Below are 56795 nucleotides of genomic sequence, written 5' to 3'. Positions count from 1 at the left end.
CCCGGGACGGGCGCGGTCAAGGTCAGCCTGGATGTGATGAGCGACGAGCAGCGGACCGAGCTACGCAAACTGCTGCGCGGTGATTCGCGCGAACCGGTTATCCCGTTCGCCCAGCCCAATTCGCTGACCCGCGTGTATGCGGTGGCGTCGGGCAAGGGCGGGGTCGGCAAGTCGAGCGTGACAGTCAACCTCGCCGCGGCGATGGCCGCGCGCGGCCTGAGCGTGGGCGTTCTCGACGCCGACATCTACGGCCATTCGGTGCCGCGCATGATGGGCACCACCGACCGGCCAACCCAGGTCGAGTCGATGATCCTGCCGCCCATCGCGCATGACGTGAAGGTCATCTCGATCGCGATGTTCACCCAGGGCAACACGCCCGTGGTGTGGCGCGGCCCGATGCTGCACCGGGCGCTGCAGCAATTCCTGGCCGACGTCTACTGGGGCGATCTCGACGTGCTGCTCCTCGATCTCCCGCCCGGCACCGGCGACGTCGCGATCTCGGTGGCCCAGCTGATTCCCGGTGCGGAGATCCTCGTGGTGACGACGCCACAGCTGGCCGCGGCCGAGGTGGCCGAGCGGGCCGGCGCGATCGCGCTGCAGACCCGTCAGCGCATCGCCGGTGTGGTGGAGAACATGTCGGGGCTGTTGATGCCCGACGGCTCAGTCATGCACCTGTTCGGGGAAGGCGGCGGGCGACAGGTCGCCGAATCGCTGACCCGCTCGGTGGGCGCCGAGGTGCCGTTGCTCGGCCAGGTGCCGCTTGAGCAGGCACTGGTATCGGCCGGTGACAGCGGCGTGCCGTTGGTGCTGTCCGCGCCGGATTCGCCCGCGGGCAAGGAACTGCGCGGCATCGCCGACGCCCTGTCGGCGCGCAAGCGCGGGCTGGCCGGCATGTCGCTCGGGCTGGATCCCGCGGGTCGCTGACCGCGCACCCAAATCCGCGAGACGTACGCAATCGTCGAGCTGCCTACGTGGCGTCGGGGTCGAACACCGTCCCGGTGGGCTTTTCCGGAGCCATTCCGGGGGCCTTTTCGGAGGCGGCAGCCGGGGGTGACGGCGGTTGCTGCGCCGGCCCGTCGTCGATCTTGCCGGTCAGGAATGAGTCGTCACCGTCGAGCAGGTGTTTGGTGAGCGCGGCCCGCGGAGTCATACCCCGCAGCTTCTGCAGTTCGGCCAGCGGCTGGCGCAAGTCGTCGAACTCGGGGCCGAAATCCTCCCGCAGCTGGCTGGTGGCGCCGGTGACGTAGTCGCGGGCCTGCCGCAATGCGCTGGAGGTCCAACGGATCGCACCGGGTAGGCGCTCAGGGCCCAGGATCACCAACCCGGCGATCACCAGCAGAAGCATTTCGCCCCACCCGATGTTGGCGAACATGGTTACTGCGCTTTTTGGTCGTCGCCGATGGGGGTGACCATCAACGTCATGGGCCGGCCCTCCCGGACCACCTCGACCGGCGCTTCCTGGCCGACCATGAGCTGACGCACCGCGACCACCATCTCGTCGGCATCGGCGACCTTGCGGTCACCGACCTTGACCACGACGTCGTTCTCCAGAATCCCGGCCCGGTCCGCAGGGCCGCCCGCAACCACATTGGCGATCTGAGCGCCGGATGCGACGCTGTTGCTCACCGATTTGGCGGTCAACTGCAGGGTCGGATGGGCGATCTTGCCCTCCTTGATCAGCGTCTCGACGACTTTCTTGACCTCGTTCACGGGAATCGCGAAGCCGAGACCACTTGCGCTGTCGGACAACGACTTTCCGGCGGTGTTGATACCGATGACCTCGGACCGCATATTGATCAGCGGGCCACCGGAGTTGCCGTGGTTGATCGAGGCGTCGGTCTGCACACCGTCGATCACCGTGTCGGTGTCGGAGCCGTCGCCGGACAGCGGAACCGGCCGGTCCAGCGCACTGACGATGCCGTGCGTGACGGTGCTGCGCAGGCCGAGCGGCGCGCCTGCGGCAATGACTTCCTCACCAACCAGGATCTTCTCGGAGTCGCCCATCGTCGCGACCGTGAGGTTGTCGACGTTGTCGACCTTGAGCACCGCCAGGTCGGTCTTGGGATCACGCCCGACGAGGTTGGCCGGGACCTCCTCGCCGTCGTTGAACACGACGGTGATTTTGTAGTCGGCGGGTTTGCCCGCGGCTTCGGAGATCACGTGATTGTTCGTGACGATGAAACCCTTGCCATCGACCACAACGCCCGATCCCTGCGAACCTTCGGATTTGCTCTTGGCCTCGATGGTGACCACCGAGTCCGCGACCGCCGCGGCCACCGAGGCGAACCTGCCCGCCTCGGGATCGGGCTGATCGCCGGTCTCCAGCGTGACCTTGGACGTGGTGAATGCCTCGACCGTTCCCGCGGTCTTCTGGCCCACCCAGCCACCCACGAATGCGACGAGGAGGGCGATCAGGGCGAGCGTCGTCAAGGCCAGCCAGGACACCCGGCCGCCGAACAGCACTTCTCGCAGTCCCAGCTTGCCCACCGGTGCCGACACGATCACCGGAGCCGACGGCGCCTGCGCCGGGGTGCCGAGCGCGACGCCGGCCGCCGGATCGCGCCACGGGTCGTCCAAGTCGTCGTCGCCGTTCTTCTCGGCATCCAGGGCGCCCGCATCGGTGGGATGGCGCTGCAACGACTCAGCGGCGCCGCCGGGCCGCCCGAACGCCTCGGCCAGCACCGGGTCCGGTGGTTGGTCCTTGGGCGCGTACTCGCCCTGATCCTGATACTTGTCGGCGTCGAGGAAAGATCCGTCGACACCGGCCGGCCGGCCGAACGTACGCTGCGATGCCGCGTCGACAGGTGGCCGCTCGACACCGCGCGGCGCCAGGCGGCCGTTATCGCCGGACTGGTCCTGGTTGGTCACCGGTGTATCACTCTCTATCGGAGCGCCCGCCCCAGCCAGGTGGGCCGGCGCTGGTCACTGATCAATTCTTGGATCCACCCTACCGGCGCTTACGCCGGGCCCGCGTCTTGTCATCAGCAAACGGCGTCTCTTCGGGCACGTCAGGAGGAGGCTGCGGAATATGGTGCGGTATCTGCGACAACATCCCCAGCAAGGTGTTCGGGATGGCGATCGGGCAAGAGTCCCGCAAGGCCGTGCGTGCTTGGCTCTGAGCGTCGACCTCGGCCGCACAGTCGGGACACAGCGAGAGATGATGGGCAGCGCGCAGGTGCGCAGTCATCCGCAACTCACCGTCCACGAACGCTGCTATCGCCTCGGTCGACAGGTGCTCGGTGGAACCGAACTGGCGCGGCGCGCCGATCGGTGCGTCACTCTGAGACGCGAACTGCGCCGGAAGCCAGGAGAATGCACGACGGAACACGTGTCCCGGCTCGACCATCACCCAGCTCCTCTCCGTACGCACCGACGCCCTGTTCTGAATGTAGCGCGAGACGCGGCCGACGACACCCGTCGACCGGTCAGGCAGTCCGAGCGGTTTCGGGTGAGTGCTTGGCCAGGTAGTCGCGCAGTGCCTGCCGTCCGCGGTGGATGCGGCTGCGCACAGTGCCCAGTTTGACGCCGAGGGTCGCGCCGATCTCCTCGTAGGACAGACCCTCGATGTCGCACAACACGACCGCGGCACGGAACTCCGGCGGCAGGGAGTCGAGCGCGGCCTGCAGATCCGCACCGAGGCGTGAGTCGTGATAAATCTGCTCGGGGTTCGGGTCGTCGGCGGGCACCCGGTCGTAGTCCTCGGGCAGCGCTTCCATCCGGATACGACCCCGGCGGCGCACCATGTCCAGGAACAGGTTCGTGGTGATGCGGTGCAACCAACCCTCGAAAGTTCCGGGCTGGTAGTTCTGCAACGAGCGGAAGACCCGGATGAAGGTCTCCTGCGTCAGGTCCTCGGCGTCGTGCTGATTGCCCGAAAGCCGATACGCCAGCCGGTACACCCGATCCGCGTGCTGGCGCACCAACTCGTCCCAGGACGGCATGGTGGCCTGATCGCCGGTGGCGTCGAATACCGCCGTGCCGGTCAGTTCGTCGGACGGCTCCACCCATTCGCCTTCGGTGAATTGCTCCAGATGTGCCATCGACACCGGGGCGGGCTGGGATGTCGCGATCGGCTGAGATGTGGTGGTCGTCGTATCCTCCTGCTGACAAAGGTCAATTTTCTCAACACGACTGCCGACTTCGTTATTCCGATTGCGCTGCGTTGAGCGCGACTGGCCGCCGTGTTCCATGGGGATACCGTTCCTGATGCCGGTGTGGGGGGCATATGAGCAAACTGAACTTTCCCTGAGAAAGCCGACGATACAGCCCACAACCAGCGGGAACCAGCGACTATTTGCCGGGCAATTGTCGCGGCATGCGGGCGTGTCGCGACGTCGGTACAGGTGACTGGCCTACGCTGCGGGCATGGTCAGCTCCGACGAGCCTCAGGGTCACTCGCACCCCAGCCGCGCCGAGGCGATCGTCGCTCATGCCGAGCGGTCGATTTCAGAGGACGCGATCGTGGCCGCCGCCAGAGAGCGGGCCGACGACATCGGCGCCGGGGCTGTGACACCGGCGGTCGGAGCGTTGCTGAGTGTGCTCGCGCGTCTCGCAGGCGGGCGCGCCGTCGTGGAGGTGGGCACCGGGGCCGGGGTCAGCGGCCTGTGGTTGCTGTCCGGTATGCGCGACGACGGCGTACTCACCACGATCGACGTGGAACCCGAGCATCAGCGGATCGCCAAGCAGGGGTTCGTCGAGGCCGGTGTGGGCCCCGGCCGAACCAGGTTGATCAGCGGGCGCGCACAGGACGTGCTCACCCGGCTCGCCGACGACTCCTACGATCTGGTTTTCATCGACGCGGACCCGATCGATCAGCCGCAGTTCGTGGTCGAGGGGGTGCGGCTGCTGCGCTCCGGCGGCGCGATCGTGGTGCACCGCGCCGCATTGGGCGGCCGGGCCGGCGACGCCGCTGCGGGCGACGCCGAGGTGAGCGCCGTACGTGAGGCGGCCCGGTTGATCGCCGAAGACGAGCGGCTCACCCCGGTGTTGATCCCACTGGGCGACGGCCTCCTCGCCGCCGCCCGCGACTGACTTTTTCTTCGCCCTTTCCCGCGGAACAGCATTCCCGGTTGCTAAATCGCTGACTTAGCAACCGGGAATGCTGTTCCGGCGCGTTGGCCGATTTTTACGGATTCCTGACACACCACACCCTTGACTGGCCGCTAAACGCGCGTTTAGCGTGCTAAACATGCGTTCAGTCGATGATCGAACAGCGGTCGCCCGGATCCGCGACGCGGCGATCGACCAGTACGGCAAACACGGATTCAGCGTGGGCCTGCGCAGCATCGCCGAAGCCGCGGGCGTCAGCGCCGCACTGGTCATCCACCACTTCGGTTCCAAGGACGGCCTGCGCAAGGCGTGCGACGACTACGTCGCCGAGGTCGTCCGGGAAACCAAGACGGAATCCTTGCAGGCCACTGATCCCGCAACTTGGCTGACGCAGATGTCCGAGATCGAGTCGTATGCGCCATTGATGGCGTATCTGGTGCGCAGCATGCAGTCCGGCAGTGAGCTGGCGAAGGCGTTCTGGCGCACCATGGTCGACAACGCCGAGCACTACTTCGAGGAAGGGGTGCGGGCCGGCACCCTCAAGCCCAGCCGCGACGCACGTGCGCGTGCCAGATACCTGGCGATCTGCAATGCCGGCGGGTTCCTGCTGTACCTGCAGATGCACGACGATCCGACCAACCTGCGGGCGGTGCTGCACGACTACGGCGAGGACATGGTGCTGCCCGCACTCGAGCTGTACACGGAAGGTCTGATGACCGACGCCACGATGTATGACGCATTTCTGCATCAGCGCGAACAGGGCATCCCGTTCAGCACATCCACCGATTCCGCAGCCGCCGGCACCAAGGAACCAGCGTGAGGAGAACAATGACGAACCAGTCTGCAGCCGTCGAGATCCAAGGGCTGTCAAAGTCGTTCGGCCGCACCAAGGCCCTCGACGGGCTGAACCTGACAGTATCGCCCGGACATATCACCGGGTTCCTCGGGCCCAACGGCGCGGGTAAATCCACCACCATCCGGGTCCTGCTGGGCCTGCTGCGGGCCGAGAGCGGCACCGTACGTCTTCTCGGTGGCGATCCCTGGCACGACGCAGTGGCACTGCACCGCCGGATCGCCTACGTGCCAGGCGATGTCACGTTGTGGCCGAACCTCACCGGACGGCAGGCCATCGACTTCCTGTGCCGGTTGCGCGGCAACGGCGTCCACACCGGCAGACGGGACCAACTGATCGAACGCTTCGAACTGGACCCCGACAAGAAGGCCCGCACCTACTCCAAGGGCAACCGGCAGAAGGTCGCGATCGTCGCGGCATTCAGCTGCAACGCCGAGCTCTACATCCTCGACGAGCCCACCTCGGGACTGGACCCGTTGATGGAGCAGGCCTTTCAGCGATGCGTCGAGGAAGTGACCGAGCACGGTGCCGCAGTGCTGCTGTCCAGCCACATCCTCGCCGAGGTCGAAAAGCTCTGCGACGACGTCACGATCATCCGGTCCGGCCGGACGGTGCGATCGGGCACGCTGGCCGAACTGCGTCATCTCATGCGCACGAAGGTCGCGGTCCGCACCCGATCCGACGGCCGGGCACTGCGGGAACTTCCGTACGTCCATGACTTCGGCGGCCACGACGGGCAAGTCACCTTCTCGGTGGATCGCGCCGACCTGGAATTCGCGATGGAGCATCTCACCGATCTCGGTATCGAAGACCTCACCGTCACGCCTGCCTCCCTGGAGGACATGTTCCTGCGCGAGTACCAGGGGGTGACACCGTGACCGCCACCGCGACCCGGCCTGCCCGGCATTCCTCGGGCGCGAACTCACCGTTCACCGGTGTCGGTGAGCTCCTTCGGCTGGCCATCCGCCGAGACCGGGTCCGGCTCACCGTCTGGATCACGGTGCTGACCCTGACGATGGCGTACACCCCGAATGCGCTCCGGCTGGCCTACCCCGAGGAGGCCCAGCGGCTGGCGCGGGTCAACCTGCTCAAGACCCCGGCCGGAATGATGCTCGGCGGCCCGCTGTTCGGCACCAGAGAGACCGACCTCGGTGTGATGATGGCCAACGAGCTGATGCTGACGTTGATCGTCGCCACCTCGATCCTGGCCATTCTCACCGTAATCCGGCACACCCGGGCCGAGGAGGAAAGCGGCGCAGCCGAACTCGTGCTGTCCTCGGTGGTGGGCCGTCGTGCCCGTACCGCAGCGGCGCTGATTCTCGTCGGCGGGGTCAACGCCATCCTGGCGTTGACCATGACGGTGGCGATGGCATCGACCGGATTCGCATTCGTCGACACCGCCGGGATGTGCCTTGGTGTCACCGCGGTGGCCATGGTGTTCGGCGCCGTCGCCGCCGTCACCGCGCAACTCTGGCGCCAGGCCCGCACCGCAACCGGGGCGGCGATGGCGACGCTCGCACTGGCCGTACTGGTCCGCGGGATCGGCGATGTCATCAACAACTCCGGCAGCGCGCTGAGCTGGTTCTCCCCCATCGCGTGGGCTCAGCAGATGCGTCCATTCGTCGAATTACGTTGGTGGCCATTCGGTTTACTGGTGGCGCTCGCGATCGCCCTGATGGCGGTGGCAGGCGTATTGCAGGAGCGCCGCCAATACGACGACGGCACCATTCCGTCCACCGGCGAGCGGCCGAATGCACCGGAGATCACCAGGCCGTTGGGACTGCACCTGACGTTGCAACGTGGTCAGACCATCGGCTGGAGCGTGGGGTTGTTTCTGGCCGGTCTGGCGTTCGGCTCGATGACGAAGTCGTTGCTGGATGCCGCCGAGGACAATGAACTGATCGCCCGCGTGCTGTCGGCGCAGGGAAACGACGGGGTGTACACCACCATGACGCAATTCCTGGCGGCGGCGGCCACCGCATATGTCGTCTCGGCAGTACTGCGCGTGTACAGCGACGAACAGAACGGGCTGGGTGAGCCGGTGCTCGCCGGTGCGGTATCGCGCTGGCACTGGCTGTTGAGCGCGGTGACATCCGCGGTGATCGGTTCGGTCATCCTGATGTTCTGCGCCGGCCTGGGCAACGGCCTGGGCGCAGGTTTGACTCTCGGCGAGCCTGAGACGATCGCACGGTTGACTTTGGCCGGGCTCGCGTTCGTACCCGCCCTGGCGGTGATGGCTGCTGTCGCCGCATTGGCCGTCGCGCTTCGCGCTTCTTGGATCGGTTGGCTGGCAGTCACTTTCGTCATCGCAGCGCTGTACCTTGGCGCCTTGCTGCGGTTGCCGCAGTGGTTGATCGACTTGTCGCCGGTCGGGCAGACCACGGCTCCGTCCGACTATCCGATGATGGCATTGGCGGTGATGGTCGCCGCCGCAACGCTTTTGACCTTGGTCGCCGGCTGGCTCTATCGCCGACGCGACGCGCTGTGAACCGTACAGGAGGAATCATGAAACTTGCATTGCAAGCAGTGGGATCGGGAGTGTTCGGACTGGTGTTCTTCGGTCTGGCACTGTTCGGGCCGGCGGGCACGTTCGACTATTGGCAGGCTTGGGTTTTCATCGCCGTGTTCATGATCGCCACGGTGGTGCCCAGCTTCTATCTGGCTGTCAAGGACCCGGCAGCGCTGGAGCGCCGGTTGCACGCCGGGCCGACGGCTGAAACCAGACTCGTGCAGCGGATCGTCATATCGGCCACGGTCGTCGCGGTGCTCGCGGTGCTGATCGTCAGCGCACTCGACCACCGCTTCGGCTGGTCCAGTGTGCCGACCGCGGTCATCATCGCCGGCGATGTCCTGGTCGCGGTCGGACTGGTACTGGCCCAGGCCGTGGTGTTCCAGAACAGCTTCGCCGGGGCCAGCATCCGCGTCGAGGCCGAACAACAGGTGGTCTCCACCGGCCTCTACGGGCTGGTCCGTCATCCGATGTATTTCGGTACGCTGCTGATGATGTTCGGCACTCCCCTGGCGTTGGGGTCGTACTGGGGCATCCTCGCGACCATCGCTGCGGTGCCCGTTCTCGGCGTACGCATCACCGACGAAGAGAAGATGCTGCGCACCGAACTCAGCGGTTACGCCGAATACACCCACAAGGTGCGGTATCGGCTCGTGCCCCACGTCTGGTGAAGTGAGGGACGACGAACATGAAAACTCTTGTGCAGGCGCTGGTGTCGGTACCCATCGGCTTGGCCGTCTTCGGCCTCCTGGTGTTCTGGCCCGCGGGCACCCTCGACTACTGGCAGGGCTGGACGTTCATCGCGGTGTTCGCGCTCGCGACCCTGATTCCGAGCGTCTACCTGGCCGTGACGGATCCCGCGGCGCTGCGGCGGCGGATGCAAGCCGGCCCCGGCGCAGAGACCCGAACCGCGCAGAAGATCATCAGTGTCATGGCGTTCGGGTCGTTGGCGGCCATGATCGTCTTGAGCGCGTTGGATTTTCGGTTCGGTTGGTCGGCAATGCCCGCCGCGGTCTCGGTGATCGGCGATGTCCTGGTGGCCGGCGGACTGGGCCTGGCAATGCTCACCGTTATCCAGAACAGCTACGCGGCAGCCAACGTCAAGGTGGAATCCGGGCAGACGGTGACGACCACCGGCCTCTATGCCCTGGTGCGGCACCCGATGTACTTCGGCAACGTCATCATGATGATCGGCATTCCACTCGCTCTCGGCTCCTACTGGGGCCTGCTGTTCCTGGTACCCGGCGTGCTGGTGCTCGTCTCACGCATCCGGGACGAGGAGAGTCTGCTCGCCGACGAACTCGCCGGATACACCGAATACATCCGCAAGGTCCGATATCGCCTTGTGCCGCTTGTCTGGTGAATGGCTGGACATGGCCATGAGCGAGGGACGATGAAGACGGGTCTGCAGGCCATCGCATTCTCGGTTGTCGGGTTCGTGTTGATCGCGGTGCTGTTGTTCTGGCCGGCAGGCACCCTGAACTATTGGGAGGCTTGGCTTTTCATCGCAATGTTTGCCGTCCTGAGCACCGTTTACACGGTCTATCTCGGCATCAAGGATCCCGAGGTACTACGACGGCGGATGCACTCGGGCCCGATCGCCGAAACCCGGACGGCGCAGAAGGTCATCGTCTTGGGCATCTATGTGTGGTTCTTCGGCGTGGCGATCGTGAGCGGCCTCGACCATCGATTCGCTTGGTCGGTTGTGCCGACGGTGGTGGCATTGATCGGTAGCGCCGTGGTGGCGATCGGTCTGGGCATCACGATGCTGGTGGTCGTCCAGAACAGTTACGCCGCGGCGACCGTCCGAGTCGAGGCCGGCCAGCAGGTGGTCTCCACGGGCCTGTACGGGCTCGTTCGTCATCCGATGTACTTCGGCGCGCTGATCATGATGATCGGCCTGCCCGTTGCGCTCGGGTCGTATTGGGGGCTGATTCTGACCGCTCCGGGCGTTCCGGTCCTCGTGTTCCGCATCCTCGACGAGGAGAAGGCGCTGAGGCAAGAGCTGGCCGGTTACGCCCAGTACACGCAGCAGGTGCGCTACCGGTTGCTCCCCTACGTGTGGTGATCACAGCGACGGACCGCGACGCACCCGCCCGCGCCACGCAACGCGCGAGATCGTAGAAAGCGTCTGCCGGGGGTTGGTCCCGCCCATAATGAGGCTGTGGAACTGTTGACCGGCTTCGGGCTGGCAACCGCTGCGGGCCTGAACGCCTACATCCCGCTGCTCGCCCTAGGCCTGCTGTCCCGGTTCACCGATCTCGTGGCACTGCCGCAGGGCTGGGCCTGGCTGGAGAACGGCTGGGTGATGACGATCGTCGCGATGCTGTTGATGGTCGAGGTGGTCGCCGACAAGATCCCCGCACTGGATTCCATCAACGACACCATCCAGACCTTCATCCGTCCCACGGCGGGTGGCATCGTATTCGGCTCGGGCACTGCGGCAGAGACTGCGGCCGTCACCGATCCGGGAGCCTTCGCCGAGTCCGGCCAATGGATTCCGGTAGTGATCGGAGTGGTCACCGCGCTGGCGGTGTCGTTGACGAAGTCGGCGGTCCGGCCGCCTGCCAACATCGCCACGGCCGGGGTGGCCGCCCCGGTGCTGTCCACCGTCGAGGATGCGACGAGTGTCGGGCTGGTGTTCGCGGCGATCCTGTTGCCCGTGCTGGTGCTGGTGTTCCTGCTCGCGTTGGCCTATGGGGTGTTCCGGCTCTGGCGTTGGCGGCGACGTCGACAATCCGCGCATCCCCGCCAGCGCATCGCCGGCACGGAACCGAACTGAGGCAGCGTCAAATCCAGACGCCCTTGCCGACGGCGACCACCCCGCCGGCACTGATCGCGAAGCGCTCGCGATCCTTGTCGAGGTCCACGCCCACCATCTCGCCGGGACCCACGACGACGTTCTTGTCCAGAATCGCGTGCCGGACCACCGCACCGCGGCCCACCCGCACGCCGGGCATCAGCACGCTGCCGTCGACGATGGCGCCGTCGTCGATCACGACATTGGACGACAACACTGAATTACGCACGGAGGCAGCAGAAATGATGCTGCCGGCACCCACCACAGACTCCTGTGCCGAACCGCCGTTGACGAACTTGGCCGGTGCAAGGTTCTCCGACTCGCCCCTGATCGGCCAGCGCTTGTTGTAGAGGTTGAACACCGGGTGCACCGACACCAGGTCCATGTGCGCGTCGTAGAACGCGTCGAGCGTTCCGACGTCACGCCAGTAGCCGTGATCGCGCTCGGTGGCACCCGGCACCTCGTTGTTCTTGAAGTCGTACACCGCGGCCATCCCGTCGGACACCAGCCGCGGGATGATGTCGCCGCCCATGTCGTGATCGGAATGATCGTCATCGGCGTCGGCACGGATCGCGTCGATGAGCACCTTCGTGGTGAAGATGTAGTTGCCCATCGACACGAACGTCTGCTCGGGGTCGTCCGGGGTGCCCGGCGGGTCAGCGGGCTTCTCGATGAATGCCCGGATGCGCCCGGAATCGTCGGCGTCGATGCACCCGAACGCGCTGGCCTCCGCGCGCGGCGCCCGGATCCCGGCGACCGTCGCGCCCGCCCCGCTCTCGATGTGGAACTGCAGCATCTGCTCGGGGTCCATGCGGTACACGTGGTCGGCCCCGAAGATGATGATGTAGTCGGGATCTTCGTCGTAGATGAGATTCATCGACTGGTAGATGGCGTCCGCGGAGCCTGTGTACCACCGCGGCCCGAGCCGCTGTTGGGCGGGCACCGGGGTGATGTATTCACCGGCCAGGCCCGACAGCCGCCAGTTCTGGCTGATGTGACGGTCCAGCGAATGCGATTTGTATTGCGTGAGAACGCAGATCCGCAGATATCGAGCGTTCACCAGATTGGACAGCACGAAGTCGATCAGTCGGTAGGCGCCACCAAAGGGAACCGCGGGCTTGGCGCGGTCCGCCGTCAACGGATACAGCCGCTTGCCCTCTCCGCCGGCCAGAACGATGCCCAGCACATGTGGCAACTCCCTCATGGTCCAAACCTATCCGCCTCTAAGCACCGCGGCTAGCCAATGGCACGATTGGCACCTGGTTCGCTGTCAAGGTCTTTGGCGCAAACGTTGTCCACAACGATGCGGCCCGGCGCGGCGAGCACTACCGTTCCAGTTATGCGGGTGGCCATGATGACTCGGGAGTATCCACCCGAGGTGTACGGGGGTGCGGGGGTACACGTAACCGAGCTCGTCGCCCAGTTGCGCCAGCTGTGTGAAGTCGACGTGCATTGCATGGGTGCGCCTCGAGAGGGGGCATTCGTGGCGCAACCTGATCCGGCGCTGCGCGGTGCCAACGCGGCGCTTTCAACCCTCTCGGCGGACCTGAACATGGTCAACAGCGCAGCGCAGGCCACGGTGGTGCACTCGCACACCTGGTATGCCGGGCTGGCCGGCCATCTGACGGCGCTGCTCTACGGCATCCCGCATGTGCTCACGGCCCATTCCCTCGAGCCGTTGCGGCCGTGGAAGGCCGAGCAGCTCGGCGGCGGCTACCGGGTGTCGTCGTGGGTGGAGCGCACAGCGGTCGAGGCCGCGGACGCGGTGATCGCGGTGAGCGCGGGCATGCGCCATGACGTCCTGCGAACCTATCCGGCGCTGGATCCCAATCGGGTACACGTGGTGCGCAACGGGATCGACACCGACGTCTGGTTTCCCTCGCCGCCGGTAGAAGGCGAGTCGGTGCTTGCCGAGCTCGGTGTCGACCTGAACCGGCCGATCGTGGCGTTCGTCGGGCGCATCACCAGGCAGAAGGGTGTGGCGCACCTCGTCGCGGCCGCCCACCAGTTCAGCCCCGATGTGCAACTGGTGCTGTGCGCTGGGGCCCCCGACACCCCGGAGATCGCTGCCGAAGTGTCCTCGGCGGTGCAGCAGCTGGCCCGTGCCCGCACCGGTGTGTTCTGGGTACGCGAAATGCTGCCGATTAACAAAATCCGCGAAATACTTTCCGCTGCAACAGTTTTCGTCTGCCCGTCGGTGTACGAACCGCTCGGCATCGTCAATCTGGAAGCGATGGCGTGCGCGACAGCGGTGGTGGCATCCGACGTCGGGGGCATCCCTGAGGTCATCGCCGACCGGCAGACCGGGCTACTGGTGCACTACGACCCGAAAGACCCGGCGTTCTTCGAAACCCGCCTGGCCGATGCCGTCAACTCGCTGGTGGCCGAGCCCGAGACCGCCAGGAAGTACGGCGAAGCCGGGCGCCGACGGTGCATCCAGGAATTCTCCTGGGCACATATCGCCGAGCAGACGTTGGAGATTTATCGCAAGGTGTCCGCGTAGCGGACCGGCGCGGCCACTTGCAGCGGCCGCGCCGGTTTCTCTAGCTGGTGACGCCCTTGAGTTCGTCGCCGAGGGCGGCAGCCTCGGCCGGAGTCAGCTCGACAACGAGGCGCCCGCCGCCTTCTAGCGGTACCCGCATCACGATCCCTCGCCCCTCCTTGGTTGCTTCCAGTGGACCGTCGCCGGTCCGGGGCTTCATCGCCGCCATCGAGTGCTCCCTCCAACTGAGCCGGTCCGCATCAGCGGGCCAGAGTGGGCCGAAGCCGCCCACTCGTTGACGGCACCCGGCACTGAACTGCTACTGAACTAGCCCTATTGTTCCTTATCGGCGACGAAGGATGTGCAAAGACCCTTCGGTTGTCTACCTACGTGGCGTGTATCACGCCTCCGGCACCCAGCACGATGCGATGTGGTCGTCGACCATTCCGGTCGCCTGCATCAGCGCATACGCCGTTGTGGGCCCGACGAACTTGAAGCCCCGGCGTTTGAGTTCCTTGGCCATCGCCTGCGATTCCGGGGTGATCGCGGGCACTTCGGACAGGTCAGCGGGCCGCGGCCGACGGGGCGGCGCGAACGACCACAGCAGCTCCGCCAGGTCGACGTCCAGGCCGGCGACCGCCCGGGCATTGCTGATGGTCGCCTCGATCTTCGCGCGGTTGCGCACGATGCCGGTGTCGTCCATCAAGCGGCCGATATCGGCGTCGGTATAGCGGGCCACCCGGTCGGCGTCGAACCCGTCGAAGGCGCGCCGAAAGTTCTCCCGCTTGCGCAGAATGGTCAGCCACGACAGCCCGCTCTGGAATGCCTCCAGGCTGATGCGCTCGAACAGCGCTGCGGAATCCCGCAGCGGCCGCCCCCACTCGGTGTCGTGGTAGTCGCGATAGAGGCTGTCGCCCGACTGGACCGCCCAGCCGCAGCGGACACGGTCATCGTCGGTCACGACGACTCGTCATCCGTGCGAATCTGACCGGCGGTGACGGAAACCTCGACGTCGTCGGGTTCGTCATCGTCGGTGTCGTCAGGGTCGGTGTTGTCAGCGTCGGCGGCATTGTCGACGTCGGCGTCGGCGTCCTTTTCCGGGAACCCGTATGCCGCACGGATGGCGGCCAGCTCACCACGCAGCGAGTCGAGTTCGGTGCCCAGCCGGTCCAGCACCCAGTCCACTTCGCTGGTCTTGTATCCGCGCAGTACCTGGTTGAATCTCACCTCGTCCACGTCGGCACCGGTGACGCCGGAGGCCGGCAGCACCGTGGCAGTGGTTCCCCGCGGCAGCGGTGGCAACCTCTCCCCGCGACCGAAGATGACGCTGCCCAGCCCGAAGAGCACCGTGGCGATCAGGACCAGCACCACCAGGTACAGCAGTATCAGTGTCACGCCTTCGATACTGCCTCACGCCTCCGACAATCAGCGCGGGCGCAGGGTGATCATGGGCGGGCGGTCGGCCAGCGACACCGAGGACACCCGCGGCGAGAAGCCGTCACCGTCGGCGAAGAACTGCGTCAGGCCCATACCGGAGTCGGTGACCCCACAGCGGGACAACAGAGTGGCGATGACCTGTCGGCTCATCGACGCCAGCTCGGTTAGCGGCCGGTTGCGGTGCGCACGAACCCCGAGGTTCACCTGCGCGATCGCATCGAGACCGAGCCGGTCGTAGGTGTCGACCAGCAGGCCGATCTCCACGCCGTAGCCGGGCGCGAAGGGCACCGAGGTCAGCAGCTCGCGGGTGCCGGCGTACTCACCGCCCAGGGGCTGCAGCACGCAGTTGAGTTCAGGCCGCAGGGAGGCCAGCAGTGGGCGCGCGACCAGCTCGGTCACCCGGCCGCCGCCGTTGGCATCCTCGCGGCCGCTGACCTTGAGCGGCCGCCGGTAGAAGCCCTTGACCAGATGCACGCCATCGGTGGTCAGCAGTGGGCCCAGCAGCTTGGGCACGAACATCGGATCTGGGTCGATCAGATCGGAATCGACGAAGACGATGATGTCGCCCGTGGTCGCGGCCAGCGAGCGCCACAGCACCTCGCCCTTGCCAGGCTGCGGCGTGACCTCGGGGAGCGCCACTTCACGGCTGATCACGCGGGCTCCGGCAGCGACCGCACGGATCTCGGTGTCATCGGTGGAGCCGGAATCGAGCACGATGAGCTCGTCGACCAGCCCACCGAGCAACGGCGTGATCGTGCCGACCACGGAGCCGACGGTGTCTTCCTCGTTGAGTGCGGGCAGCACCACCGAGACCGTGCGACCGGCTTTGGCGGCTTCCAGCTCGGCCAACGTCCAGGTCGGCCGGTTCCAGCTGTGGTCGGTCAGCCACCGGTGTCCGGCGACGCCGTCGGCGACGGTCAGATCAGAAGCAATCGTCATGCCAGTCCCCTCACCGTGCGTGCGGGTGTCCGCACTCCCTGGATCGACGCGACCATTTCGAGCACGCGCCGTGTGGGTCCCACCTCGTGTACCCGGAACATGGCCGCGCCATCCGCTGCGGCGAGTGCCGTTGCGGCGAGCGTGCCTTCCAGGCGTTCGGTCAGGTCCACACCGAGAGTCTCCCCGACAAAATCCTTGTTGCTCAGTGCCATCAGGACCGGCCATCCGGTCTTAACAAGATCTTTTACGTGGCGCAACAAACTAAGGCCGTGATAAGTGTTTTTGCCGAAATCGTGGGTCGGATCGATGAGAATCCGATCCCTCGGCACACCGTTAGCCACCGCGTTCTCGGCCGCCGCAGTCACCTCGGCGATGACGTCGTCGACCACGCCCCGTTCACTGATGCCGTAGTTCACCCGGAACGGCCGGGTGCGTGGCACCGCGCCGCCGGTGTGCGAGCACACCAGACCCGCGCCGAACTCGGCGGCGACCTCCGGCAGCCCGGGGTCAGCCCCCGCCCAGGTGTCGTTGATCAGGTCGGCACCCGCCGAACAGGCCTGCTTGGCGACCGCCGCACGCCAGGTGTCGACGCTGATCAGCTGGTCGGGGAACGTGGTGCGTAGCCATTCGATGAACGGCACCACCCGGGCGATCTCCTCGTCGGCGTCGACGCTGCTCCCCGGACCGGCTTTGACGCCGCCGACGTCGATCACGTCGGCGCCCTCCTCGATCACGCGCTGGGCGGCCGCCTTGGCGGCATCGTCGGTGAAGGTGGCGCCGCGGTCATAGAACGAGTCCGGCGTCCGGTTGACGATCGCCATGATGAGCGCGCGATCACCGGCGACCGGGCGACCTAGGAACATCGACGACACGCCTCCATAGTGCCTGGCCCACCACCAGGAGTGCGATCAGCCTTTCGGCCGCTTGCCCGCCGCGACTTCCTCGGGGTACTCGTCGTAGAAGGGCACATACCCGTCGCCCCGGCCGGCAAGCACGTACACCGGATCGGACACATCAGATCCATAGCCCTGCTTACGCAAGTCGACCTTCTGGCTCTTGAACGTCGAGGTGTGGGCCAACTCCTCGACCACGCGGACGAACAGCGGCACGGCATAACCGGGCAGATGCCCGTAGAACGCCTCGGCAAGCGCCTTGCCGTCGAACTCTTGGCCCTCCTTGAGTTGGACCGCGGCCATGCCCGCGCGGCCCCCTGCGCCGGGCACCTCGACGCCGAACACGGTGCACTCCTCGATCAGTGGACTGCTCACCACCGCAGCCTCGACCTCGGTGGTGGCCACGTTCTCTCCCTTCCAGCGGAAGGTGTCGCCGAGCCGGTCCGCGAACGCCGCGTGCCCGAATCCCTGGGAGCGCATCAGGTCACCGGTGTTGAACCAGACATCGCCGTCCTTGAAAGCGTTGCGCACCAGCTTTTTCTCGGTCGCCGAGGAGTCGGTGTAGCCGTCGAACGGCTGGAGCGCATTGACCTTCGACAGCATCAGTCCCGGCTCGCCGGTCTTGACCTTGCGCAGCCGGCCGTCGGCCCCGCGCACGGGTTCTCCACTGTCGGCGTCGTATTCGACGAATGCGACCGGGCTCGGGCAGATCCCAGTGGATTTCGACACGTTGAAGACGTTGACGAATGCGGTGTTTCCTTCACTCGCACCGTAGAACTCGCAGACCCGGTCGATGCCGAAGCGCTCGGTGAACTCGTCCCAGATGGCGGGCCGCAACCCGTTGCCGACGATGACCCGGACCTTGTGGGCACGGTCGGTCGGTTTGGGTGGCTGGTTGAGCAGGTAGCCGCAGATCTCGCCGATGTAGACGAAGGCGGTGGCACCGTACTTGATGACGTCATCCCAGAACCGCGACGCCGAGAACGACTTGCCAAGGGCCAGAGCCGCACCCGAATTCAGCGCAGAACCGACAGAGACCGTCAGCGCGTTGTTGTGGTAGAGCGGCAGGCAGCAGTACAGGGTGTCGTCGCTGTGCAACCGCAGGCCGAGGCCGCCGAATCCGGCCAGCGCCCGCAGCCAGCGGTAGTGCGTCATGACGCTGGCTTTCGGCATACCGGTGGTGCCGGAGGTGAAGATGTAGAACGCCTTGTCCTTGGCCAGCACGGCCGATGCACTGGCCGGGTTTCCGGTCGGTGCCGTCGCCGCAAGCCGCTTCAGCTCCTCCAGCGTGATCAAACCGGTTGTATCCGAACCACTTTCGGTGATCGGGTCGACGAGGTCGGTTTCGGCGACGATGGCCGTGGCGTTCAGCAGTCCGATGCTGTGCGCCAGCACCTTGCCCTGCTGGTGGTAGTTCAGCATGCCCGCCACCGCGCCGCACTTGACGATCGCCAACATGAGCAGCACCGCGTCGGGCGAGTTGCGCAGCATCACCCCGACCACGTCACCGTGTCCGACCCCTTTGGCGGCCAGCACGGCGGCATAGCGGTTGACCGTCTCGTTGGCCTGCTTGTAGGTGAGGCGCTCGTCTTCGAACTTGAGGAACACCTTGTCGGCGTGCTGGGCGGCACGCTCCTGGAACACCTTGCCGATGGAAGTCTTGGCCGTCGGCCTGGCCAGAAAGCCGGTGAGCACGCCGCGAACGATGACCGGCGCGTCCATCAGCAGGCTCGGCACCTGGCTGGCGATGTCAAGCAGTCCGACGCTGCTCCTGGTGCCCGATTTCTGGTCGGTCATTCGCGGGATCCCCTCCGGTGTGTTGTGGCCAACTACCTTAACCACGCAGGTGACTCCCGTTACCGCCGGTATCGGCTACGGCGAGCAGGCCGCCAGGGCGGCTTCGACGTCGTCGACGACGATCAACCGGTCCAGCGCGTGCTGCGAGACGTAGCCCGTGCCGACCAACCCGCGTAGCCAGGTCAGCAGTCCGTCGTAGTGGGCGAACGGGTCGAGAAGCACCAGCGGCTTGGCGTGCATGCCCAGATAGCCGGCCGTCCAGGCTTCGAAGAACTCCTCGAGCGTGCCGATGCCGCCGGGCAGCGCGATGAACGCGTCCGAACGGTTCTCCATCTCCTGCTTGCGCTGCCGCATGGTGTCGGTGACGACGAGTTCGGCCGCGTCGACGTCCGCCAGTTCTCGATGGACGAGCGCCTTCGGGATTACGCCGACGGTGTTGCCGGACCTGGAGCGGGCAGCGCGGGCCACCGCACCCATCGCCGACACGTTGCCGCCCCCGGAAACCAGCGTCCAGCCGCGTTCGGCGATCGCCGAACCCACCTGACCGGCCAGGGCCATCAGTTCAGGATGCGTCGGCCCCGACGCGCAATACACACACACCGCCCACTGGCGGTCACCTTCGTCCGGCACGCACATAACGTAAGGGTTCTCAATGAACGCCTGATTTCGGGCGGGTACGCAACCGTGCGCCCACTAGATTCGGAAGATGCCTGTCGATTGGGCGATCGCGCCCCACGACCGCACGCTTGACGGCTTGGAAGCGGGCCTGCGGGAGCGCTCCGGCGCCGTTCTGCTCGGACCCGCCGGCGTCGGAAAGACATCGCTGGCCCGCACCGCAGCGAACTGGGTCGGCCCGGAATTCCGCCGGGTGGCCTGGGTGACGGGCACCGAGTCGGCGGCGGGCATTCCGTTCGCAGCGGTCGCGCACCTGATCGACGTGCCTTCCACCGGTAAGACCGCCGAAGTGTTGCGCGCCGCCCGGGAATCGCTCGGCTCCGGCCTGCTGGTGGTTGTCGACGACGCGCATCTGCTGGACCGGTTGTCGGCCGCGCTGGTGTATCAACTGGCCCGCAGCGGGGCGGCCAAGCTCATCGTCACCGCATCGGCAGACCAGGCGGTTCCCGATGGAGTCGCGGCGTTGTGGAATAACGGGTTGGTCAGCCGGATCGAGGTGCGGCCTGCGCGTCACGACGATGTCCGGCTCGCCGATCAGGTCGCGATCTTCATCGCCGATCTACCCGAGGACGCGATGCAGACGCTTCGCTACCTCGCGGTGCACGATCCGCTGCCATTGCCCGATGTGACGGCGCTGACCGGTGCGGCCGCCGTCGAGCGCGCATGTCAGTCCGGCGCCGTGCGCGTCGACGACGCGATGGTGCACTGCGCGCATCCGCTGTTCCTCGACGCGGTTCGCCGGTCGGTCGGCGGGCCGGGCCTGCGCAGGCTGCGCACCGCGCTCGTCGAACGAATGGTCACCGCACCACGTCCCGGCGTGGTGGATCGACTGCGGCTGGCGGTGTTGGCACTCGACAGCGACGTCCCACTGCCCACCGCCGAGATGGCGGCCGCCGCTGCCGAGTCGTTGCGGCTCGGCGATCTGGATTTGAGCGAGCGGTTGGCGCGGGCGGCGGTGTCTCTCGGCGGCGGCTTCGAGGCCAAGCTGACGCTGGCCTATGCCCTGGCCTGGCAGGGCCGCGGCCGGGAGGCAGACGCGGTGCTCGCCGAGATCGACCCGGCCGCGTTGACCGAACCAGAGTTGATGGCGTGGGCGTTGCCGCGGGCGGCCAACCAGTTCTGGATGCTCTCGGAGCCCGAGCGGGCCACCGCGTTCCTCCGCACCACCCGGGGTCGGGTGTCCACGCCGCGGGCGCAGATCACCCTCGATGCACTGTCGGCGACGTTCGCGATGAATTCCGGTGCGCCACAGCGTGCCTTGGAGATCGCGGGCGCGGTGTTGGCCTCACCGGACGCGGATGACACCGCAGTCGGCTGGGCGGCCTCGGCGGCGGCGCTGAGTTGCGCGCGGATCGGCCGGTTCGGCGAAGTCGACGCGATGGCGCAACGCGCGCTGGATGCCAGTCATCCCGGGTTGTTGCGGTTCACAAGTGGATTCGGACAGACGACGACGCTGGTGCTCGCCGGCGAGTTGGACCGCGCGCAGGCCCTGGCACAGCAGCTGACCGACTTCGCCCAACTGCTGCAACCCGGCCGGGCGGTCGGTGAGGTGCTGGTGGCCGATGTGCTGATGGTCCGGGGCGATCTGGATGACGCGATCACACTACTACGCAGGGCGACAAGCACTTTGGCGCCCACCGGATACTCCTGGGCGCCGCTGGCGTGGATGTTGTTGGCCCAGGTTCTCGCTCAGCGCGGCATGCCGGTGGAAGCGGTCAAGGCGCTGTCGCGGGCCGAATCCCGGCACGGACTCAAGTCGATGTTGTTCGCGCCGGAGCTGGCGATGGCGCGGGCGTGGACCTGCTATGCACGTCGGGATTCGGTGGGCGCCATCGCCGCAGCGCGCGACGCCGTCAAAACCGCCGAACGCGGCGGGCAGTCGGCCGTGGCGCTGCGGGCACTGCACGACGCGGTGCGCTTGGGAGATGTCCGCGCGGTCGACGCCTTGGCCCGCATCGAGGTGGACTGCATGTTCGGTCGGCTGACGGCTGAGCATGCGCAGGCACTGGCGGCCAAAGATCAGGCTGCGCTTGCGGAGGTTTCGGGGCGGTATCGCGACCTCGGCATGTCGGCTGCTGCCAACGACGCGGCCCGTCAAGCCGAGTGAAACATGCGCTCAACACCGGCCTGCAGCGACCGTAGAATCCTCAGCTATGACGGAGTTCAAGGCGCACACCGGCGCCATGAATGGCTGGCAGCAGCAGATCACCGACGTCAGCTCTGACGTCGGCAACTTGATGAACGGTGCTCCCGGAGTCTCCGGGGTGGTCAACAGCCACGGCACCATCGGCCATCCGATGCAGAATGCGTTCGACAGCGCGTATTCATCCCGCGGCGCCGCGATGGGAGCCACCCAGGCAGCGTCGGCGAAGATCTCCGAACTACTCGGCCAAGCCTCCCAGGCATATGACCGCGGTGATGTTGCCGCTGCAGACAAGCTCAAGTCGCAGGCCGCGCAGATGGAGGGTGCGGCAGGTTCGGCCGGTGGCTCCCCCGCGGCTTCGGCGGCCGGCAGCGGCGCGCAGGGCGCGGGCCAGATGATGGGTCAGTTCAGCCAGATGGCCGGTCAGATGATGCAAGGCATCACCCAGCCGATCCAGGGCATGGCCCAAAGCTTGGGTCAACTGCCCCAGCAGGTTTTCCAGGGTGTTCAGGGCATTGTCGAGGCGGCCACCCAAGGTGCCGGCGGTGGAGCCGAAGCCGCGGCGGGCGGTGCGGGTGCCGCGGCCGAGGCCGGCGGCAAGGTCAACGCCGAGGCCGAGGGCAACGGCGATGCGGCCGAAGCCAAGAAGGACACGGCCGAAGATCGCGAAAAGGAAAGCCCGGCAGGCCAACTCGGCAACCGAGCCCAAGTCGGTATCGAGCCGCCTGCCCAGGCCGGTGCCAATGCGGTGCCCACTGCGTTCCGAAACATCAACCCGCAGCGGTAATTTCCAGTTCGCTGGCGTCGAGGCGCCACCAGCCGTCGACACCGATCGCGTCCAGGAACCGTTCGTCGTGACTGACCACTATGAATGCGCCCTGATAGGCATTCAGTGCGGATTCCAACTGCCCGACACTGACCAGGTCGAGGTTGTTGGTCGGCTCGTCGAGCAGCAGTAGCTGGGGTGCCGGTTCGGCGTAGAGCACACAGGCCAGCGTCGCCCGTAACCGCTCCCCGCCGGACAACACCCCGACCGGCAGGTGGATCCGGTCGCCGCGAAACAGGAACTGCGCCAACAGATGCATCCGGCGGGTGTGGGGCAGGCTGGGCGCCGCCGCAGCCAGGTTTTCGGCCACGGTCCGCTCCGGATCCAGCAAGTCCAGCCGCTGCGACAGGTAGGCGATGCGTCCGTCGGCCCGTTGCACCGTCCCGGAATCGGGCTCGAGTTGTCCGTCGATGATCCGCAGCAGTGTCGACTTGCCTGCCCCGTTGGGCCCGGTCAGCGCGATCCGTTCCGGGCCGCGAACAGACACGTCAACCCCGTTGTCGGCGAACAATTTTCGTCCACCTTGGCTGATCTGCAGGCCTGCCCCGGTGAACACGGTTCGGCCGGCCGGCACCACCGTGTCGGGAAGATCGAGCACGATCACCTTGTCGTCCCGTAGCGCACGTTCGGCGTCGTCGAGCCGGGACCGTGCGTCGTCGACCCGGCGCGAGTGCACGTCGTCGGCCCGACCCGCGGATTCCTGCGCGTCGCGTTTCAGCTTGCCCGCAACGATCTTCGGCAGCCCGGCATCCTTGAGGTTGCGGGCAGCGTTGCTCGCCCGCCGCGCCGAACGTTCCCGCGCCTCTTGCATCTGACGCTTCTCGCGTTTGAGTTGCTGTTCGGCGTTGCGGATGTTGCTCTCGGCAACCCGCCGGCCGGCTTCCACGATGTCCTGGTAGGTGGTGAAATTCCCTCCGTAGAAGATGATTTCGCCGCGGTACAGCTCGGCGATCTGGTCCATCCGGTCCAGTAGCACGCGGTCGTGGCTGACCAGCAGCAGGCACCCGGAGTAGTCCTCCAGCGCGTCGTAAAGACGTTGCCGCGCATTGAGATCGAGATTGTTGGTGGGCTCGTCGAGCAGTAGCACGTCGGGCCGCTTCAGCAGTTCGGCGGCCAGCCCCAGGGAGATCACCTCCCCGCCCGACAGTGTTCCGAGGCGCCGGTCCAGTTCCACACCGCCCAGGCCCAGTCGGTCCAGCTGGGCACGGGAGCGCTCCTCGATGTCCCAGTCATCACCGATGGTGGTGAACACCGCCTCCCCGGCATCACCGGATGCCAAAGCAGCGAGCGCGTCGAGCACCGGCGCCACCCCCAGCACCGTGGCCACCGTCAGATCCGCGACAAACGGCAAGCTCTGGGGCAGGTATCCGATGGTGCCGTCGACCGTCACCGAACCGGAGGTCGGTCGGTATTCACCGGCAATCAGTTTGAGCAGGGTGCTCTTTCCGGCGCCGTTGGGCGCGACGAGTCCGGTGCGGCCGGATCCGACGGTGAAGGACAGGTCCGAGAACACCTCGGTGTCATCGGGCCAGGAGAACGACAAATTCGAACAGACGATAGACATGCAGGGACTCCAAAGATGCTGCGCGCTGCGCACATAGGGCAGGACGATTGAACGGACAGGGCCCGGGCGTTACCCGGAGACGGCCTCGTCGCTATCACTGTGTCCAAGCATGGGATCCATGGTACCGATGGGTTCAAGCGGTTAAATATGCGCGCAGCATGTCGGTGGCCGCGGTGATGGCGGTGACCGGAACTCGCTCGTCGACCCGGTGCGCCAGGTTCGGGTCGCCCGGTCCGAAGTTCACCGCGGGTATCCCGAGCGCCGCAAACCGCGCGACGTCGGTCCAGCCGTACTTTGCGCGTACCTGTCCCCCGGCCGCGGCTACCAGCGCGGCCGCGGCGGGCTGCGTCAGGCCGGGCAACGCCCCGGCGGCGGCGTCGGTCTCCTCGATCGTGACGTCGAGCCCGTCGAACACCTCGCACACATGGGCGAGCGCCTGCTCGACGCTGCGATCCGGCGCGAAGCGGAAGTTGACGGTCACCGTCGCAGCGTCCGGGATCACGTTGCCGGCGACGCCGCCCTCGATGCGCACCGCGGACAAGCCTTCCCGGTACACGCAGCCGTCGATGTCCACCGAACGTGCCTGATAGCTCGAAAGCCGATCGAGCACCGCGCCCAGCTTGTGAATGGCATTGTCGCCCAACCAGGATCGCGCGGAGTGGGCGCGGGTTCCGGAGGCGCTGACGATGACTCGGATGGTGCCCTGGCAACCGGCCTCGATGTACCCGCCCGATGGCTCACCGAGAATCGCGACGTCGGCGGCCAGCCACTCGGGCAGCTCGCGCTCGATGCGGCCCAGCCCGTTGGCGCTCGCTTCGATCTCTTCGCAGTCGTACATCACCAGCGTGATGTCGTGGGTGGGCTCGGCGATGGTGGCGGCCAGGTGCAGGAAAACCGCGTCGCCGGACTTCATGTCCGAGGTGCCGCAGCCGTACATCTCACCGTCCACGATGCGACTCGGAAGGTTGTTCGCGGCGGGCACGGTATCGATGTGGCCGGCCAGCATCACCCGCGAAGGCCGCCCCAGATTGGTGCGCGCCAGCACCGCGTCGCCGTTGCGGATGACTTCGAAGCCGGGAGCCTGGGAACGCAGCGCACCCTCGATCTCGTCGGCGATGAGCTGTTCGTGCCGCGACTCGCTGGGGATGTCCACCAGCGCCGCGGTCAGTGCGATCGGGTCAGCACGCAGGTCTAGCCCCATGGACGTCAACGGTAGTCCAGTAACCTAGGCCAACGTGACTGCAGCATCTGGCCACGGCCTGGCCACCATCGCCGCCGACGGAACCGTTCTCGACACCTGGTTTCCCGCCCCCGAGCTGAACGCCGATGGCCCGTCCGGGACGGTTCGGCTGACCGATGACGACGTGCCCGCCGATTTCGACGGCCTCACCGGTCCCGATGCGGACCGTGGCGTCGAGGTCGTTGCGGTACGGACCACCATCGCCTCGCTGGACGACAAGCCTGCCGACGCCCACGACGCCTACCTGCGGCTGCACCTGCTGTCGCACCGGCTGATCGCCCCACATGGCGCCAACATGGACGGCATCTTCGGCGCCCTGGCCAATGTGGTGTGGACCAATTTCGGGCCGTGCGCGGTCGACGGCTTCGAAACCACGCGGGCACGGCTGCGCCGGCGGGGCGCGGTCGCCGTCTACGGGATCGACAAGTTCCCGCGGATGGTCGATTACGTGGCGCCGAGCGGGGTGCGCATCGCCGACGCGGACCGCGTGCGGCTGGGCGCGCATCTGGCGTCGGGGACGACGGTGATGCACGAAGGCTTCGTGAACTTCAACGCCGGCACCCTGGGCACCTCGATGGTGGAGGGTCGCATCTCGGCCGGCGTCGTGGTCGACGACGGCTCCGACATCGGTGGCGGCGCGTCGATCATGGGGACGCTTTCGGGTGGTGGCAAAGAGGTCATCTCGGTGGGTAAGCGCTGTCTGCTCGGCGCCAACGCCGGGCTGGGCATCTCACTGGGCGACGACTGCGTCATCGAGGCCGGCCTGTACGTGACGGGTGGAACCAAGGTGACGACCGCTGACGGTCAGACCACCAAGGCGCGCGAACTCTCCGGGGCCAACAACCTGTTGTTCCGGCGCAATTCACTGTCGGGCGCGGTCGAGGTGGTCAAACGTGACGGCACCGGGATCACGCTCAACGAGGCCCTGCACGCGAACTGATCTTTGCGCGGCTTTGCACCGCGAGCGAGCGGGTCTGTTGGTCGACGCGCCGCGTTTTGGCATGATTCCGCGCACCTTCGCCGAGCGCGAGCGTGCGCAAACGTCGGTGTTGAGAGGCGTGTTGGCCTGCAGACCCGCACGTTCGCGGTGTGGGGTGAGGGTGTGGGGTGAGGCGGCCCCGCGTACCTTGATTTCACGATCGTATTGGCGATCCTCGAACTTTGGAGCGCGCGGTGACAGCCTCGCTTAGCTACCGACTTCTTCAGATCGCGCTGGTCGTCTTCGGTGCGGTGATGCTCCTGCTCTATCCACTCGCCGTGGTGTGGCCGTCGGGGTGGGCATGGCATGCCGGCGCGCCGCATCAGTCCGATTACTTCATGATGATCGTCGGTCTGTACGCGACGCTGGGAGTTTTCCTCTGGAACGCCGCGCGCCGTCCCGAGGCCAATCTCGGCTTGATCTGGTTCACCGTGGTCTCGAGCGTCGTCCACGCCGCAATAATGGCGGTGCAATCCTTCGGCACCGGCCACCACATGGGACATCTGTGGGGTGATGTCCCCGCACTGCTTCTGGTGGCTCTCGTGCTGTCAGTTCTCGTATTGACTTCCGGCATCAAGCGAACGCCGCACGTCGAAACTACCGTGACTTAGGTACAGGGGATCCCGTGCGGTCCGCCTATCCAGTGACCCGGCGGGGAGTGCCAGGGACAAAGTTTCTTGACTTGTCCGGGCGGGCCCCAATTGACGCCCGGATTCCAATCAACCCAATCTCCAGGCCCCGGGACCCACGGAATGTTCGGGCCCCAACCAGGATCAGCCGATGCTGTACCCGCGACCACTCCAAGGGAAGCAGCGCCAAGCGCACCGGCGATCACTGCCGTACCTGCGATTTTCTTCAGATTCACCTGTGGTCTCCTCCCTGCTCATCGCCGCTGTTGGATGAACCAAGAGCGGCGACGTGGGTTGTCAGGAAGCCACCCCGCCGCTTGGCGCCGTGCGGCAACCAACGTCACGACCCGTATGTCCGACGCTACTCCTGCGGTTATCGGTGTTAAACCCTGATCTGATTCACCGTGTCCGCGAGTGTCCCGTGTACATCAGCCGTGTACGTCAGCACTGTCGCGGGCCACGAAGGTGCGCAGAATGTTGGGGTTCCACGGCGTGTCGGGCAGCAGACCCGCACGCTCGCCGAAATTAGTCGGCGGACAGCACGCAGAATTCGTTGCCCTCGGGGTCGGCCAGCACCACCCAGGTCTGTTCACCCTGGCCGATGTCGACGTGGCGTGCTCCCAGGCTGATCAGCCGGTCGACCTCGGCCTGCTGATCGTCGGGAGTGAAGTCGAGGTGCAGGCGATTCTTGACCACCTTGTCGTCGGGCACCGCGAGGAACAACCAGATCGGCCCGGCCCCGGGCGGCGGGGTCAGCACCACGTCTCCGTCGGAGTCGGTGTGCTTGGGCCATCCGAGCGCGCGTGCCCACCATGCGCCCAGCGCCTCCGGGTCATGAGCGTCGATGCAGAGCTCAGAGAACCTCAAGCCCATTGTGCCAGTTCCTTCTTCAGAACCTTGCCCATGGCATTGCGCGGCAGGCCGTTTACGAGCCGCACTTCACGGGGCCGTTTGTGCGCTGAAAGTTCTTGTGCCACAAAGTCGATCAGGACGGCCGGCTCAGCATCGCCGACCACGAACGCCACAATGCGCTGGCCGAGATCGGCGTCGGGCAATCCCACCACGGCAACCTCGGTGACGCCGGGATGGCCCAGCAGCACAGTCTCGATCTCCCCGGCGCCGACGCGGTAGCCGCCGGTTTTGATCAGGTCGACCGACTCGCGGCCGACGATGCGGTGCATACCGTCAGCATCGATCACCGCCACATCGCCGGTGCGATACCAGCCGTCGGAGTCGAATGCCTCGGCGGTGGCGTCCGGCCGGTTCAGATAGCCGTCGAACACCATCGGACCCTTGATCTGCAGTCGCCCAACGGTTTCGCCGTCGTGGGGCACCGCTTCGCCGTCGTCGTCGACCAGCCGGGTCTGCACTCCGGCGACCGGCAGGCCAACCCAACCGGGCCTGCGCTCCCCGTCGACGAGCGTGCTCAACGTGATCAGTGATTCGGTGCTGCCGTAGCGCTCCACCGGTGGCTTGCCGGTGAGCTGGGTCAGCTTCTCGAACACCGGTACGGGCAGCGGCGCACTGCCCGAGACCAGCAATCGCGCCGACGACAATGCCAGCGCCGCGTCAACATCGTCGACCACCCGCGACCACACCGTAGGTACGCCGAAGTACAACGAACCCTGGGCCTCCGCATAGCCGGCAGGCGTGGGTTTTCCGGTGTGCACGAATCGGTTTCCGATCCGCAGCGATCCGAGCAGGCCCAGCACCAACCCGTGGACGTGGAACAGCGGCAGGCCGTGCACCAGGGTGTCCTCAGCCGTCCAGTGCCAAGCGGTGGCCAGCGCGTCGATATCCGCGGCGATTGCCCGTCGACTGATCGGCACGCCCTTCGGCGGGCCGGTGGTGCCGGAGGTGTACATGATGATCGCGGTCGATTCCGGCGCCGGTTCCTGATAGCGGTGCCAGGACCGGGCATGCAGCCGGACCGGGATGTGGGGCAGCCCTTCCGCCTCATCTGGCCGCTCCCCCAGCCATGCCCGGGCACCGGAGTCGGTGAGAATATGCCGGCGTTCGGCGGTACCGACGTCGGCAGGCACGGGAATCACCGGCACCCCGGCGATCAGGCAGCCGACGATCGCGAGGACTGTCGTCGCGGTCGGGGTCGCCAGCACGGCGACCCGCTGCGCAGCCGCGACCCGTTCGGCGACCGAGGTGCCAGCGCCGACGAGATCGCTGCGGCTCAGCACGGCACCGTCGATGCGGACCGCGTCGCTGATATCGGCGCCTGCGGCGACCGCTGCGGGATTCAAGGAGGCCAGCAGCACGCATGTGAGGCTACCCGGCCGGATAATGGGGCGATGGGAACCATCCGCCAGGTCTCGACGCGTGAGGTGTACCGCAACAACTGGTTGACGCTGCGTGAGGACGACATCGAGCGTCCTGATGGCAGTACCGGGGTTTACGCCGTGGTCGACAAACCGACCTATGCGCTGGTGATCCCGTGTGATGGCGACCGGTTCCACCTCGTGGAGCAGTTCCGGTATCCGTTGGGACTGCGGCGCTGGGAATTCCCGCAGGGCACCGCGCCCGAACAACAACATCTCGACCCGATCGAACTGGCTGAGCGTGAGCTGCGTGAAGAGACCGGGCTGCGTGCGACGACGGTGCATCGGCTCGGCCAGCTCGACGTCGCGCCGGGGATGAGCAGTCAGCGCGGTTGGGTGTTTCTCGCGACCGATATCACCGAGGGCGAGCATGAACGCGAGCACGAAGAACAGGACATGCACAGCGAGTGGTTCACGCGGGACGAGGTAGAGCAGATGATCCGCGATGGAGTCATCACCGACGCGCAGACGATCGCCGCGTGGGCGCTGCTGGCGCTACACCAACGGGCGACGCCATGATCGAGCGGGTAAACCTCAGCGGCGCTCGGCCAGTGCCCGCAGGAAGAATGTGAGGTTGGCCGGACGTTCGGCCAGTCGCCGTACGAAGTAGCCGTACCACTCGTATCCGAAGGGCACGTACACCCGCACGTGATTGCCCGCCTCGGCCAGTCGGCTTTGCTCGCCGTCGCGGATGTTGTACAGCATCTGATACTCGAAATCGTCGACACCGCGACCGAATTCGCCGGCGAGACCGGGCACGGCAGCGATGATCGCGGGATCATGAGAGGCCACCATCGGATAGCCCGATCCGGCCATGAGTGTCCGCAGACAGCGCAGGTAGGAATCGGTGACCTCGTCGGCGTCCCGGTGGGCCACCGAGGCCGGCTCGTCGTAGGCGCCCTTGCACAACCGGATCCGGGCGCCCGCGGCGGCGAACTCCTCACAATCGCTGAAAGTGCGTTTGAGGTAGGCCTGCAGAACCGTTCCGAGCCAATCGAACTCGGTGCGCAGATCCCGCACGATGGACAGCGTGGAATCGGTGGTGGTGTGATCCTCGGCGTCGACGGTGACCCAGGCGCCGATGTCACGGGCCTTGGCGCAGATGGTGTGCGCGTTTTCCAACGCGATCTTCTCGCCGTCGCGGGGCAGCGCCTGCCCCAGCGCCGACAGTTTGAGTGAGACCTCCAGCGGCCGCACCGGTGTGGCGGTGTCGGCACGCCGTTGCAAGCCGTCGAGCAGCGCCAGATAGGCCCGCACCGTCTGCTCGGCGTCCTCGCTGCTGGTAGTGTCCTCGCCGAGGTAGTCGATCGATACGAGGCGCCCCGAATCCCGCAGCGCGGCAACGGCATCAAGCGCCTCGGGGACCGTCTCGCCGGCGACGAACCGGTCCACCACCTTGCGGGTCACCGACAGCCGCTCGGCCGTGTGACGCAACCGCTGCGAGCGCGACGCGGCCATGATTGCCGGACGGGCGACCCGTGCGAAGAGGCCCATCGTCACATCCCCATGTGTGGATAGGTGTGGTTGGTCGGTGGCACGAAGGTCTCCTTGATTGACCGGGCCGACGTCCAGCGCAGCAGGTTCAGCGATGAGCCAGCCTTGTCGTTGGTGCCCGACGCGCGCGATCCACCGAACGGCTGCTGACCGACGACCGCGCCGGTTGGCTTGTCGTTGACGTAGAAATTGCCTGCGGCATAGCGCAACCGGTCCTGCGCCTTGAGGACGGCGCTCCGGTCGTCGGCGATCACCGCGCCCGTCAGAGCGTAGCGCGCTCCGGTGTCGACGACATCGAGGATCCGGTCGTATTCGGCGTCGGGGTAGACATGGACGGCCAGGATCGGGCCGAAGTACTCGGTGTTGAAGGCCTCGTAGGTCGGGTCGTCGGACAACAGCACGGTAGGTCGCACGAAATAGCCTTCGCTGTCGTCGTATTCACCGCCGGCGGCGATGGTGACGCCCGCAGCGCTCTTGGCCCGTTCGATGGCCTTGACGTTCTTGGCGAACGCCCGTTCGTCGATGACCGCGCCGCCGTAGTTGCTCAGGTCAGTGACATCGCCGTACTTCAGTTCTGAAGTGGCCGAAAGGAAGTCGTCACCCATTTCATGCCACACCGAGCGCGGGACGAAGGCCCGTGAGGCCGCCGAGCACTTCTGCCCCTGGTAGTCGAACGCGCCACGGATCAACGCGGTGCGCAACACATCCGGCCGGGCCGAGGCGTGCGCCAGCACGAAGTCCTTACCACCGGTTTCCCCGACCAGCCGCGGATAGGTGTGGTAACGGTCGATGTTGGCGCCCACCTCGCGCCACAAGTGCTGGAACGTCGCCGTCGAGCCGGTGAAGTGAATGCCGGCCAGTCGCGGATCGGCAAGGGCCACCTCGGAAACCGCGATCCCGTCGCCGGTCATGAGGTTGATCACCCCGGGCGGCAGGCCGGCCGCCTCCAGCAGCTGCATGGTCAGGTACGCCGCGAAAGTCTGGGTGGGCGAAGGCTTCCACACCACGGTGTTGCCCATCAACGCGGGCGCGGTCGGCAGATTGCCTGCGATGGCGCTGAAGTTGAACGGTGTGATCGCGTAGACGAAGCCTTCCAGCGGCCGGTGGTCGGTGCGGTTCCACACGCCCGGGCTGCTGATCGGCTGCTGCGACAGGATCTGGCGGGCGAAGGCGACGTTGAACCGCCAGAAGTCGATCAGCTCGCACGGCGCGTCGATCTCGGCCTGGTAAGCGGACTTGGACTGTCCGAGCATGGTGGCCGCGGCGATCTTCTCCCGCCACGGGCCAGACATCAGATCGGCCGCCCGCAGGAACACTGCGGCGCGTTCGTCGAACGGCAACGCCGCCCAGTCGTTCTTCGCGGCGATCGCGGCTTCGATGGCGGCGGTGGCGTCGGAGTGCTCGGCGTTGGTCAGGGTGCCCAGCCGGGCGGAGTGGCGATGCGGCTGCACGACGTCGATGCGTGCGCCACCGCCCATGCGGTGTTCGCCGCCGATGACGTGTGGCAGGTCGATCGCCGCATCGGTGAGGTTGGACAGAGCGGCGGTGAGCCGGGTGCGTTCACCCGAGCCCGGTGCATAGTCGTGGACCGGCTCGTTGGCCGGCATCGGCACGTCGGTGATGGCATCCATGGGATAAGAATCCCCGACGTGACCCACGCAACTCTTGTCCGATCGGCTAACTCTGAGCCGCTCGATCAGTAGAATCGGACAACATGCGGTCAACCGGCGTCAGCCTGGGCCAACTGCTGTTGGCGCTGGATGCCACGCTGGTCCAACTGGTGCAGGCGCCGCGCGGGCTCGACCTGCCGGTGGCCTCGGCGGCGCTGATCGATTCTGACGACGTACGCCTCGGCCTGGCCCCTGCCGCCGGGTCTGCCGACCTGTTCTTCCTGCTCGGCATCTCCGACGACGACGCGCTGAACTGGGTCGCTCACCAGAGCGCGCAGCGACCGCCGACCGCTATTTTCATCAAACAACCGGCAGCCGCGGTGGTGGCACGGGCGGTGGCAGCCGGCACCGCCGTGGTGGCCGTGGACCCGCGCGCCCGGTGGGAACGGTTGTACCGCTTGGTCAATCACGTCTTCGAGCACCACGGCGACCGGGCGCTGCACGATTCGGGCACTGATCTGTTCAGCCTGGCGCAGTCGGTCGCCGACCGTACCCACGGCATGGTCAGCATCGAGGACGCCCAGTCGCACGTGCTGGCGTACTCGGCGTCCAACGACGAGGCCGATGAGCTGCGCCGGCTGTCGATCCTGGGTCGCGCGGGACCGTCGGAACACCTGGCCTGGATCGCCCAGTGGGGCATCTTCGACGCGTTGCGCGCCAAACCGGACGTGGTGCATGTGGCCGAGCGTCCGGAGTTGGGACTGCGTCCGCGGTTGGCGATCGGGATCTTTCAGCCGTCGGCCGACGAGCGTCGTGCGCCGGCGTTCGCCGGCACCATCTGGGTGCAGCAGGGCAGCCGCCCACTCGCCGAGGATGCCGACGACGTGCTGCGCGGCGCGGCGGTGTTGGCCGCCCGGATTATGGCGAGGCTGGCGGCGACACCGTCGACGCACGCGGTGCGGGTGCAGGAACTGCTGGGGTTGCGCGATGCGGACGATCCGCCTGACGTCGAGTTCATCGCTCGCGAGCTCGGCATCGCGGTTGCGGGCCGCGCGGCCCTGATCGGGTTCGACGGCAGTGCGCCCAGTTCCCGGCTCGCCGACGTATTGTCGTTGAGTGCCAGCGCTTTTCGCCATGACGCACAGGTAGCCTCGGTGCACTCGCGGGTCTACGTGCTGTTTCCGAGCACCGGCAGGCCTGCCGCGGTGACATCGTGGATCCGCGGCACTGTGGCGGCGCTGCGCGCCGAACTGGGTGTCGAGTTGCACGCCGTCATCGCCGCTCCGGTGACGGGGCTGGCCGGCGCCACTTCCGCCCGGGCGGAAGTGGACCGGGTGTTGGACAGCGCCGAACGCCACCCCGGCGCGCTTGGTCAGGTGACCTCATTGGCCGAGGCCCGCACCACGGTGCTGCTGGACGAGATCATCACGGCGATCGCCGCCGACGAGCGGCTGATCGATCCGCGCGTGCGGGCGTTGCGGGCCGACGAACCGATACTCGCCGACACCTTGCGCGCCTATCTGGACAGCTTCGGTGACGTCGCGACGGCTGCGCAGTGGCTGCATGTTCATCCCAACACCGTCCGTTATCGGGTACGCCGGATCGAACAGCTCCTGGCGACGTCACTGACCGATCCCGATGTGCGGTTGTTGCTTTCCCTGAGCCTGCGGGCGACGGCATGAGTCCTCTGCGCGCTGTCCACCGTTCGGTTGACAGACCAATCAGCCGGGAAGTCGTCGCGGATGGCCGAACGCAGGGGCATGGTGTTGGTATGACCATCGCAGCGAGTCAGCAAGCACCAGAACATCCGTTCCTGAGCGGAAACTTCGCCCCGGTGCACGACGAGGTCACCGTCACCGACCTCGAGGTCACCGGGACCATCCCTGACTACCTCGACGGGCGCTATCTGCGCGTGGGGCCCAATCCGCTGCGGGCTCCGGATCCGCAGCACTATCACTGGTTCCTCGGCGACGGCATGGCGCACGGGATCCGGCTGCGCGACGGTGCGGCGACCTGGTACCGCAACCGCTGGGTGCGGTCTGCTTCGGTGGCCCGCCAGCTCGGCGAACCGTGGACCGGCGGAGCGCACACGGGTGGCTTCGATTTCGCGGCCAACACCAACATCATCGGACACGCCGGCAAGACGTTCGCACTCACCGAGGCCGGTGTGCGACCGTACGAACTGAGTGAGGAACTCGACACCGTCGGCCCGTCCGACTTCTGCGGCACACTGTTCGGCGGCTTCACCGCACACCCCAAGCACGACCCGAAAACCGGTGAGCTGCACGCTGTCTCGTATAACCCGCTGCGCGGCAACCTGGTGAGTTACACCGTCACCGGGGTGGACGGCAGGGTCCGGCGCACCGTCGACATCGCCCTACCTGCGCACACGATGATGCATGACTTCACGCTGACCGAGAAGTATGTCGTGATCTATGACCTGCCGGTGCTGCTGGACCTGACGACGTTGGTCAAGAATGCCCCGGCGCGGGCCGCGGCGCGGCTACTGACAGGGTTCGTGGCCCGGCACGCGGCGCCGGACTTCCTGTTGCGCGCCGCGATGCGCGGATCCGAACGGGCAGCGGTGCCGTCGTCCGGGATGCCGTACCGATGGTCACCCGAGCACGGCGCCCGCGTCGGGGTGATGCCGCGGGAGGGCTCGGCCGCCGACATCCGGTGGTTCGAGGTGGCACCGTGCTACGTGTTCCACGCGCTCAACGGTTATGACCGCACCGGACCCGAGGGCGAACAGATCGTGCTCGACGTGGTCCGGCACCCGGCCGTGTTCACCACCGGCGACCGGTTGTTCACCGAAACGATCACGCTGGACCGCTGGACCATCGACCTACGCACCGGCCGGGTAAGTGAGCAGCGTCTCGACGAGGATGCCCAGGAATTCCCACGCATCGACGACCGCGTGGTTGGCCGGGAACACCGGTACGGCTACACCGTCGGCTTCGACGAGCCGGGCGCATCGGCCGCCATCTTGCATCACGATCTCCGTGACGGCACCACCGAGCGGATCGACTTCGGGCCAGGCCGCGAACCCGGCGAGTTCGTCTTCGTGCCGTCCGGCCCGGATGCCGAGGAGGACGACGGCGTGGTGATGGGATTCGTCTACGACCGCACCGCGAACCGCAGCGATCTGGTGCTGCTCGACGCCCAGAGCTTGGCACCCGTTGGCACCGTGCACATTCCGGTCCGAGTTCCGCACGGGTTCCACGGCAACTGGGTACCGGCGGACCGCTAGCATCGGCAGATGACCGAAAGCGGTCCAGTTTCAACGCAGGCCGCACGCGAACCGTCGGACTGGCACTGGATGTGGGAGACCTACGTCTGCGCCTTGTGTATCGCGGCGATCGTCGCCGTGGTGCTGTTCGAGCCGAGTTTCGGCGGCAACGTGCCGGTGGCCTGCGCGGCGCTGGCTGCCATGGCGGTGATCGTACTGGCCTTCGGGCGCAAGGTTATCCGCGACGGGGATCGGATCGCCGGCTCGGCGCGGGCCCGCACGGCGGGGTTCTTGGCGGTGGTGCTGGGACTGTGGCTGACCGCGATCGTCGCGGCCGCCCCGGCCGTCGTGGCGATCCCGGCGCTGTACCCGTTGATCTTCGCCACCTTGCCGCTTGCGGCGGCATTGGCGCTGACATTCCTGGTAACCCTGGCACCGTTGGGCCTCGCCGTGGCAACCCACGGGGTGAGTTGGTCGAGCCTGCCTGAGGTGGCGGCGGTGACGCTGGTCGGTGCGGTGGCGGCCCCGATCATCGGCACCACGATCATGACCAGCATGCGGCAGCGCCAGCGGTTGGCCGAGACGGTCGCCGAACTTGCCGCGAGCCGCGCCGAGACCGCGCGACTGTCCCGTCAGGCCGGGGCCACCGGCGAGCGCGAACGGCTCTCCCGCGAAATCCACGACACCCTGGCGCAGGGATTCACCAGCATCGTGGCGCTGGCACAAGCTGTTCAGGCCGAGTTGGACACCGACCGCGCTGCCGCGGTGAGGCACGTCGAGCTGATCGAAACCACGGCGCGGGAGAACCTCGCCGAGGCGCGAATCATGGTCGCCGACCTGACTCCGGCGGCGCTGGGCGCCGACTCGCTGCCCGCCGCCATCCGTCGGCAATGCCAGCGGCTGACGGCCGAAACCGGCATCCCGGTCGCGGTACACGTCGACGACCAACTGCCCACCCTGGGCATGGCCGGTGACGTCGTCCTGCTGCGCGCCACTCAGGAAACGTTGGCCAACATCCGCAAGCACGCACACGCCAGCGCGGTATCCGTTTCACTGCACGGCGACGGGAAGAAGGTCCGGTTGACGCTGTCCGACAACGGGATTGGACTTCCGGAGGATCACCGTGACGGGTTCGGGCTGCAAGGCATCCGGGCCCGGGTCGGTGAGGCAGGCGGCGTGGTGACGGTGTCGTCCCGAAACGGGGTTCGCATCGACATCGAGGTTCCGGCATGACGACCAGGGTGCTGCTGGTCGACGACCATCCAGTAGTCCGGGAAGGGCTGCGCGGAATGATCGACGCCGAGAACGATCTCGAAGTTGTCGGCGAGGCGGCGTCAGGTGCGGAGGCGGTCACAATGGCCGAATCCGTACGGCCGGACGTGATCCTGATGGATCTGAGGATGCCCGGCGTCGACGGCGTGGCCGCCACCGAACGCATACTGGCGACACTGCCGTCGACCCGCATCATCGTCGTCACCACCTACGAATCCGACGCGGACATCCTGCGGGCCGTCGAAGCCGGAGCCGCGGGCTATCTGCTAAAGGACGCCTCACGCGCGCAGTTGGCAGCGGCAGTGCGCGACGCCGCCGACGGCAAGACCGTGCTGGCGCCTTCGGTGGCGGGCCGGCTGTTCGGGTTGATGCGTGCACCGGCTTCGTTGTCGGCGCGTGAGATCGAGGTGCTCGGGCTGGTGGCGCAAGGCCGGACGAACGCCGAGATCGGTCGGATTCTGCACATCAGCGAGGCGACGGTGAAGACGCATCTACTGCGTGCGTTCCACAAACTAGGGGTGTCGGACCGTACGGCGGCGGTCACCACAGCGATGTCGATTGGGTTACTGGACTGAAAGTCGCTGCACCGCAGCGGCGATGCGCTCGTCGGTGGCGGTGAGCGCAACGCGCACGAACTGCGCTCCGGCAGGTCCGTAGAACTCGCCGGGGGCGACCAGGATCCCGCACTCCGCCAGCCGGCGAAGGGTGTCGCGGCAGGCTTCGCCGCGGGTGGCCCACAGGTACAGGCCGGCCTCGGAATGCTCGACGGTGAACCCGGCCGCGCGCAATGCCGGAAGCAGCAGGTCGCGGCGGCGGGCATAGCGATCGCGTTGCACCGCTTCATGTTCGTCGTCGTCGAGAGCGGCGACCATCGCCACCTGCACCGGCGTGGGCACCATCATCCCGGCGTGCTTGCGGACCGCCAGCAGCTCGGCCACCACCGCCGGGTCACCGGCGACGAACCCGGCGCGGTAGCCCGCCAGCGATGAGGTTTTCGACAGCGAATGTATGGCCAGCAGCCCGGTATGGTCGCCGTCGCACACCGACGGGTGCAGCACGCTCAATGCCTGCGCATCCCAACTCAAACCCAGATAGCACTCGTCGGAAGCGACCAGGACGCCACGCTCGCGGGCCCAGGTCACCACCTTGCGCAGATGTTCGATGCCCAGCACGCGGCCGGTCGGGTTACTCGGCGAGTTCAGGTAGATCAGAGCCGGCGTCCGGGGACCGATCTGGGTGAGAGCCTCCGCACGCAGGATCTCAGTACCGGCCAGGCGTGCGCCGACCTCGTAGGTGGGGTACGCCAGCTCGGGCACCACCACGAGATCGTCGGGGCCCAGTCCCAATAAGGTCGGCAGCCAGGCGATCAGCTCTTTGGTGCCGATCACCGGCAAGACCGCCTGCGGGGTCAGCTCCGTGATGCCGTAGCGGCGCCGCAGCGCGCGTTCCATCGCCTCGCGCAGCGCCGGCGTACCCGCCGTCGTCGGATAGCCCGGTGCAGAGCTGGCTGCCGCCAGCGCCTCCCGGATCACCGGCGCCACCGGATCTACCGGAGTGCCTACCGAAAGGTCGACGATGCCGTCGGGGTGCGAGCGGGCAAGGGCGGTTACGTCGGCCAGGGTGTCCCACGGGAACTCCGGCAGCGCCGCCGACCGGGGCTGCCGGGCCCTCATCGTCGTGACCTCAGCCGGCAGGATCAGTCCTCACCCTGCGGCGGCAGATCCTTGATCGCCTGCGGATCGTTGTCGGTCTGCCCCACCTTGGAAGCACCGCCGGGGGAACCCAGCTCGGCGAAGAAGTCGGCATTGTGCTGCGTGTAACCGGCCCACTGGTCAGGCACATCATCTTCGTAGTAGATGGCCTCGACGGGGCAGACGGGCTCGCAAGCGCCACAGTCCACGCACTCGTCGGGGTGGATGTACAGCATGCGTGCGCCCTCATAGATGCAGTCGACGGGGCATTCTTCGATGCATGCCTTGTCTTTGACGTCGACGCAGGGTTCGGCAATGGTGTACGTCACTGATGTCTCTCCTGTCCAGTGGGCTGCTGGTCGGGTTCGTGGGGTCAGGACTGGTGAGTCCGTCGCGTCAGTATGCGTTGCCCATACTTGGACGCTCGTCTCAGTGTGTCCTAACTTGACGCCGGTTAAGGGTGGCGCGTGGTTACTGATACTAAACGTTGCACATACAACTCGCCTAGTGGCCACGGGTATGCACTTCGCTGCAGTGCAACTAGTTGCATAGGACCAGCGGTCCCGCCTACTCTGCAGGCATGGCCCTGCCGCACGCCATCCTGGTGGCGCTCTGTGAACAGTCCGGGTCCGGTTACGAACTCGCGCACCGGTTCGACCGCTCGATCGGGTACTTCTGGGCGGCCTCCCACCAGCAGATCTACCGGACGCTGCGGACCATGGAGAACGACGGCTGGGTGCACGGCACGCCCGTCGTTCAGCGCGGGAGGCCGGACAAGAAGGTCTACACGGTCTCTGATGCCGGCCGTGCCGAATTGGCTCGGTGGATCGCAGAACCCCTGACCGGCCGGGGTGGTTCGGTCGCCGACAATCGAACCCGTGACCTGGCGGTCAAAGTCCGCGCCGCCGCTTATGGGGATATCAGTGTTCTGCGAGCCGAGGTCGACGCAATGCGCACAGAGCGCACTGCACTGCTCGACACTTACCGCGGATACGAGAAGCGGCAGTTCCCCGACCCCTCGGCACTGAGCGGCAGCGCGCTTCACCAATACCTGGTGCTGCGCGGTGGCATCCGCGCTGAGGAGAGCGCCATCGACTGGCTCTCTGAAGTTTCCGAAGCCCTGCGGGTATCGGCCGCGTTATGAGCTACCCAAATCTGCTGTCGCCATTGGATCTTGGCTTCACCACGCTGCGCAACCGGGTGGTGATGGGATCGATGCACACCGGCCTGGAGGACCGTTCGGGTGATATCGACAAACTTGCCGCGTACTTCGCCGAGCGTGCCCGCGGCGGCGTCGGGCTGATCATCACCGGCGGCTACGCCCCCAACAAAACGGGCTGGCTGCTGCCGTTCGCCTCACAGTTGGTGTCCTCGGCCGAGGCGCGCAGGCACCGTCGCGTCACCCGCGCCGTCCATGAGGCCGACGGACAAATCCTGCTGCAGATCCTGCACGCGGGACGCTATGCCTACCACCCGTTTTCGGTGAGTGCGTCGGCCATCAAGGCGCCGATCAACCCGTTCAAGCCGAGGGCACTGCGGGATGTCGATCGCACGATCTCCGATTTCGTGCGGTGTGCGCTGCTGGCGCGGGAGGCCGGCTACGACGGTGTCGAGATCATGGGCAGCGAAGGGTATCTCCTCAACCAGTTCCTTGCGCCCCGCACCAACAAGCGCACCGACAAATGGGGCGGGTCACCGTCGAACCGGCGGCGGTTTCCGGTCGAGATCGTACGACGCGTTCGCGAGGCGGTGGGCGCCGATTTCATCATCTGCTACCGGATGTCGCTGGCCGACTACGTTGAGGACGGTCAAACCTGGGGCGAAATCCTCGCGCTGGCAACCGAAGTCGAGGCCGCTGGAGCGACTTTGATCAATTCGGGGTTCGGCTGGCATGAGTCGCGGGTGCCGACGATCGTCACCTCGGTACCCAACAGCGCATTCGTCGACATCAGTGGTGCACTGGCCGAACATGTTTCGATTCCGGTGGTGGCGTCCAACCGCATCAACATGCCCCAGACCGCCGAGCAGATCCTCGCCGAGACCGGGGTGCAGTTGATCTCGATGGCCCGGCCGTTGCTCTCGGATCCGGACTGGGTGCGCAAGGCCGCTGCCGACCACGCCGACGAGATCAACACCTGCATCGCGTGCAATCAGGCCTGCCTCGACCACGCCTTCGTGCACAAGAAGGTCTCGTGCCTGCTGAATCCGCGGGCAGGGCGGGAGACGTCGTTGACGCTCAGCCCGACCCGGCACGCCCGCTCGATAGCCGTCGTCGGCGCGGGACCGGCAGGTCTGGCCGCCGCGGTGAGTGCGGCCCAGCGCGGCCACCGGGTGACCCTGTTCGAGGCCGGTTCGACGATCGGCGGTCAATTCGGTTTGGCCAGAAGGATTCCCGGCAAGGAAGAGTTCAACCAGACAATCCGCTACTACACCACGATGCTGGAGCGTTATGGCGTGGATGTGCGACTCGGGGTTCGCGCCGGCGTGGACGAGCTTGTCAGGTTCGATGATGTGGTGCTGGCCACCGGGGTGACGCCACGGATGCCCGACATCCCGGGCATCGACCATCCCAAGGTGCTCACTTATGCCGAGGCGATCATGGGTGCTCCGGTAGGCCGATCGGTCGCCGTCATCGGGGCCGGTGGAATCGGGTTCGACGTCAGCGAATTCCTGACCACCGACGAATCACCCACGCTCAATCTCAAAGAGTGGAAGGCCGAATGGGGCGTCTTGGGTGCTCACGACGCCCCGCAGGCGGTTCGCGGTGCGCTGATGACCCCGCTGCCCGCCCCGTCACTGCGTGAGGTGTTCCTGCTGCAACGGTCACGCGGCGCGCAGGGCCGCAAGCTGGGCAAGACCTCTGGCTGGGTGCACCGCGCCTCGCTGAAAGCCAAAGGCGTTCAACAGCTTTCCGGAGTGAACTACGAGCGCATCGATGACGAGGGTCTGCACATCAGCTTCGGCGCAGACCACGCCGATGCCCGGTTGTTGGCCGTCGACAATGTGGTGATCTGCGCCGGCCAGGAATCCGTGCGGGATCTCGAAGAGTCGTTACGCGATCGGGGCATCTCGTCGCACGTCATCGGTGGGGCCGCGGTGGCCGCAGAGGTCGACGCCAAGCGCGCCATCCGTGAGGGCACCGAGCTCGCCGCCCGACTCTAGGCGCCTCCCCTTACTGCGCCTCGCCTTACTGCGCCTCGCCTCGCCTTGCTGCGCGAGCGTGCGTGTTTGTCCACCGACGCGCCGCATTTCATCAACATTTTGCGCACGCTCGTGCGCGGTGAGCGGCCGCGCCCATCCATTGTCACGCCAGAGTGACGCTCGAAGGCGAGCGCCACTCTGGCGTGACAAGCGGACTCAAGCCTGCTTGAGCGCCTCGATCTCGAGTGTGACGGTGACTTTGTCGCCGACGACCGCGCCGCCGGACTCCAACGGCATGTCGATGTCGATGCCGAAGTCCTTGCGGTTCAACACCACTGAGGCCTCGAATCCGGCGACCGCACCGTGGCCCATGCCCGGGTTGACGCCGTTGAACTCCAACTCCAGGCTGACCGGCTTGGTGACGCCCTTGAGCGTGAAATCACCGTCGAGGACGTAGTGGTCGCCGTCGGCAGTCACGCCGGTGGAGGTGAACGTGGCGACCGGGAACTTCTCGACGTCGAAGAAATCAGCTGCCTTCAGGTGGGCGTCGCGCTGCTCATTACCGGTGTTGACGGAGTCCACGGCGATCTCAGCGGTAACCGACGGCGTGCCGTCCTCGGCGACCGTGATAGCACCGGTGAAGTTCTCAAACTTGCCGCGCACCTTGCTCACCACCAGATGACGGACCGAGAAGTTGACGGAAGAATGCACCGGATCGATGGTCCAGGTGCCTACGGTCAGGTCGGTGGTGGCTACTGCTGCGGTCATGACTTCTCCTTGCTCCGAGGGCCGGCCCGTCCGGCACCTTCAGCAGGAGTAACCGGACCGTGGTCCGGATCATTCCCTCGATCTTGCGGATTCCCCTCCCAATCTTGAAGGCGGCGCGCATGCTCCATGTAGCCAATTTTCGGCGATGTCAATTCAAGATCGGATCATCGCTATGCGCCTACTTCTCATCGGACTCTCGGTGTGTGCCGTCGCGCATGTGTTCGGAATTGCCGTCGCTCCCGTAGCCCGGGCGTACCCCAATTGTGCGGCGGCCCGCGCCGCGGGAGTTGCTCCGCTATACGCCGGGCAACCCGGCTACAGCTCGAAATTGGATCGCGACGGCGACGGCGTCGCATGCGAGACGGGCGGCGGCGGATACGTGGGTGGCGGACTGCCCCTCTACGGCGGGGCACCGGTGGCGACAGCCCCCGCCACTCAAGCTCCAGCAGCTCCACCCACTGCCGGCGCCGGCTACACCACAGTCGTCAACTGGACTGGCACCAATTGCATCGACATCACTGCACCGGCCGGTGCGGCCGGAACACTGCAAACCTCTTCATATTGCGGCGGGCAGGCGAAGCTGACCAGCAGTGGCAGTGGCGACCAGATGGTCGGCGCGGATCCCGTGATCGGTGATGCGGGAACGATCGCCTGCGAGATTCTCGACGGTCGACTTGTGGACTCTGGCACTGTGGGCGACGGACATGACGTCAACTGCCTCACCCGCGCGAGCGCACTCCCGTAGCCCACGAGCGTGCACAAACTGCCGGCAATTTGCGGCGCGCCGACCGGCAGACACGCACGGTCGCGGTGCTAGGTGAGACAGCGGTGCTGGGTGAGGTCGCGGTGCACGGGGGCTGGGCTATGTCAGGCAGCGAGGGGCGTGTAATCGGTGGTGCGTTGACGGGCCGGGCGGCCGATGCCCTCGGCGATCGCGACGAGTTCCTCGACAGACTTGGCTGACCCGTTCTCCGAGCCGGCCATCCGGGAGATGGTCTCTTCCATCAGCGTGCCGCCGAGATCGTTGGCGCCGCCGCGCAGCATCACCTGGGTGCGTTCGACACCGAGCTTGACCCAGCTGGTCTGAATCGATGGGATCCTGCCGTGCAACATGATCCGGGCGAGTGCGTGCACCGCGCGGTTGTCCCGGTGCGTCGGCCCCGGCCGCGCCCCGCCCGCCAAATAGAGCGGCGAGGACTGATGGACGAACGGCAGTGGTACAAACTCGGTGAACCCACCGGTGCGGTCTTGGATCGAGCGCAGCACGTTGAGATGGCCCACCCAGTGCCGGGGCTGATCGACGTGGCCGTACATCATCGTCGAACTCGACCGCAGCCCCACCTCGTGCGCGGTGGTGACCACGTCGATCCACATCGAGGTCGGCAACTTGCCCTTGGTCAGCACCCAGCGCACCTCGTCGTCGAGGATCTCGGCAGCAGTGCCGGGGATGGTGCCGAGCCCGGCTTCGCGCAATGACGTCAACCACTCCCGGATCGACAACCCGCTGCGGGTGACGCCGTTGGCGATCTCCATGGGCGAGAACGCGTGCACGTGCATAGACGGCACCCGCTTCTTGACTGCGCGCACAAGATCGGCATACCCGGTGACGGGCAACTCGGGGTCGATCCCACCCTGCATGCACACCTCGGTCGCACCGGCGACGTGCGCCTCCCAGGCCCGGTCGGCGACCTCGTCGGTGGAGAGTGAGTATGCGTCGGCGTCGCCCTTGCGCTGCGCGAACGCACAGAACCGGCAGCCGGTGTAGCAGATGTTGGTGAAGTTGATGTTGCGGTTCACGACGAACGTCACGTCGTCGCCGACCACATCGCGGCGCAATGAATCAGCCAGCGCGGCAACTGCATCCATCGCCGGCCCGTCGGCAGTCGCGAGCGCGAGGTACTCGTCGTCGCTGCATCCGCCCGGATCGCGCTCGGCGGATCGCAGCGCGGACAGCACGTCGGTGTCGATGCGTTCGGGCGCCCGCGCCGCCAACTCGGACACCTTCGCCCGGATCGACTCCCAGTCCCCGAACGCGCTGTCGAGGTCGCTGCGGGTTTCGGTGAGACGGCCCTCGGAATCGATCGCGGCGTGCAGATCGGTACGGCCCAGCGATTCGGATGCTTCGTCAGGCTCCTGCCAGGGGTGGCCCACCGGATTGACGTCAAGCGCGAAGCCGGTGTCCGGATCGGCCAACGCATCGACGTGCCCGCGCACCCGCGGGTCGATCCATGCCGCGCCGGCCTGGACGTACTGCGGCTGCGCGGTCAAGCGTTGCACCAGGTCGTAGCCGGCTTCGGCGGTTACATCGGCCAGGTCATCCAGCGCAGGCCACGGCCGCTCGGGGTTGACGTGGTCGGGCGTCAGTGGCGACACCCCGCCCCAGTCGTCGACGCCTGCGCCGATCAACGCCAGGCAGTCCTCGCGGGACACCAAATTCGGCGGAGCCTGGATCCGCATCTTCGGTCCCAGCACCAACCGCGTCACCGCGATCGTCGCCAAGAAATCGTCGATGCCGGCGTCGGGCGACGAGGCCATCGCGGTGTGATCCTTGGCCCGGAAGTTCTGCACGATCACTTCCTGAACATGCCCGAATTCCTTGTGCGACTTTCGGATTGCGTGCATCGTCTCGGCCCGCTCGGTGAGCGTCTCGCCGATCCCGACCAGCAGGCCGGTGGTGAACGGGATAGACAACCGGCCGGCGTCATCCAGTGTGCGCAGCCGAACCGTCGGGTCCTTGTCCGGACTGCCGTAGTGGGCCTCGCCCTTAGTTTCGAACAGCCGCCGCGAGGTGGTCTCCAGCATCATGCCCATCGACGGTGCGACGGGCTTGAGCCGCGACAACTCGGACCAGCTCATCACCCCGGGGTTGAGATGCGGCAGCAGCCCGGTCTCTTCAAGAACCCGGATGGACATGGCTCGCACATAGTCCAAAGTCGAGTCGTACCCGCGTTCGTCGAGCCACCGACGGGCCTCGTCCCAGCGCGCCTCCGGTCGGTCGCCGAGAGTGAAAAGCGCTTCCTTGCAGCCCAGTTCAGCACCTCGGCGGGCGACGTCGAGAATCTCGTCGGGCTCCATGTACATGCCCATACCCTGGCTACGCAGCTTGCCGGGCACGGTGACGAACGTGCAGTAATGGCAGGTGTCCCGGCACAGATGGGTGACCGGGATGAACACCTTGCGCGAGTAACTGACCGGCAACCGACCAGTCGGGCCGCGCCGGCCCGCCGAGTTCAGTCCGGCATCACGCACCCGGGAAGCGCTGACGCAGAGATCGGCCAGATCGTCGCCGCGGGCGGTCATCGCGATGGCCGCTTCGTCGACATTGAGGGCGACGCCATCGCGGGCACGCCGCAATACGCGCCGCAACGCAGCAGGGCTGGGCGCTACTGATTTGGATGGGGCCGCGGGGACTCCCAGATCTGCGCCGCGCTGGTAGTTCAAAGGCACTTCCGTGTAACCCCGGCGTTGTCCACGATCATCCACGCGTCTCACATTCTGAAACCGACGGAGCCTGCCATACGCCTGACATACCGGCCACAGTAGTCCGAGCGTCCGCGGCCGTGGCGACCCGCTGGGCGCCGCCGCGTTCAGCCGGTAGTTCCCGCGTTGTTCCCGATGCGTTATCCAACTCGCTGCCCCCGACACGCGAGGTTCGCGATTCCGGCAGATAAGGTCAAGATCAGCGATACGTTAGGTGAGGGTCGGGCTGTGATTTCAGGGGTGCTGTGATGAACGTTTCTGTCCGCTCATATCTCATGGCAGGTGCCGCCGCGGCCACTGCAACGACCCTCTCCCTCACTGCGGTGCAGGTCACACCCGAGGACATCGCGGTGCCGGCGCAGTCGGTTTCCGTCGAGCCGCAGCTTTCGCAGGCGATGGTCGACTTGCTGGCGGCAGCCAGCCGAATGACAGCCGCGGTGCCGGTGAACTCGTCGGGCGGAACGCCGACAGGCGAGGTCGCGCCCGCGGCTGCAGTCACCGCAGCCCCCGGCGACGTCAGCGTGCAGAACGCGGCGAGCGACTGGCTCACGTGGGGATACCAGGGCATTCAGGAATGGGTCGACTGGGGCGTCAACTACGCCGCAGATCTTGCATTTTGGGCCGCGGGTTGGGGTGTACCGTTCGCTGGCCTGATCGGCAATCAGATCGACCTGTTCTACTACGAACTGATCAGGCCCATCGCCGACAACATCTTCTACCAACTCGTCGTTCCGGTCGTGAACCAGCCACTGAACATCTTCGCCTGGACCAACGGCATCGCCAACGCGATCGGGTATTCAGTCAACGACGTCATCGATTTCGGCTACCGGGAGTTCGATTACTTCTTCGGCTGGATTCTTCCGCCACTGCCGCCGCTGCCCCCGATCTGGCCGTTCAACACTCTCGCCACGACCACCACCCTTGCCGCGGCGTCTTCTCTGGCCTCGCCGCTGGCAGACGTGCGGGATTTCATCGGTGACATCGTCCTGCCGCCGGTCGACTTCGTCACCGACAGCCTCACGGGTGCGACCACCCTGGTCCTCAACACGTCCCAGAATCTCGCGGAAGGCGCCATCGACGCGATCGAGCCGGTGTTCGACCGGCTCGGGCTCGACTTCGTCAATCGCCAGATCGCCATCAACTACGCATTGGTAGAAGCCCTGTCCAACGAGGGGGTCGGGTTCGTCAACGACCTGATCGAAGTTCCGGACAACTATCTCAACGATGTTCTCCGGGGCCGCGAAGGCCCGATCCGGGCGCTCGGCACCCAGGTGCAGGATGTCGTGAACAGCGCGGTCGACCACGGTTCGAGATCGGTCGACGCGCTCGGGAACTACATCGAGGATCAGGTCGATTTCTTCACTCCGGGCCGTCTAGCGACCGAAGCAGGGGTTGCGAACGTGCCGACGTCGGTGCGGGCGTCGCTGAAGCCGGAGACTGCCGCTGACGTGCCGGACAGCACTGACACGACGGGAACCAGGCCCGCGCAGTCGCTGGCGAAGAACATTCAAGAAAACGTGGACAAGACCGTCGACGGCTTCAAGCAGGCGCGCGAGGATGCCCGACAGGCCAGGAAGGACGCCCGCGACGAGGCCCGCGCTGCGCGTGCCGAGAAAGCCGCCGAGAAGGCCGCAGACAAGGCCAACGAAAAGCAAGACGAGAAGGGCAGCGACAAGTCCAAGACGACGAAGCCGGCCAAGAAGCAGAAGGAAAAGTCGGAGAACAGCGACAAGTGAGTCAGCGGCGGTAATGCCGCCGCAGCAGCCAGGCCGCGGGTAGTGCACCCGCGGCAATGAAGATCAGCACGCTGCCGGCCATGATGCCGGCGCCGGCGAAGATGAAGTCATTGCCGGGGCCGCCGAATGTCATCGCGACGACGGCGGCCATCCAGGTCCACAGCGGCAGGCCGGCACGCAGAAGAGAATCCGTCCAGTGCGTGGCGGCCCACACCAGCGCGACATTGACTGCGCCGCTGAGCACAGCGCTGATCGGAAACGGGATTGCCCCGATGTAGGTCGGCAACAGAAACGCGCCGACGACGGCGGAGATGACGCCGTCGACGGCGAGCAGGGTCAGAACGATTCCGGCGAGCGCCGGAGCCGCGTCGTCGACCTCGACAACGCGGGATGTGGTTGGGCTCAGGTCGGAATGCTGTCGAGCAGCCCCACCAGCGAGCCCACCACCCACTGGAAGTTGTCCGTCCGGTCCTGCCAGTGCTGGAGGTTCGGATCCAGATCGGGGTCCATGGATTTCCCTTCGACGACTGCCCGGAGCTTACCGCTGCCGTGGAGCCTATTCCAGATTCAGCCCGGCGAGTAGGTCGGTTTCCCAACCGCGTCCGTCGCGCGGTCCTGCTTCACCTGCCACCAGCACGTAATGCTCCTCCCCCACGATCGGCAGCGCGATCTTGTTGGACAGCGCGAGAGCCTGGCCGTTGGACGCGACGGTCACCTGGGTGGCGTGTGCCCGCATCGCAGCCACCTTTGCAGGCAGGGACGCGGAGGCGTCGACGACGGCATCGATCTGATCGTCGGAAAAGCCGAACGGCACATCGTCGACATTCACGCGGATCCAGTCGTCAGGCACGTCCTGCAAGGCTTGAAGCCCCGAACCCATTGCGCTGGTTGCCATGACAGTCCAGTAGAACTTGGGCACGGCCCACCCGACGGCGTCGGCCGACGCGGCGACGGCTTCGGTGGTGACCCGATGGGTCTGGATGTGGTCGGGGTGCCCGTAGCCCCCGTTGGGGTCGTAGGTGACGACGACGTGCGGCCGCAGCTCGCCGATGACGGCCACCAGCTCCCCAACCGCCTCGCCCATGTCAGCGTCGACGAACCGCCGGCGCCCGCGCGAGGGGGTGCCTGCCATGCCGGAGTCGCGCCAGTGTCCAGCCCCGCCCAGGTAGTGCGGAGCGTCGACGCCCAACGCCTGCAGAGCAGCAGTGAGCTCAGCGATGCGGTAGCCGCCGAGCTGATCGGCGTGGTCCACGGCCAGCTGCGCGTAGCGATCCCCGATCACCTCGCCCTCTTCACCGAGCGTGCAGGTGACGACACGGACGTCGGCGCCGAGCGCGGCGTAGTGCGCGATGGTTGCGCCGGTGGTCAGCGTCTCGTCATCGGGGTGGGCATGTACGAACAGCAGTCGGGGTTTCACACGCGAAGACATCGTCTGTGACGCTACGCCTGGGCTTCGGCCCGGCTTCGCAGCCCGCTGCCGCCGCGGTTTCCATGCCTCAGCCGCAAACATATCGGGATGTGAAACGACCCCACCCGGAGGCTCTCTCGCCAGCGCGCTAGCGAACTTTCTCGAGAGAGTTTCGGGCGGTTGGTCCCGTTGCCATTGCATTACGCACAGGGATATGTCGGCGCTACAGCGCCACCTTCCGTACCAAAAACCTCAGCAGCAACGCGCCAGCAAGAACGTTCACAAATTCGACGACGGCAATTTGCCTGACAAGTGCGCTGGATCCCATGTTCAGCAAATGTAGCGCGCGGGAACTCGATGTCGAAGATGCGATCTGTTGCCAAAGCTAGTGAACACGGAGCAAACATCAAAAATAGCTAATTAGATGCTGAAGCAAAGGTATTTGCGATCGCAAGCAACCCTGAGAGCAATCCAAGCTAAACCTGAGAATGTCCTGAGCCAGCTGTCTAGATTTCCGGTTATCCGCACGTCAACCACCGGAAAGGCGTCGTTATGAATGCAGCTCTCCGTCCCTACACCACGTCGGGCATTGCCCTTGTCGGGGCTGTCGCAATCGCCGTCAGCCCGGTGCTCGTGGCGCCGCCGCCACTTCCGGACATTCAGGTGGCTAACCCAGCGATTGAACTCACGCAGATTCAGAACCCTATTGAGGTGTGGGCGCTAGTCTTGGAAACCGCGGTGGAGAACCTCGGCGCACTAGCCGGTGACGTGCTTGCTGACCCGGCGCCCGTCCTGACCCAGGTGATCATCAATCAGCTCACCAACGCAGGCATTCTCGCCGAGCAGGCGGTGGCTATTGCCGGGGCAGTGTTGAACACGCTGGGCAACCTCCCCGACACGTTCGAAGCCGCGCTGGGGGCACTCTTGGAGGGCAACGTCGTCGAAGCGGTCGGCATCTTGACCGCAACCCTCATTCCGCTTGGGCTCGCTGCGATCGCCGCCGTGGGTGAAGTCGGAGAAATCATCAGCAGAACGGTGCAGAACTTCGCGAACGCCGTGGCGGTGCTCACCAGCGGAGACACGATCCTTTCCCTTGCACTCGGGTTCGCGGGGCCAGTGCTCTCACCATTGAATGCACTCACGGAGACCGTCCAACGGGTCGTCACCGCGATCGGCGCCCTCGACGTGGAAGAGCTGTTGGATGCCGTGATCAACGCGCCCGCCGTGCTCACGGATGCGGTGCTCAACGGACACGGAACGCTTTTCGGCATCATTACGCTTCCAGGCCTCCTCACGCCTGGCCCCGGCACCGCGCTGAATCCAGCCGGCCCGATCGGCGCCTTGCTCGATCTGCGCAGGGCGATCGCCGACGCGATCACACCCGCGCCGGCGCCGTTGACCTTGGCGGCGACCCAGCAAGCGGACCTTCCGGATCCGGTGGTCGTGATCGGGAACGTGATCGGGGACGCCATCCGCCTCGGCGAGGGCTTCGTCGGATCGGGCCTTCGGTTCGGCACCGGTGTCGTCGGCCTGCCGGTGAGCCTTATCGCGACAGGCGTCGCGCTCATCGAGGGCGACCGGGAGCAGTTGGCGTTCCTCGCCGGCCAGTTCATCGACGCACCGTTGTGGGTGGCCGACCCGACCATCTTCGCGCTGCGCGATGTGCTGCCCGAGCCACTCGGAGGCGCCTCGGGTCTGGTCATGCAATTCCGCAACACGGTGTTGATTCCCAACCGGGACAACCTCAGAAACTTCGTACAGGGCGTCATTCTGGGCCCGCAGGAAGCTGAAGCGGAGACCACCCTGTCAGACCTGGGTCCCTCGAATGGTGCCGCGACCCTGGCGAGGGTTACCTCACCTGAGGCGAATCAGCTGCCTTCCGGCAAGCGGCTCGTCGCGGTCAAGACACCGCCGGCCGAAGTCGCGCAAGAGGACGGCGCCGTCGACACACAGGACCCCGTCGACACACCGGTCGTCGAAACCAAGGACGGCAACAAGGTTTCACCACAGTCCGGCCGCTCGTTGGGTTCTCAGCGTGGGGATGGTCCGGTCGGCAAAGCAGTTGAGAAGTCGGTCGATAACCTGCGCAAGCTGGGTAAGAAGCTCACCGGCGCAGATCGCGACAGCTCGCCTAAGGCCAGCAGCAAGGCCGGCGATGGCAAGAGCGGCTCCGACAACGACGGCGGCAATGACAACGAATAGGTTCGGCTAGTCGTTCGGCCCCTCTTCCGAGAGGGGCCGAATGCTTTCGGCCGCTCTCTCAGGCACAGCTCAGACCGCGCTGTCAGGGCCCCTCGTTATGGGCAGTGCACCATCGACAGCCCAAAAGTGGCGGGTGATGACAGCTGCTTGCGACCGAGACTGCGCAGCAAAGTGAACTCGGCACCGATCACATCAGAGTTGACGTGGTCATTCGGTAACGCAATCGGACCACGCCCACAAAGACGGCTGTCGTCACCGTCGGCCACTTCGTACATCTGGTGGGCAACTTCCAGCATTCTGTCAATTGCGCAGTTTTCTACCATTCCAGTAGCAGAAGAGCTGAAGTAGCTAACGAATACGGACCGGATCAGATCTTTGCCCGAATACGCCGCGCTACATCCACGACGGGACCGATATGCCTGCGCAGGCGCCTGGCAACCATGGAGCAATGGCGTCAAAAATCGACTGATCAGCTAGTTTCCCATGTGAACGACCCGCGTTGCCGGGCGCTGGCAATGCTTTCAGAGTTTCGAAAACCACCCAATTATTAACTTACTCTCAGGTAGCTTCTGCGGCGTCGGGGTCTCACGTCCGAAGGAGAGAGATGCAAGCCGCAGCCCGTCCCTATTTCGCCGCAGGAATCGCCCTGGTCGGAGCGAGCGCCATCGCGATCAGCCCAGTTGCCCCGCCATTGCCTGACATAGAAGTTCCCGCTGTCTATTCCGCGGCGGCCGAGCTCACCGCGTCGGCAAACCCGCTTGAGGCGTACCTGGCCCTCGTCACCAATACCGTCACCAACGTGCAGGCCACCATCGGTGCCGAACTGGCGGACCCCGCACCGATCTTGTTGCAGGTGATCGCAAACCAGATCAGCACAGCCGAATCGCTCGCCGCGGCCCTGCAAAACTCCGGCCGAGCACTGGGCAACGCGCTGGACCCCTCGAATCCGTGGAGCATTCCGTCCCTGTTGCAGGCAGCCTTCACCGATCTCCTCGAAGGCGACATCAATGGCGCGGTGGCCAATGTCTGGAGCGCGTTCCTCACACCGGTCGCGGGCGCCTTCCTGCCGTTGTTGGAGCCTGCCATCAATGCCATCAGGCAGCCCGTTGAGAACCTGGCCAATGTGCTGAGCAACCCGGCGATCGTGTCGCTGCCGGCGCTCGGGCTGCTCAACACCGTGTACGTCACCGTCACCGCGGCGGGGAATGTCGGCCAGGACATCGTTGACTCGGCCACCGCGGGCGACCCGCTCGGTGTCGTCAACGCGATGCTCAGTGGTCCCGCCGTCATCACGGACACCTTCCTCAACGGCGGCCCTCTCGGTGGCGGGGTGTTCGGTCCCAGCCTTGGCCTCCTATCGACCCTGCGCACGGCCCGCGAGCTGATCGCCGCGGCGATCACGCCTCCGCCGGAGGAAGCGTCCCTTACCCAAGCCAATGCCACGTTGGCTTCGGCCGCCAAGACCGTCACGCTTGACGTTCCGCCGGCCGAAAAGCCCGCCACTGCAACGGCACCGGCGGCCGCTGCGGTAGCCGGGGAAACCGAGGCCGCAGTAGAGGACGCCGAGACACCAGCCGCCGATGCCGACAGAAAAGTGGCGACGAACGTCGTCAAGGACAGCGCGGTGGCTGTGCCCGGGAAGACCGGCACTGCCACCAAACCGGCCAGGACGAACCCGTTCAAGCAGGTCCGTGACGGGATCGAGGGCACTCTCAAGAACGTCGGCGACGGGATCACCAAAACTGCGGACGGCCTGCGCGGCAAGAGCAAAAAGTCAAGCAGCTCAACCACATCCGGCGAGGGCGACAGCTCGAGCTCAGGCGGGAGCACAAGCGACGCAGCCTGATTCACCTATCTGCCAGTGGGCCTCCTCCAACCGAGGGGGCCCACTGCCGTTACCTCGTCTTCGTCCAGTGGCCCGCATCGCCCACGATGCCGACGGGCACTGCACCTGACAGGCTCACGTTCTGCACACTCGGGCCGGCCGCGACGATGGTGGTGTCCTGCAGGATCGGCAGCACCGTCGCCATGTTCCACAGCCGCGGCTCGGCAGCTTGGATCACCTCGGCGATGTTGGCCGTACCATCAAGCGCCGCATCGATCTTGGGTTGGATACTGCGGTCGCAGATGCCGGTGATATTGCTCGGCGCCTGCACGAGTTCGTCGGATTCCGGAGCCGGGAGCGGTGGCGTGGTGGTCGGTGTGGTTGTCACGGGCACCGGTGATGGGGTGCTCGTGGGCTTGGGGGGCGCAGGGGTGGGCACGCCGGGTACCGCGGTGGACACCGGCGTCGCCTCCAGGGCACGGCAGCCGTACCGCGACGCCAGCGTGGTTGCCAAGTCTCCCCCGGCCTGGCGCCAACCGACGACGGCGTCGACGCGATTGTTGGTCAGCGCATCGCCATAGAGGGCCACGGGATCCAGCGCCAGCACGGACGCTTCGATCCCGACATTGCGCAGTTGATCGGCCGCGGTGTTGGCCACCGCCACCGAGGTCGGATCGTTGGACGCGACGCCAAGCACCATGGACAACGGCGCACCGTCCTTGATGACGCGTTGCCGACCGTTCTCGGGCGCGGGCGCACCCTGTTCCGGCGTGGCGGCGGGCTCGATCTCGTAACCAGCCGCACGCAGCAACTCAAGCGCGCCGTCGCGGCTCATGGCGGGCGGCGCGGTGGGCACATATCCAGGGTCCGACGGTGAGCGCACCTGCGCCTGTGCGAGCGTGACGGTGTTGTCATCCCCGGCACCCACCGAGGCGAGCAGATCGACGTCGATCAATCCCAGGATCGCTTTGCGCACTTGAGGATCGGCCAGCTTCGGCTGCTGTGCACGCAACGTCAACTGCATGACCCGCGGTGTGACGATGCGTGCGGTCCGCACGTCGGGGATCGCACTGAGTTGGGCGAAAGTAGCTGCGCCGCCGTGTACTTGGGCAACCTGCGTGTCGCCGTTGCGGATCGAGTCGGCCAGCGCGGCCGGCGCGCCACCGCGCCGGAACAGCACGAGGTCGGGTTTGGCCGGCTCACTCCAGTAGCGGTCGTTGCGGGCCAGCAGGATCTCATCGCGCTGCGGGTCGATGTTCTCCACTCGGAACTGCCCACCGGTCACCGGCATCGCCCGGGCCAGCCCCGCACCGAAACCGCCCGGGACGTCTTTGACGATGTGGGCCGGCAGGATGTCGTTGAACAGTTCGCGCCAGGCCGGGTATGGCTGGGAGAACGTCACGACGGCCGTCTTGCCGCCCTCGACGGACTGCACGCCGGTAATCAGGTCGTAACCGGCCGGGTCGACGACACCGGGTTGGCTGACCATCTGACGCCACAAGTACCAGTAATCGTCCGCGGCGATCGGGGCGTTGTCCGTCCACTGCGCCTCGGGCCGGATCTTGTAGGTGACGGTGAACGGGTTCTCACTGGTCACTTCCGCCGATTCCAGCAGAGTGGGGTCGAGTTCCCAGCGCGAACCAGTCGGCGACTTCGGATCCGCGACCGGTCGGAACGAACTCGGCAGAACGAGTGCCGCGATCGCCGCATTCACCGGCGACTGATCGGACAGCAGGTGCGGATTGAAGCCGGGGCCGACAGAGTCGATGGCCATGATGATCTGCGTCGCCTTGGCGGGCGGCGGCGGTGTCGTCTCGGTGGTCTCGGTGCTCTGCGGGGCGGGCGGCGGGCTTACCGTGCAGCCACCCAGCACGAGCGCCGGCACCGAAACGAGCGCCCCGATCGTCATGCGGGCGCAGCGGGAGGGTGTCGGCACGCCACTCAGGGTATCGACCGACACATAAGGCACTCGGGAGCGCACCGAAACTTGGCTGCGACGGGCCGACAAGCTACGACGCCTAGCGGGATAGATCCAATCTGTCGACGTGTACAAGCACGTTGCCAGATGCGGCGCAGCGATCTATCAGGCGGACTCGCAGGCTGTGGAACCTTTATACGGGACCACCATATTCTGCATTATTCGGTAACCAGCCGAATTTCGAGCAACACCCGAGGACATCGCTGCAGCGCCGCGAACTGCAGACGAAATTCGCTCAAACGAATCCGGTGACACGACACATAGAACACGTTTCACCATTTTGCATCTATCTCAGCTGATTCTCAGTTAATCTCTGCTCGTCGGCCGGAGTGACCGACGTCACATCTCACCAAGGAGATCCGTTGCGACAATCACTGCGCCCCTACATTTCGACCGGCATCGCGATAGCAGGCGCCGGCATCATCGCCGTCACCCCGATAGCACCACCCACACCCGAACGCTCGGTCGAGTTTTCGTCCGTCCACCTCGCGGCAGCCGAACTTCCCGGGGCCGTACAAACCCTCGACACTCAAAGCGTCGCCGAGGCGTATCAGAACTTGATCATCATGACCGGGGCGTACATGTCCGACGCCTTCGTCCCGTTCGTCACCAACCCGACTCCAATCCTGAATCAACTGCGCGCAAATCAGTTCGCGTACTTGAACTACCTCGCGATAGGCATCACGTATGGGGCCGCCAACAGCGTGCAGATCTTGGCGGACATGCCCGGGGTCATCATCACTGCAGCAACCCAACTGAGGGCAGGCGACGCCGAGGCGGCGATCCTGACGCTGTGGAGTTTCGTGGAGTATTCGGTACAGCTGGTCATCAGCCCATTCATCCAAACTCTGCAGATCCCCGGCATGATCACTCAGAACATCGCCAACGTCGCCGCAACCATCCCAACGATGGTCCTGCAGACCGGCCTTGACGCATTCGAGACAGTCAGCAACACCGTCCGCACGACGGCGGCCTCCGTCCAGAGCATCGTCGACGCGGCAGGCTCGGGCAATCCCCTAGCCCTGGCGAACGCGATCGCGCTCGCCCCCGCCGAGATCGCGACCGCTCTTCTCGTCGGTGACCTCGCAGAAGGAGGAGACACTCCGGGCTTGATCAACGGCCTGTTCAAGAACCTGGTGCTTGCCCGCCAGACGATTGCCGAAGCCCTGGGTGCACCACCACTGGAGGCTCCCGAGGAACGTTTCGCAGCCGTGACCGCCGAGGTCGATAGCGTCGACGTGGTGTCCACCGGGGGAGACACCACGCCGCCGTCACCCGCTGCAACCGATGAGGACGCCGTCTCAGAGCCTGCAGAGGAACCAACTGAGCCGGCCGCTCTCGTCAGGGACAGCTTCCGGGCCGTTCCGGGGGAAAACGCCACCGGGGCACGCACTCTGGGCAATCCCAGGACCAGGATCGTGAAGACGGTCAGCGATGACATCTCGGCCGCGGCCACCAAGATCGGTGACGGCATCAAGAAGGCGTTCACCAAGCCAAGCAAGAAAGCCGCGGCCAATGCCGGTTCCGGCGACAACGCCGGCTCGGGCTCCGGCAGCAATGACTCCGCCGGTTCGGGGGAGAGCGGGTAAGCACACCCGCTCTGGCCGACCCCCTCTGCCGCACGGGAGGGGGTCGGTTGCTGTCAAGCCCATCCCGAGCGGCCACCTATGACACGCAAAGCACGAAAAGCCGTGTCATAATTGGCCTTTCGACGCCCTCAGTTACTTGTGTGCCGCCATGAACGCTTCGCAATCGTTGGCCGACGGTATGGAGTTCAAGCGGTCCTTCAGCCAGCCCAGAGCAGCAGTGGGGTCGA

General features: G+C 66.1%; 52 protein-coding genes (2 of these 52 cut by a window edge). 26 read left to right on the top strand and 26 right to left on the bottom strand.

The window, feature by feature from the left end; translation table 11 throughout:
• On the top strand, positions 1-924 hold the 3' portion of the coding sequence (locus tag ABQF30_RS24155; RefSeq protein ID WP_448468555.1) for an Mrp/NBP35 family ATP-binding protein. It extends 219 nt beyond the left edge of the window; 924 of the gene's 1143 nt are visible here — the last part of the coding sequence; its start codon lies off the left edge, out of view; the stop codon is at positions 922-924.
• A gap of 43 nt (positions 925-967) precedes the next feature.
• On the opposite strand, the gene tatB is transcribed toward ABQF30_RS24155, so the two are convergent.
• From tatB to sigE, 4 genes are all read right to left on the bottom strand, one after another.
• Complete coding sequence (gene tatB / locus ABQF30_RS24150) at positions 968-1372, bottom strand: Sec-independent protein translocase protein TatB (RefSeq protein WP_448468553.1); 405 nt, start codon at positions 1370-1372, stop codon at positions 968-970.
• Positions 1373-1374: 2 nt separating this feature from the next.
• Positions 1375-2868 carry a serine protease HtrA gene (gene htrA, locus ABQF30_RS24145; RefSeq protein WP_448468551.1) on the bottom strand — a complete coding sequence of 498 codons (1494 nt, stop codon included), beginning with the start codon at positions 2866-2868 and terminating at the stop codon, positions 1375-1377.
• A 79-nt stretch (positions 2869-2947) separates the two neighbouring features.
• A complete protein-coding gene (gene rseA, locus ABQF30_RS24140) occupies positions 2948-3346 on the bottom strand; it encodes an anti-sigma E factor RseA (protein ID WP_448468549.1) in 399 nt (132 codons plus the stop codon).
• A 79-nt stretch (positions 3347-3425) separates the two neighbouring features.
• On the bottom strand, positions 3426-4190 hold the full coding sequence (gene sigE / locus ABQF30_RS24135) for an RNA polymerase sigma factor SigE (protein WP_448468547.1): 765 nt from the start codon (positions 4188-4190) through the stop codon (positions 3426-3428).
• 175 nt (positions 4191-4365) lie between these two features.
• Here sigE and ABQF30_RS24130 point away from each other — a divergent pair, with 175 nt between their 5' ends.
• From ABQF30_RS24130 to ABQF30_RS24095, 8 genes are all read left to right on the top strand, one after another.
• Positions 4366-5031: an O-methyltransferase gene (locus ABQF30_RS24130; RefSeq protein ID WP_448468545.1), complete on the top strand. Its 666-nt coding sequence runs from the start codon at positions 4366-4368 to the stop codon at positions 5029-5031.
• Between the two features lie 157 nt (positions 5032-5188).
• Complete coding sequence (locus ABQF30_RS24125) at positions 5189-5869, top strand: TetR/AcrR family transcriptional regulator (RefSeq protein ID WP_448468543.1); 681 nt, start codon at positions 5189-5191, stop codon at positions 5867-5869.
• A gap of 8 nt (positions 5870-5877) precedes the next feature.
• Positions 5878-6780, top strand: coding sequence for an ABC transporter ATP-binding protein (locus tag ABQF30_RS24120; RefSeq protein WP_448468541.1), 903 nt, complete (start codon positions 5878-5880; stop codon positions 6778-6780).
• Complete coding sequence (locus tag ABQF30_RS24115) at positions 6777-8390, top strand: ABC transporter permease (protein WP_448468539.1); 1614 nt, start codon at positions 6777-6779, stop codon at positions 8388-8390. Before ABQF30_RS24120 ends, ABQF30_RS24115 begins: the two co-directional genes overlap by 4 nt.
• A 17-nt stretch (positions 8391-8407) precedes the next feature.
• Entirely contained in the window at positions 8408-9082 is a 675-nt protein-coding gene (locus ABQF30_RS24110; protein WP_448468537.1) for a methyltransferase family protein, read from the top strand.
• A gap of 17 nt (positions 9083-9099) precedes the next feature.
• A complete protein-coding gene (locus ABQF30_RS24105; RefSeq protein ID WP_448468535.1) occupies positions 9100-9774 on the top strand; it encodes a methyltransferase family protein in 675 nt (224 codons plus the stop codon).
• 30 nt (positions 9775-9804) lie between these two features.
• Complete coding sequence (locus ABQF30_RS24100) at positions 9805-10479, top strand: methyltransferase family protein (protein WP_448468533.1); 675 nt, start codon at positions 9805-9807, stop codon at positions 10477-10479.
• Positions 10480-10575: 96 nt separating this feature from the next.
• On the top strand, positions 10576-11193 hold the full coding sequence (locus ABQF30_RS24095) for a DUF4126 domain-containing protein (protein ID WP_448468531.1): 618 nt from the start codon (positions 10576-10578) through the stop codon (positions 11191-11193).
• A gap of 7 nt (positions 11194-11200) precedes the next feature.
• Here ABQF30_RS24095 and glgC read toward each other — a convergent pair whose 3' ends face one another.
• The gene (gene glgC / locus ABQF30_RS24090; RefSeq protein ID WP_448468529.1) at positions 11201-12415 is read right to left on the bottom strand and encodes a glucose-1-phosphate adenylyltransferase; all 1215 of its coding nucleotides are present in this window, start codon (positions 12413-12415) and stop codon (positions 11201-11203) included.
• Positions 12416-12550: 135 nt separating this feature from the next.
• Here glgC and glgA point away from each other — a divergent pair, with 135 nt between their 5' ends.
• Entirely contained in the window at positions 12551-13714 is a 1164-nt protein-coding gene (gene glgA, locus ABQF30_RS24085) for a glycogen synthase (RefSeq protein ID WP_448468527.1), read from the top strand.
• A gap of 40 nt (positions 13715-13754) precedes the next feature.
• Here the strand turns inward: glgA and ABQF30_RS24080 are convergent, their stop codons facing one another.
• The 7 genes from ABQF30_RS24080 to ABQF30_RS24050 all read right to left on the bottom strand — a co-directional run bounded on the left by ABQF30_RS24080 (position 13755) and on the right by ABQF30_RS24050 (position 19395).
• On the bottom strand, positions 13755-13922 hold the full coding sequence (locus tag ABQF30_RS24080) for a DUF3117 domain-containing protein (protein WP_019510482.1): 168 nt from the start codon (positions 13920-13922) through the stop codon (positions 13755-13757).
• Between the two features lie 171 nt (positions 13923-14093).
• The gene (locus tag ABQF30_RS24075; protein ID WP_448468525.1) at positions 14094-14654 is read right to left on the bottom strand and encodes a DNA-3-methyladenine glycosylase I; all 561 of its coding nucleotides are present in this window, start codon (positions 14652-14654) and stop codon (positions 14094-14096) included.
• On the bottom strand, positions 14651-15088 hold the full coding sequence (locus ABQF30_RS24070) for a DivIVA domain-containing protein (RefSeq protein ID WP_448468523.1): 438 nt from the start codon (positions 15086-15088) through the stop codon (positions 14651-14653). Before ABQF30_RS24070 ends, ABQF30_RS24075 begins: the two co-directional genes overlap by 4 nt.
• 30 nt (positions 15089-15118) lie before the next feature.
• Positions 15119-16069, bottom strand: coding sequence for a glucosyl-3-phosphoglycerate synthase (locus ABQF30_RS24065; protein WP_448468521.1), 951 nt, complete (start codon positions 16067-16069; stop codon positions 15119-15121).
• Positions 16066-16941 (bottom strand): dihydropteroate synthase, encoded by an 876-nt coding sequence (gene folP, locus ABQF30_RS24060; RefSeq protein WP_448468519.1) that lies wholly within the window; start codon positions 16939-16941, stop codon positions 16066-16068. Before folP ends, ABQF30_RS24065 begins: the two co-directional genes overlap by 4 nt.
• 36 nt (positions 16942-16977) lie before the next feature.
• Positions 16978-18759: a long-chain-acyl-CoA synthetase FadD6 gene (gene fadD6, locus ABQF30_RS24055; protein WP_448468517.1), complete on the bottom strand. Its 1782-nt coding sequence runs from the start codon at positions 18757-18759 to the stop codon at positions 16978-16980.
• A 75-nt stretch (positions 18760-18834) separates the two neighbouring features.
• Positions 18835-19395 carry a cytokinin riboside 5'-monophosphate phosphoribohydrolase gene (locus ABQF30_RS24050; RefSeq protein WP_448468515.1) on the bottom strand — a complete coding sequence of 187 codons (561 nt, stop codon included), beginning with the start codon at positions 19393-19395 and terminating at the stop codon, positions 18835-18837.
• A 70-nt stretch (positions 19396-19465) separates the two neighbouring features.
• Here ABQF30_RS24050 and ABQF30_RS24045 point away from each other — a divergent pair, with 70 nt between their 5' ends.
• Positions 19466-21541, top strand: a complete 2076-nt coding sequence (locus tag ABQF30_RS24045; protein ID WP_448468513.1) for an AAA family ATPase — start codon at positions 19466-19468, stop codon at positions 21539-21541.
• 46 nt (positions 21542-21587) lie between these two features.
• Entirely contained in the window at positions 21588-22364 is a 777-nt protein-coding gene (locus ABQF30_RS24040) for an ESX-1 secretion-associated protein (protein WP_448468511.1), read from the top strand.
• Here ABQF30_RS24040 and ABQF30_RS24035 read toward each other — a convergent pair.
• Together ABQF30_RS24035 and dapE are read right to left on the bottom strand one after the other, a co-directional pair.
• Positions 22348-23967 (bottom strand): ABC-F family ATP-binding cassette domain-containing protein, encoded by a 1620-nt coding sequence (locus ABQF30_RS24035; protein WP_448468509.1) that lies wholly within the window; start codon positions 23965-23967, stop codon positions 22348-22350. The genes ABQF30_RS24040 and ABQF30_RS24035 overlap by 17 nt on opposite strands.
• Before the next feature lie 133 nt (positions 23968-24100).
• The gene (gene dapE, locus ABQF30_RS24030) at positions 24101-25168 is read right to left on the bottom strand and encodes a succinyl-diaminopimelate desuccinylase (RefSeq protein WP_448468507.1); all 1068 of its coding nucleotides are present in this window, start codon (positions 25166-25168) and stop codon (positions 24101-24103) included.
• Positions 25169-25202: 34 nt separating this feature from the next.
• Here dapE and dapD point away from each other — a divergent pair, with 34 nt between their 5' ends.
• Both dapD and ABQF30_RS24020 read left to right on the top strand, forming a co-directional pair.
• Positions 25203-26147: a 2,3,4,5-tetrahydropyridine-2,6-dicarboxylate N-succinyltransferase gene (dapD, locus tag ABQF30_RS24025; protein WP_448468505.1), complete on the top strand. Its 945-nt coding sequence runs from the start codon at positions 25203-25205 to the stop codon at positions 26145-26147.
• Positions 26148-26380: 233 nt separating this feature from the next.
• Positions 26381-26797 (top strand): DUF6632 domain-containing protein, encoded by a 417-nt coding sequence (locus ABQF30_RS24020; RefSeq protein ID WP_448468503.1) that lies wholly within the window; start codon positions 26381-26383, stop codon positions 26795-26797.
• Between the two features lie 543 nt (positions 26798-27340).
• Here the strand turns inward: ABQF30_RS24020 and ABQF30_RS24015 are convergent.
• Positions 27341-27688, bottom strand: a complete 348-nt coding sequence (locus tag ABQF30_RS24015; RefSeq protein WP_448468501.1) for a VOC family protein — start codon at positions 27686-27688, stop codon at positions 27341-27343.
• Positions 27679-29085, bottom strand: a complete 1407-nt coding sequence (locus ABQF30_RS24010) for an acyl-CoA synthetase (protein WP_448468499.1) — start codon at positions 29083-29085, stop codon at positions 27679-27681. The genes ABQF30_RS24015 and ABQF30_RS24010 overlap by 10 nt, the downstream gene beginning before the upstream one ends.
• Before the next feature lie 33 nt (positions 29086-29118).
• Between ABQF30_RS24010 and ABQF30_RS24005 the strand changes: the two genes are divergently transcribed.
• Positions 29119-29664 (top strand): NUDIX domain-containing protein, encoded by a 546-nt coding sequence (locus ABQF30_RS24005; protein WP_448468497.1) that lies wholly within the window; start codon positions 29119-29121, stop codon positions 29662-29664.
• A gap of 15 nt (positions 29665-29679) precedes the next feature.
• On the opposite strand, the gene ABQF30_RS24000 is transcribed toward ABQF30_RS24005, so the two are convergent.
• Together ABQF30_RS24000 and pruA are read right to left on the bottom strand one after the other, a co-directional pair.
• Positions 29680-30639 (bottom strand): proline dehydrogenase family protein, encoded by a 960-nt coding sequence (locus tag ABQF30_RS24000; RefSeq protein ID WP_448468495.1) that lies wholly within the window; start codon positions 30637-30639, stop codon positions 29680-29682.
• A gap of 2 nt (positions 30640-30641) precedes the next feature.
• A complete protein-coding gene (pruA, locus tag ABQF30_RS23995; RefSeq protein WP_448468493.1) occupies positions 30642-32270 on the bottom strand; it encodes an L-glutamate gamma-semialdehyde dehydrogenase in 1629 nt (542 codons plus the stop codon).
• 83 nt (positions 32271-32353) lie between these two features.
• On the opposite strand from pruA, the gene ABQF30_RS23990 reads away from it, so the two are divergent.
• From ABQF30_RS23990 to ABQF30_RS23975, 4 genes are all read left to right on the top strand, one after another.
• Positions 32354-33931, top strand: coding sequence for a PucR family transcriptional regulator (locus ABQF30_RS23990; protein ID WP_448468491.1), 1578 nt, complete (start codon positions 32354-32356; stop codon positions 33929-33931).
• An 89-nt stretch (positions 33932-34020) separates the two neighbouring features.
• On the top strand, positions 34021-35499 hold the full coding sequence (locus tag ABQF30_RS23985) for a carotenoid oxygenase family protein (protein WP_448468489.1): 1479 nt from the start codon (positions 34021-34023) through the stop codon (positions 35497-35499).
• 9 nt (positions 35500-35508) lie between these two features.
• On the top strand, positions 35509-36711 hold the full coding sequence (locus ABQF30_RS23980) for a sensor histidine kinase (protein ID WP_448468487.1): 1203 nt from the start codon (positions 35509-35511) through the stop codon (positions 36709-36711).
• Complete coding sequence (locus tag ABQF30_RS23975) at positions 36708-37325, top strand: response regulator (protein WP_448468485.1); 618 nt, start codon at positions 36708-36710, stop codon at positions 37323-37325. The genes ABQF30_RS23980 and ABQF30_RS23975 overlap by 4 nt, the downstream gene beginning before the upstream one ends.
• On the opposite strand, the gene dapC is transcribed toward ABQF30_RS23975, so the two are convergent.
• Both dapC and fdxA read right to left on the bottom strand, forming a co-directional pair.
• The gene (gene dapC / locus ABQF30_RS23970) at positions 37314-38423 is read right to left on the bottom strand and encodes a succinyldiaminopimelate transaminase (RefSeq protein ID WP_448468483.1); all 1110 of its coding nucleotides are present in this window, start codon (positions 38421-38423) and stop codon (positions 37314-37316) included. The two genes, ABQF30_RS23975 and dapC, sit on opposite strands and share 12 nt — an antisense overlap.
• Positions 38424-38446: 23 nt before the next feature.
• Positions 38447-38770, bottom strand: a complete 324-nt coding sequence (gene fdxA, locus ABQF30_RS23965) for a ferredoxin (protein WP_448468481.1) — start codon at positions 38768-38770, stop codon at positions 38447-38449.
• 251 nt (positions 38771-39021) lie between these two features.
• Between fdxA and ABQF30_RS23960 the strand changes: the two genes are divergently transcribed.
• Complete coding sequence (locus ABQF30_RS23960; RefSeq protein WP_448468479.1) at positions 39022-39585, top strand: PadR family transcriptional regulator; 564 nt, start codon at positions 39022-39024, stop codon at positions 39583-39585.
• Complete coding sequence (locus tag ABQF30_RS23955; protein WP_448468478.1) at positions 39582-41603, top strand: oxidoreductase; 2022 nt, start codon at positions 39582-39584, stop codon at positions 41601-41603. Before ABQF30_RS23960 ends, ABQF30_RS23955 begins: the two co-directional genes overlap by 4 nt.
• Positions 41604-41798: 195 nt before the next feature.
• Here ABQF30_RS23955 and ABQF30_RS23950 read toward each other — a convergent pair whose 3' ends face one another.
• Positions 41799-42350, bottom strand: coding sequence for a YceI family protein (locus ABQF30_RS23950; RefSeq protein WP_448468476.1), 552 nt, complete (start codon positions 42348-42350; stop codon positions 41799-41801).
• A 145-nt stretch (positions 42351-42495) separates the two neighbouring features.
• On the opposite strand from ABQF30_RS23950, the gene ABQF30_RS23945 reads away from it, so the two are divergent.
• Complete coding sequence (locus ABQF30_RS23945; protein WP_448468474.1) at positions 42496-43095, top strand: excalibur calcium-binding domain-containing protein; 600 nt, start codon at positions 42496-42498, stop codon at positions 43093-43095.
• 122 nt (positions 43096-43217) lie between these two features.
• On the opposite strand, the gene ABQF30_RS23940 is transcribed toward ABQF30_RS23945, so the two are convergent.
• Positions 43218-45797, bottom strand: a complete 2580-nt coding sequence (locus ABQF30_RS23940) for a bifunctional FO biosynthesis protein CofGH (RefSeq protein WP_448468827.1) — start codon at positions 45795-45797, stop codon at positions 43218-43220.
• 281 nt (positions 45798-46078) lie between these two features.
• On the opposite strand from ABQF30_RS23940, the gene ABQF30_RS23935 reads away from it, so the two are divergent.
• Positions 46079-47566 (top strand): hypothetical protein, encoded by a 1488-nt coding sequence (locus ABQF30_RS23935; protein ID WP_448468472.1) that lies wholly within the window; start codon positions 46079-46081, stop codon positions 47564-47566.
• Between the two features lies 1 nt (position 47567).
• On the opposite strand, the gene ABQF30_RS23930 is transcribed toward ABQF30_RS23935, so the two are convergent.
• Both ABQF30_RS23930 and mshB read right to left on the bottom strand, forming a co-directional pair.
• Entirely contained in the window at positions 47568-48017 is a 450-nt protein-coding gene (locus ABQF30_RS23930; RefSeq protein WP_448468470.1) for a hypothetical protein, read from the bottom strand.
• Between the two features lie 105 nt (positions 48018-48122).
• The gene (gene mshB / locus ABQF30_RS23925) at positions 48123-48995 is read right to left on the bottom strand and encodes an N-acetyl-1-D-myo-inositol-2-amino-2-deoxy-alpha-D-glucopyranoside deacetylase (RefSeq protein ID WP_448468468.1); all 873 of its coding nucleotides are present in this window, start codon (positions 48993-48995) and stop codon (positions 48123-48125) included.
• A 531-nt stretch (positions 48996-49526) separates the two neighbouring features.
• Between mshB and ABQF30_RS23920 the strand changes: the two genes are divergently transcribed.
• Entirely contained in the window at positions 49527-51176 is a 1650-nt protein-coding gene (locus tag ABQF30_RS23920; RefSeq protein ID WP_448468466.1) for a hypothetical protein, read from the top strand.
• A 604-nt stretch (positions 51177-51780) separates the two neighbouring features.
• Positions 51781-53022, top strand: coding sequence for a hypothetical protein (locus ABQF30_RS23915; protein WP_448468464.1), 1242 nt, complete (start codon positions 51781-51783; stop codon positions 53020-53022).
• Between the two features lie 49 nt (positions 53023-53071).
• Here ABQF30_RS23915 and ABQF30_RS23910 read toward each other — a convergent pair whose 3' ends face one another.
• Positions 53072-54910: an ABC transporter family substrate-binding protein gene (locus tag ABQF30_RS23910; protein ID WP_448468825.1), complete on the bottom strand. Its 1839-nt coding sequence runs from the start codon at positions 54908-54910 to the stop codon at positions 53072-53074.
• A 431-nt stretch (positions 54911-55341) separates the two neighbouring features.
• Between ABQF30_RS23910 and ABQF30_RS23905 the strand changes: the two genes are divergently transcribed.
• The gene (locus tag ABQF30_RS23905) at positions 55342-56568 is read left to right on the top strand and encodes a hypothetical protein (RefSeq protein ID WP_448468462.1); all 1227 of its coding nucleotides are present in this window, start codon (positions 55342-55344) and stop codon (positions 56566-56568) included.
• 132 nt (positions 56569-56700) lie between these two features.
• Here the strand turns inward: ABQF30_RS23905 and ABQF30_RS23900 are convergent, their stop codons facing one another.
• Positions 56701-56795, bottom strand: the final stretch of a protein-coding gene (locus tag ABQF30_RS23900) for a lipase family protein (RefSeq protein ID WP_448468460.1). It continues 1099 nt past the right edge of the window; the window shows 95 of its 1194 coding nt (coding positions 1100-1194); its start codon lies beyond the right edge, outside the window — the gene reads right to left on this strand; it ends in the stop codon at positions 56701-56703.

The organism is Mycolicibacterium sp. XJ870, assembly GCF_053483975.1.
The sequence above is the reverse complement of the archived record's forward strand: the minus strand, read 5'-3'. Positions and strand labels throughout refer to the sequence as shown.

What these genes read in the sequence shown, in the direction of transcription:
- tatB (WP_448468553.1), bottom strand. Translation starts at nt 1,372, where the DNA reads ATGTTCGCCAACATCGGGTGGGGCGAAATGCTTCTGCTGGTGATCGCC.
- rseA (WP_448468549.1), bottom strand. Translation starts at nt 3,346, where the DNA reads ATGGTCGAGCCGGGACACGTGTTCCGTCGTGCATTCTCCTGGCTTCCG.
- sigE (WP_448468547.1), bottom strand. Translation starts at nt 4,190, where the DNA reads ATGGAACACGGCGGCCAGTCGCGCTCAACGCAGCGCAATCGGAATAAC.
- ABQF30_RS24130 (WP_448468545.1), top strand. Translation starts at nt 4,366, where the DNA reads ATGGTCAGCTCCGACGAGCCTCAGGGTCACTCGCACCCCAGCCGCGCC.
- ABQF30_RS24125 (WP_448468543.1), top strand. Translation starts at nt 5,189, where the DNA reads ATGCGTTCAGTCGATGATCGAACAGCGGTCGCCCGGATCCGCGACGCG.
- ABQF30_RS24120 (WP_448468541.1), top strand. Translation starts at nt 5,878, where the DNA reads ATGACGAACCAGTCTGCAGCCGTCGAGATCCAAGGGCTGTCAAAGTCG.
- ABQF30_RS24110 (WP_448468537.1), top strand. Translation starts at nt 8,408, where the DNA reads ATGAAACTTGCATTGCAAGCAGTGGGATCGGGAGTGTTCGGACTGGTG.
- ABQF30_RS24105 (WP_448468535.1), top strand. Translation starts at nt 9,100, where the DNA reads ATGAAAACTCTTGTGCAGGCGCTGGTGTCGGTACCCATCGGCTTGGCC.
- ABQF30_RS24100 (WP_448468533.1), top strand. Translation starts at nt 9,805, where the DNA reads ATGAAGACGGGTCTGCAGGCCATCGCATTCTCGGTTGTCGGGTTCGTG.
- glgC (WP_448468529.1), bottom strand. Translation starts at nt 12,415, where the DNA reads ATGAGGGAGTTGCCACATGTGCTGGGCATCGTTCTGGCCGGCGGAGAG.
- glgA (WP_448468527.1), top strand. Translation starts at nt 12,551, where the DNA reads ATGCGGGTGGCCATGATGACTCGGGAGTATCCACCCGAGGTGTACGGG.
- ABQF30_RS24080 (WP_019510482.1), bottom strand. Translation starts at nt 13,922, where the DNA reads ATGGCGGCGATGAAGCCCCGGACCGGCGACGGTCCACTGGAAGCAACC.
- ABQF30_RS24065 (WP_448468521.1), bottom strand. Translation starts at nt 16,069, where the DNA reads ATGACGATTGCTTCTGATCTGACCGTCGCCGACGGCGTCGCCGGACAC.
- fadD6 (WP_448468517.1), bottom strand. Translation starts at nt 18,759, where the DNA reads ATGACCGACCAGAAATCGGGCACCAGGAGCAGCGTCGGACTGCTTGAC.
- ABQF30_RS24050 (WP_448468515.1), bottom strand. Translation starts at nt 19,395, where the DNA reads ATGTGCGTGCCGGACGAAGGTGACCGCCAGTGGGCGGTGTGTGTGTAT.
- ABQF30_RS24045 (WP_448468513.1), top strand. Translation starts at nt 19,466, where the DNA reads ATGCCTGTCGATTGGGCGATCGCGCCCCACGACCGCACGCTTGACGGC.
- ABQF30_RS24040 (WP_448468511.1), top strand. Translation starts at nt 21,588, where the DNA reads ATGACGGAGTTCAAGGCGCACACCGGCGCCATGAATGGCTGGCAGCAG.
- ABQF30_RS24035 (WP_448468509.1), bottom strand. Translation starts at nt 23,967, where the DNA reads ATGTCTATCGTCTGTTCGAATTTGTCGTTCTCCTGGCCCGATGACACC.
- dapE (WP_448468507.1), bottom strand. Translation starts at nt 25,168, where the DNA reads ATGGGGCTAGACCTGCGTGCTGACCCGATCGCACTGACCGCGGCGCTG.
- ABQF30_RS24015 (WP_448468501.1), bottom strand. Translation starts at nt 27,688, where the DNA reads ATGGGCTTGAGGTTCTCTGAGCTCTGCATCGACGCTCATGACCCGGAG.
- ABQF30_RS24005 (WP_448468497.1), top strand. Translation starts at nt 29,119, where the DNA reads ATGGGAACCATCCGCCAGGTCTCGACGCGTGAGGTGTACCGCAACAAC.
- ABQF30_RS24000 (WP_448468495.1), bottom strand. Translation starts at nt 30,639, where the DNA reads ATGGGCCTCTTCGCACGGGTCGCCCGTCCGGCAATCATGGCCGCGTCG.
- pruA (WP_448468493.1), bottom strand. Translation starts at nt 32,270, where the DNA reads ATGGATGCCATCACCGACGTGCCGATGCCGGCCAACGAGCCGGTCCAC.
- ABQF30_RS23990 (WP_448468491.1), top strand. Translation starts at nt 32,354, where the DNA reads ATGCGGTCAACCGGCGTCAGCCTGGGCCAACTGCTGTTGGCGCTGGAT.
- ABQF30_RS23985 (WP_448468489.1), top strand. Translation starts at nt 34,021, where the DNA reads ATGACCATCGCAGCGAGTCAGCAAGCACCAGAACATCCGTTCCTGAGC.
- ABQF30_RS23980 (WP_448468487.1), top strand. Translation starts at nt 35,509, where the DNA reads ATGACCGAAAGCGGTCCAGTTTCAACGCAGGCCGCACGCGAACCGTCG.
- ABQF30_RS23975 (WP_448468485.1), top strand. Translation starts at nt 36,708, where the DNA reads ATGACGACCAGGGTGCTGCTGGTCGACGACCATCCAGTAGTCCGGGAA.
- dapC (WP_448468483.1), bottom strand. Translation starts at nt 38,423, where the DNA reads ATGAGGGCCCGGCAGCCCCGGTCGGCGGCGCTGCCGGAGTTCCCGTGG.
- ABQF30_RS23960 (WP_448468479.1), top strand. Translation starts at nt 39,022, where the DNA reads ATGGCCCTGCCGCACGCCATCCTGGTGGCGCTCTGTGAACAGTCCGGG.
- ABQF30_RS23955 (WP_448468478.1), top strand. Translation starts at nt 39,582, where the DNA reads ATGAGCTACCCAAATCTGCTGTCGCCATTGGATCTTGGCTTCACCACG.
- ABQF30_RS23950 (WP_448468476.1), bottom strand. Translation starts at nt 42,350, where the DNA reads ATGACCGCAGCAGTAGCCACCACCGACCTGACCGTAGGCACCTGGACC.
- ABQF30_RS23945 (WP_448468474.1), top strand. Translation starts at nt 42,496, where the DNA reads ATGTCAATTCAAGATCGGATCATCGCTATGCGCCTACTTCTCATCGGA.
- ABQF30_RS23935 (WP_448468472.1), top strand. Translation starts at nt 46,079, where the DNA reads ATGAACGTTTCTGTCCGCTCATATCTCATGGCAGGTGCCGCCGCGGCC.
- mshB (WP_448468468.1), bottom strand. Translation starts at nt 48,995, where the DNA reads ATGTCTTCGCGTGTGAAACCCCGACTGCTGTTCGTACATGCCCACCCC.
- ABQF30_RS23920 (WP_448468466.1), top strand. Translation starts at nt 49,527, where the DNA reads ATGAATGCAGCTCTCCGTCCCTACACCACGTCGGGCATTGCCCTTGTC.
- ABQF30_RS23915 (WP_448468464.1), top strand. Translation starts at nt 51,781, where the DNA reads ATGCAAGCCGCAGCCCGTCCCTATTTCGCCGCAGGAATCGCCCTGGTC.
- ABQF30_RS23910 (WP_448468825.1), bottom strand. Translation starts at nt 54,910, where the DNA reads ATGACGATCGGGGCGCTCGTTTCGGTGCCGGCGCTCGTGCTGGGTGGC.